57 protein-coding genes and 1 pseudogene (2 of these 58 cut by a window edge) are annotated in these 55,660 nt (G+C 67.3%); 35 read left to right on the forward strand and 23 right to left on the reverse strand.

The features are described 5' to 3' along the window. Positions 1-228, forward strand: the 3' portion of a protein-coding gene (locus MUN73_RS05730; protein ID WP_250139472.1) for a helix-turn-helix domain-containing protein. 429 nt of this gene lie to the left of the window's left edge; the window shows 228 of its 657 coding nt (coding positions 430-657); its start codon lies beyond the left edge, outside the window; the stop codon is at positions 226-228. 89 nt (positions 229-317) lie between these two features. On the opposite strand, the gene MUN73_RS05735 is transcribed toward MUN73_RS05730, so the two are convergent. Next, positions 318-2,261 (reverse strand): bacterio-opsin activator domain-containing protein, encoded by a 1,944-nt coding sequence (locus MUN73_RS05735; RefSeq protein ID WP_250139473.1) that lies wholly within the window; start codon positions 2,259-2,261, stop codon positions 318-320. Between the two features lie 348 nt (positions 2,262-2,609). Here MUN73_RS05735 and MUN73_RS05740 point away from each other — a divergent pair, with 348 nt between their 5' ends. The 4 genes from MUN73_RS05740 to MUN73_RS05755 are packed head-to-tail and all read left to right on the forward strand — an operon-like array spanning position 2,610 to position 8,890. Then, positions 2,610-3,638, forward strand: a complete 1,029-nt coding sequence (locus MUN73_RS05740) for a 4Fe-4S dicluster domain-containing protein (RefSeq protein WP_250139474.1) — start codon at positions 2,610-2,612, stop codon at positions 3,636-3,638. Positions 3,639-3,640: 2 nt separating this feature from the next. Then, entirely contained in the window at positions 3,641-4,900 is a 1,260-nt protein-coding gene (nrfD, locus tag MUN73_RS05745; protein WP_250139475.1) for an NrfD/PsrC family molybdoenzyme membrane anchor subunit, read from the forward strand. Next, complete coding sequence (locus MUN73_RS05750) at positions 4,893-8,207, forward strand: molybdopterin-dependent oxidoreductase (RefSeq protein ID WP_250139476.1); 3,315 nt, start codon at positions 4,893-4,895, stop codon at positions 8,205-8,207. The genes nrfD and MUN73_RS05750 overlap by 8 nt, the downstream gene beginning before the upstream one ends. After that, the gene (locus tag MUN73_RS05755; RefSeq protein WP_250139477.1) at positions 8,204-8,890 is read left to right on the forward strand and encodes a TorD/DmsD family molecular chaperone; all 687 of its coding nucleotides are present in this window, start codon (positions 8,204-8,206) and stop codon (positions 8,888-8,890) included. Before MUN73_RS05750 ends, MUN73_RS05755 begins: the two co-directional genes overlap by 4 nt. A 74-nt stretch (positions 8,891-8,964) precedes the next feature. On the opposite strand, the gene MUN73_RS05760 is transcribed toward MUN73_RS05755, so the two are convergent. Then, a complete protein-coding gene (locus MUN73_RS05760) occupies positions 8,965-9,582 on the reverse strand; it encodes a GAP family protein (protein WP_250139478.1) in 618 nt (205 codons plus the stop codon). A 593-nt stretch (positions 9,583-10,175) separates the two neighbouring features. Between MUN73_RS05760 and MUN73_RS05765 the strand changes: the two genes are divergently transcribed. Continuing rightward, complete coding sequence (locus tag MUN73_RS05765; RefSeq protein ID WP_250139479.1) at positions 10,176-10,940, forward strand: high-potential iron-sulfur protein; 765 nt, start codon at positions 10,176-10,178, stop codon at positions 10,938-10,940. A gap of 48 nt (positions 10,941-10,988) precedes the next feature. Here MUN73_RS05765 and MUN73_RS05770 read toward each other — a convergent pair whose 3' ends face one another. Continuing rightward, positions 10,989-11,420 carry an OsmC family protein gene (locus tag MUN73_RS05770; RefSeq protein ID WP_250139480.1) on the reverse strand — a complete coding sequence of 144 codons (432 nt, stop codon included), beginning with the start codon at positions 11,418-11,420 and terminating at the stop codon, positions 10,989-10,991. A 182-nt stretch (positions 11,421-11,602) separates the two neighbouring features. After that, a complete protein-coding gene (locus MUN73_RS05775) occupies positions 11,603-12,448 on the reverse strand; it encodes a universal stress protein (protein WP_250139481.1) in 846 nt (281 codons plus the stop codon). Positions 12,449-12,835: 387 nt separating this feature from the next. On the opposite strand from MUN73_RS05775, the gene MUN73_RS05780 reads away from it, so the two are divergent. The 5 genes from MUN73_RS05780 (at position 12,836) to MUN73_RS05800 (ending at position 16,429) form a co-directional block, all read left to right on the forward strand. Further along, entirely contained in the window at positions 12,836-12,982 is a 147-nt protein-coding gene (locus MUN73_RS05780) for a DUF7512 family protein (RefSeq protein WP_250139482.1), read from the forward strand. Then, positions 12,983-14,023, forward strand: coding sequence for a sulfite exporter TauE/SafE family protein (locus MUN73_RS05785; RefSeq protein WP_250139483.1), 1,041 nt, complete (start codon positions 12,983-12,985; stop codon positions 14,021-14,023). It begins immediately after the preceding gene. Between the two features lie 94 nt (positions 14,024-14,117). Continuing rightward, entirely contained in the window at positions 14,118-14,522 is a 405-nt protein-coding gene (locus MUN73_RS05790; protein ID WP_250139484.1) for a helix-turn-helix domain-containing protein, read from the forward strand. A 244-nt stretch (positions 14,523-14,766) separates the two neighbouring features. Further along, the gene (locus tag MUN73_RS05795; RefSeq protein WP_250139485.1) at positions 14,767-15,177 is read left to right on the forward strand and encodes a helix-turn-helix domain-containing protein; all 411 of its coding nucleotides are present in this window, start codon (positions 14,767-14,769) and stop codon (positions 15,175-15,177) included. Positions 15,178-15,181: 4 nt separating this feature from the next. Then, entirely contained in the window at positions 15,182-16,429 is a 1,248-nt protein-coding gene (locus tag MUN73_RS05800; protein ID WP_250139486.1) for a M20 family metallopeptidase, read from the forward strand. Between the two features lie 279 nt (positions 16,430-16,708). Here MUN73_RS05800 and MUN73_RS05805 read toward each other — a convergent pair whose 3' ends face one another. Then, positions 16,709-17,392 (reverse strand): SCO family protein, encoded by a 684-nt coding sequence (locus MUN73_RS05805; protein ID WP_250139487.1) that lies wholly within the window; start codon positions 17,390-17,392, stop codon positions 16,709-16,711. 131 nt (positions 17,393-17,523) lie between these two features. Between MUN73_RS05805 and MUN73_RS05810 the strand changes: the two genes are divergently transcribed. Further along, positions 17,524-18,645: an MBL fold metallo-hydrolase gene (locus tag MUN73_RS05810; protein ID WP_250139488.1), complete on the forward strand. Its 1,122-nt coding sequence runs from the start codon at positions 17,524-17,526 to the stop codon at positions 18,643-18,645. 5 nt (positions 18,646-18,650) lie between these two features. Here the strand turns inward: MUN73_RS05810 and MUN73_RS22880 are convergent, their stop codons facing one another. Then, positions 18,651-19,160, reverse strand: coding sequence for a DUF8154 family protein (locus MUN73_RS22880; protein ID WP_465260999.1), 510 nt, complete (start codon positions 19,158-19,160; stop codon positions 18,651-18,653). After that, a complete protein-coding gene (locus MUN73_RS22680) occupies positions 19,150-19,839 on the reverse strand; it encodes a nucleotidyltransferase domain-containing protein (RefSeq protein ID WP_321575756.1) in 690 nt (229 codons plus the stop codon). The genes MUN73_RS22880 and MUN73_RS22680 overlap by 11 nt, the downstream gene beginning before the upstream one ends. 333 nt (positions 19,840-20,172) lie before the next feature. Here MUN73_RS22680 and MUN73_RS05825 point away from each other — a divergent pair, with 333 nt between their 5' ends. Together MUN73_RS05825 and MUN73_RS05830 are read left to right on the forward strand one after the other, a co-directional pair. Then, the gene (locus MUN73_RS05825) at positions 20,173-21,705 is read left to right on the forward strand and encodes a dihydrolipoyl dehydrogenase (RefSeq protein WP_250139618.1); all 1,533 of its coding nucleotides are present in this window, start codon (positions 20,173-20,175) and stop codon (positions 21,703-21,705) included. Positions 21,706-21,792: 87 nt separating this feature from the next. After that, positions 21,793-22,017, forward strand: a complete 225-nt coding sequence (locus tag MUN73_RS05830; protein WP_250139490.1) for a hypothetical protein — start codon at positions 21,793-21,795, stop codon at positions 22,015-22,017. Between the two features lie 4 nt (positions 22,018-22,021). Here MUN73_RS05830 and MUN73_RS05835 read toward each other — a convergent pair whose 3' ends face one another. Together MUN73_RS05835 and MUN73_RS05840 are read right to left on the reverse strand one after the other, a co-directional pair. Then, positions 22,022-22,285 (reverse strand): DUF7521 family protein, encoded by a 264-nt coding sequence (locus tag MUN73_RS05835; protein WP_250139619.1) that lies wholly within the window; start codon positions 22,283-22,285, stop codon positions 22,022-22,024. Continuing rightward, positions 22,285-22,644 carry an ArsR/SmtB family transcription factor gene (locus MUN73_RS05840; protein WP_250139620.1) on the reverse strand — a complete coding sequence of 120 codons (360 nt, stop codon included), beginning with the start codon at positions 22,642-22,644 and terminating at the stop codon, positions 22,285-22,287. Before MUN73_RS05840 ends, MUN73_RS05835 begins: the two co-directional genes overlap by 1 nt. 115 nt (positions 22,645-22,759) lie before the next feature. Here MUN73_RS05840 and MUN73_RS05845 point away from each other — a divergent pair, with 115 nt between their 5' ends. Further along, a complete protein-coding gene (locus MUN73_RS05845; protein ID WP_250139491.1) occupies positions 22,760-24,529 on the forward strand; it encodes a carbamoyltransferase family protein in 1,770 nt (589 codons plus the stop codon). A 102-nt stretch (positions 24,530-24,631) separates the two neighbouring features. Here the strand turns inward: MUN73_RS05845 and MUN73_RS05850 are convergent, their stop codons facing one another. After that, positions 24,632-25,003, reverse strand: a complete 372-nt coding sequence (locus MUN73_RS05850; RefSeq protein ID WP_250139492.1) for a thioredoxin family protein — start codon at positions 25,001-25,003, stop codon at positions 24,632-24,634. Between the two features lie 139 nt (positions 25,004-25,142). Between MUN73_RS05850 and MUN73_RS05855 the strand changes: the two are divergent. After that, a pseudogene (locus MUN73_RS05855) lies at positions 25,143-25,825 on the forward strand (DUF2270 domain-containing protein). Positions 25,826-25,855: 30 nt separating this feature from the next. On the opposite strand, the gene MUN73_RS05860 reads toward MUN73_RS05855, so the two are convergent. Together MUN73_RS05860 and MUN73_RS05865 are read right to left on the reverse strand one after the other, a co-directional pair. After that, positions 25,856-26,335, reverse strand: coding sequence for a hypothetical protein (locus MUN73_RS05860; RefSeq protein WP_250139493.1), 480 nt, complete (start codon positions 26,333-26,335; stop codon positions 25,856-25,858). After that, positions 26,332-26,880: a hypothetical protein gene (locus tag MUN73_RS05865; protein ID WP_250139494.1), complete on the reverse strand. Its 549-nt coding sequence runs from the start codon at positions 26,878-26,880 to the stop codon at positions 26,332-26,334. The genes MUN73_RS05860 and MUN73_RS05865 overlap by 4 nt, the downstream gene beginning before the upstream one ends. Positions 26,881-26,996: 116 nt before the next feature. Between MUN73_RS05865 and MUN73_RS05870 the strand changes: the two genes are divergently transcribed. Beyond that, on the forward strand, positions 26,997-28,898 hold the full coding sequence (locus MUN73_RS05870; RefSeq protein WP_250139495.1) for a polysaccharide deacetylase family protein: 1,902 nt from the start codon (positions 26,997-26,999) through the stop codon (positions 28,896-28,898). Positions 28,899-28,958: 60 nt separating this feature from the next. Here MUN73_RS05870 and MUN73_RS05875 read toward each other — a convergent pair whose 3' ends face one another. Further along, entirely contained in the window at positions 28,959-29,525 is a 567-nt protein-coding gene (locus MUN73_RS05875; RefSeq protein WP_250139496.1) for a hypothetical protein, read from the reverse strand. A 162-nt stretch (positions 29,526-29,687) separates the two neighbouring features. On the opposite strand from MUN73_RS05875, the gene MUN73_RS05880 reads away from it, so the two are divergent. The 3 genes from MUN73_RS05880 to MUN73_RS05890 all read left to right on the forward strand — a co-directional run bounded on the left by MUN73_RS05880 (position 29,688) and on the right by MUN73_RS05890 (position 32,090). Then, entirely contained in the window at positions 29,688-30,425 is a 738-nt protein-coding gene (locus MUN73_RS05880; protein ID WP_250139497.1) for a DsbA family protein, read from the forward strand. 48 nt (positions 30,426-30,473) lie between these two features. After that, complete coding sequence (locus tag MUN73_RS05885) at positions 30,474-31,367, forward strand: alpha/beta hydrolase (RefSeq protein WP_250139498.1); 894 nt, start codon at positions 30,474-30,476, stop codon at positions 31,365-31,367. Between the two features lie 180 nt (positions 31,368-31,547). Then, on the forward strand, positions 31,548-32,090 hold the full coding sequence (locus tag MUN73_RS05890; RefSeq protein WP_250139499.1) for a DUF2243 domain-containing protein: 543 nt from the start codon (positions 31,548-31,550) through the stop codon (positions 32,088-32,090). A gap of 97 nt (positions 32,091-32,187) precedes the next feature. Here MUN73_RS05890 and MUN73_RS05895 read toward each other — a convergent pair whose 3' ends face one another. Continuing rightward, the gene (locus MUN73_RS05895) at positions 32,188-32,526 is read right to left on the reverse strand and encodes a DUF7344 domain-containing protein (RefSeq protein ID WP_250139500.1); all 339 of its coding nucleotides are present in this window, start codon (positions 32,524-32,526) and stop codon (positions 32,188-32,190) included. Between the two features lie 137 nt (positions 32,527-32,663). Between MUN73_RS05895 and MUN73_RS05900 the strand changes: the two genes are divergently transcribed. The 8 genes from MUN73_RS05900 to MUN73_RS05935 all read left to right on the forward strand — a co-directional run bounded on the left by MUN73_RS05900 (position 32,664) and on the right by MUN73_RS05935 (position 44,407). Next, positions 32,664-34,961 carry a bacterio-opsin activator domain-containing protein gene (locus MUN73_RS05900; protein ID WP_250139501.1) on the forward strand — a complete coding sequence of 766 codons (2,298 nt, stop codon included), beginning with the start codon at positions 32,664-32,666 and terminating at the stop codon, positions 34,959-34,961. 184 nt (positions 34,962-35,145) lie between these two features. Continuing rightward, entirely contained in the window at positions 35,146-36,294 is a 1,149-nt protein-coding gene (locus MUN73_RS05905) for a rhodanese-like domain-containing protein (RefSeq protein WP_250139621.1), read from the forward strand. Positions 36,295-36,492: 198 nt separating this feature from the next. After that, positions 36,493-38,001, forward strand: a complete 1,509-nt coding sequence (locus MUN73_RS05910; RefSeq protein WP_250139502.1) for a serine hydrolase domain-containing protein — start codon at positions 36,493-36,495, stop codon at positions 37,999-38,001. Then, on the forward strand, positions 37,998-38,777 hold the full coding sequence (locus MUN73_RS05915) for an MBL fold metallo-hydrolase (protein ID WP_250139503.1): 780 nt from the start codon (positions 37,998-38,000) through the stop codon (positions 38,775-38,777). Before MUN73_RS05910 ends, MUN73_RS05915 begins: the two co-directional genes overlap by 4 nt. Before the next feature lie 225 nt (positions 38,778-39,002). Beyond that, entirely contained in the window at positions 39,003-41,657 is a 2,655-nt protein-coding gene (locus MUN73_RS05920; protein ID WP_250139504.1) for a PEP/pyruvate-binding domain-containing protein, read from the forward strand. A 107-nt stretch (positions 41,658-41,764) separates the two neighbouring features. Beyond that, positions 41,765-42,214 (forward strand): DUF8147 domain-containing protein, encoded by a 450-nt coding sequence (locus tag MUN73_RS05925; protein ID WP_250139505.1) that lies wholly within the window; start codon positions 41,765-41,767, stop codon positions 42,212-42,214. 151 nt (positions 42,215-42,365) lie between these two features. Then, positions 42,366-43,292: a CPBP family intramembrane glutamic endopeptidase gene (locus tag MUN73_RS05930; RefSeq protein WP_250139506.1), complete on the forward strand. Its 927-nt coding sequence runs from the start codon at positions 42,366-42,368 to the stop codon at positions 43,290-43,292. A 203-nt stretch (positions 43,293-43,495) separates the two neighbouring features. Beyond that, positions 43,496-44,407 carry a hypothetical protein gene (locus tag MUN73_RS05935; RefSeq protein WP_250139507.1) on the forward strand — a complete coding sequence of 304 codons (912 nt, stop codon included), beginning with the start codon at positions 43,496-43,498 and terminating at the stop codon, positions 44,405-44,407. Between the two features lie 65 nt (positions 44,408-44,472). Here the strand turns inward: MUN73_RS05935 and MUN73_RS05940 are convergent, their stop codons facing one another. Both MUN73_RS05940 and MUN73_RS05945 read right to left on the reverse strand, forming a co-directional pair. Next, positions 44,473-45,384 carry a CPBP family intramembrane glutamic endopeptidase gene (locus MUN73_RS05940; RefSeq protein ID WP_250139508.1) on the reverse strand — a complete coding sequence of 304 codons (912 nt, stop codon included), beginning with the start codon at positions 45,382-45,384 and terminating at the stop codon, positions 44,473-44,475. Positions 45,385-45,516: 132 nt separating this feature from the next. After that, positions 45,517-45,903, reverse strand: coding sequence for a DUF302 domain-containing protein (locus tag MUN73_RS05945; RefSeq protein WP_250139509.1), 387 nt, complete (start codon positions 45,901-45,903; stop codon positions 45,517-45,519). Positions 45,904-45,936: 33 nt separating this feature from the next. Between MUN73_RS05945 and MUN73_RS05950 the strand changes: the two genes are divergently transcribed. Next, complete coding sequence (locus MUN73_RS05950; protein ID WP_250139510.1) at positions 45,937-46,713, forward strand: class I SAM-dependent methyltransferase; 777 nt, start codon at positions 45,937-45,939, stop codon at positions 46,711-46,713. A 36-nt stretch (positions 46,714-46,749) separates the two neighbouring features. Here MUN73_RS05950 and MUN73_RS05955 read toward each other — a convergent pair whose 3' ends face one another. Beyond that, entirely contained in the window at positions 46,750-47,286 is a 537-nt protein-coding gene (locus tag MUN73_RS05955) for a DUF2238 domain-containing protein (protein ID WP_250139511.1), read from the reverse strand. Between the two features lie 226 nt (positions 47,287-47,512). Here MUN73_RS05955 and trxA point away from each other — a divergent pair, with 226 nt between their 5' ends. Then, positions 47,513-47,875 (forward strand): thioredoxin, encoded by a 363-nt coding sequence (gene trxA / locus MUN73_RS05960; protein WP_250139512.1) that lies wholly within the window; start codon positions 47,513-47,515, stop codon positions 47,873-47,875. Then, positions 47,872-48,915: an NAD(P)/FAD-dependent oxidoreductase gene (locus tag MUN73_RS05965; protein ID WP_250139513.1), complete on the forward strand. Its 1,044-nt coding sequence runs from the start codon at positions 47,872-47,874 to the stop codon at positions 48,913-48,915. Before trxA ends, MUN73_RS05965 begins: the two co-directional genes overlap by 4 nt. A 198-nt stretch (positions 48,916-49,113) precedes the next feature. On the opposite strand, the gene MUN73_RS05970 is transcribed toward MUN73_RS05965, so the two are convergent. After that, positions 49,114-49,554 carry a pyridoxamine 5'-phosphate oxidase family protein gene (locus MUN73_RS05970; RefSeq protein ID WP_250139622.1) on the reverse strand — a complete coding sequence of 147 codons (441 nt, stop codon included), beginning with the start codon at positions 49,552-49,554 and terminating at the stop codon, positions 49,114-49,116. A gap of 175 nt (positions 49,555-49,729) precedes the next feature. On the opposite strand from MUN73_RS05970, the gene MUN73_RS05975 reads away from it, so the two are divergent. Next, on the forward strand, positions 49,730-50,167 hold the full coding sequence (locus tag MUN73_RS05975; RefSeq protein WP_250139514.1) for a universal stress protein: 438 nt from the start codon (positions 49,730-49,732) through the stop codon (positions 50,165-50,167). Positions 50,168-50,340: 173 nt separating this feature from the next. Further along, complete coding sequence (locus MUN73_RS05980; protein ID WP_250139515.1) at positions 50,341-51,228, forward strand: universal stress protein; 888 nt, start codon at positions 50,341-50,343, stop codon at positions 51,226-51,228. Here MUN73_RS05980 and MUN73_RS05985 read toward each other — a convergent pair. After that, complete coding sequence (locus MUN73_RS05985; protein ID WP_250139516.1) at positions 51,142-51,963, reverse strand: class I SAM-dependent methyltransferase; 822 nt, start codon at positions 51,961-51,963, stop codon at positions 51,142-51,144. The genes MUN73_RS05980 and MUN73_RS05985 overlap by 87 nt on opposite strands. A 10-nt stretch (positions 51,964-51,973) precedes the next feature. After that, on the reverse strand, positions 51,974-52,363 hold the full coding sequence (locus tag MUN73_RS05990) for a DUF2267 domain-containing protein (RefSeq protein WP_250139517.1): 390 nt from the start codon (positions 52,361-52,363) through the stop codon (positions 51,974-51,976). Positions 52,364-52,540: 177 nt separating this feature from the next. Between MUN73_RS05990 and MUN73_RS05995 the strand changes: the two genes are divergently transcribed. Further along, entirely contained in the window at positions 52,541-52,999 is a 459-nt protein-coding gene (locus tag MUN73_RS05995) for a universal stress protein (protein ID WP_250139518.1), read from the forward strand. A 51-nt stretch (positions 53,000-53,050) separates the two neighbouring features. Here the strand turns inward: MUN73_RS05995 and MUN73_RS06000 are convergent, their stop codons facing one another. Further along, on the reverse strand, positions 53,051-53,479 hold the full coding sequence (locus MUN73_RS06000) for a universal stress protein (protein WP_250139519.1): 429 nt from the start codon (positions 53,477-53,479) through the stop codon (positions 53,051-53,053). 153 nt (positions 53,480-53,632) lie between these two features. Here MUN73_RS06000 and MUN73_RS06005 point away from each other — a divergent pair, with 153 nt between their 5' ends. After that, positions 53,633-54,523, forward strand: coding sequence for a universal stress protein (locus MUN73_RS06005; protein WP_250139520.1), 891 nt, complete (start codon positions 53,633-53,635; stop codon positions 54,521-54,523). A 69-nt stretch (positions 54,524-54,592) separates the two neighbouring features. Here MUN73_RS06005 and MUN73_RS06010 read toward each other — a convergent pair whose 3' ends face one another. Further along, entirely contained in the window at positions 54,593-55,375 is a 783-nt protein-coding gene (locus MUN73_RS06010) for a 3-oxoacyl-ACP reductase family protein (RefSeq protein WP_250139521.1), read from the reverse strand. Positions 55,376-55,448: 73 nt separating this feature from the next. After that, a protein-coding gene (gene budC, locus MUN73_RS06015) for a meso-2,3-butanediol dehydrogenase (protein WP_250139522.1) crosses the window boundary here: on the reverse strand, positions 55,449-55,660 show its 3' portion. 517 nt of this gene lie beyond the right edge of the window; 212 of the gene's 729 nt are visible here — the last part of the coding sequence; the start codon falls outside the window, past its right edge; it ends in the stop codon at positions 55,449-55,451.

The raw sequence follows: 55,660 nt of genomic DNA on the forward strand, positions 1-55,660 counted from the left end.
GATGCGAGTCGCGCGACGCAGCTGTTGACCGATCGCCAGCTCGAGGTCTTTCTCGCCGCCCTCGAGGCGGGCTACTACGAGGTTCCGCGCGAGGCGACGCTGACGGACGTCGCGTCGTCGCTCGAGGTCACCAAGTCGACCTGTAGCGACGTCCTCCACCGGGCGGAGAGCGCGATCGCCCACTGGTTCGCCGAGGAACACGTCGCCGCCGCCTCGCGCGATCGGTGAGCAGTTCCGGAGTCGCCCGCTATAGTAGCGACTGAAACGATTTACACACTGATCGCAACGCTGTCGTGCGATCAGGTGTGCAATGACTTTCAGGAGCTACTATAGTCCGCGCCGGCCGTGTCGGCCGCGATTCCCGGCGGCTGGCCGGCGTCCGTCGCCCGATCGGGGTCGAAGAACGTCTCGAAGACCTTCCGCTGGCCGGCCCGGAGGTGCTGGAGGTACGTCGACTGACAGACGCCCATCCTGTCGGCCAGTTCGTCGCCGCTCGACTCGCGCGGCCACGCGAAGAAGCCGCCGAAGTGAGCCAGCTGGAGCGCCTCGAGCTGTCGATCGGTGACGCGATCCTCGATCGTCGACCGGAACTGGCCGCGGGTCTCGGGCGACCGATCGCGTTCGCGCTGGCCCACCAGGTCCGCTCCCGGATGCGTCTGGGAGACCGCCTCGACGACGCTTCGCACGTCGGCCGTCTCGGCGAGTTCCGCCACCAGCGTCCCCGCGGCTCCGTCGGCGGTGAGCGATCGGACGACCGCGCCGTAGTTCGCGAGCGTGGCGACGACCGATCCCGCCGGCACGGTGACGCGAACCAGCACCGCGTCGGCGTCGCGGATCGGCTGGACGGCCGCGAGGTCGTCGGCCGCCGCGACGGACGCCAGCACGTCGTCGGCGTCGAGGTTCTCGCCCTGGAGGGTGACGAACGCGGCGAGGTCGCCGTCGGCACCGGTCGTCACCCGCTCGAGGTCGAGGTCGCACTCGAGGGCCGCCGCGAGCGCTACCAGCGGATCGTCGTCGGGCGTCAGCGTAAACGTGAGCGCGGTGACGCGATCGGTGACCAGCGAGCGCTGGCTCTCCGTGGCGGTGATGGCGTAGGCGATCGTCTCGCCGAGTTCGTCGAGGATCTCGCCGTCCAGCGCGGCGGCGGTGCCGGCGTCGCTCGCGTGGAGCACGAGCGCGCCGTAGTGCGCGTCGCGATAGGTAAGCGGAATGGCGACCGTCGCGGCCGCGCCGCCGTAAGAGTGACACTCGCAGGTCTTCCGTTCGCAGGCCGGCCGTCCCGCGTCGCAGGTCCGGACCACGTGGGTCGTCTCCGTCTCGAGGGCTCGATCGACGACCGTCTGCCGATCGGCGTCGTTGACCGCGGTGACGATTCCGGTCAGCGTTCCCTCGTCGATGCCGGCGCTCGTGTGCGAGCGGACGGTGTCGGTGACCGCGTTCCGGGCGGCGACCCACGCCGACTCGTAGGGGCCGGCGCTCGCGAATCGTTCGCAGGCGATCGCTTCCACCTCGGCTTTCGAGTCCGCCCGGAGCAGTTCGCGGTTGACGTCCCGGACGATCTCGTTGGTGGTGTTCAGCACCTCGAGTTCGGCGTGTTGCTCCTGGATCCGGAGTTCGCGCTCCTTGCGCTCGGTCACGTCCGTGTCGACCGCGACGAACTGCTCGACCGTCCCCGACTCGTCGGTGATCGGTGCGATCGTCATGTCGACCCAGCACAGGTCGCCGTTCTTCCGCCGGTTGACGATCTCGCCGTCCCAGACCTCGCCGTCGGTGATGGTCCCCCAGAGATCCTCGTAGAAGGCCTCGTCGTGCTCGCCGGACTTCCACAGGGCGGGCGTCTCCCCGACGACGTCCGCCGGCGCGTACCCCGAAACGTCCTCCGTCGCGGGGTTCGCGTACTCGATCGTCCCGTCGGGATCGGTCAGGAAGATCGCGTGGCCGGCGTGTTCGACGGCTTTTCGGAAGCTCCGCAACCGGTCGTTCGCGGCGGCCAGTTCGGCCTTGATCCGGGCCTCCTCCTCGACGTACTGCGAGAGGTAGTGGACCGTCGCGACCGCGAGGACGCTCACGACGAGTCCGGGAAGCTCCGCCAGCCCGCCGCCGCCCGCGGCCAGGAGCGTCCAGAGCTGTCGCGACGCCATCAGCCCGAGCATCACGCTCAGGAAGGCGAATCGCCGGTCTCCGCTCCGGGACAGCAACAGGACCGAGTAGCCGGTCCCAACGAGCCTGAGCAGGATCGATGCTACGAGGACGAGACTCATCGGCCCCACCTCGATCGATCGATCGTCCGTACCGCCGGTCCCGGGGTCATGTTTCTCCCTACGCGGTGGCGGTGGATAGGGGCTAACCGGATTCCTACGAGATTGGAAAATCTGTTTCTGGGGCCTGTAACGTGGCAAATCGGCCGATAGGGCCCGTTCGATCGGCACCGCCCCGATCGCGCGCCTGCCGTCACCCAACAGTATCGGTACCCGCTCCAAGAGGGGATTCGCCGCCCGCGACGGTGCCCAAGAGTATTGGTAGTACGCTGAGCCCCCTGGCTCCCCTCTGTCTACCTGTATGACATCGAGACGACCGACCCCACGGCGGCCGTCGGCCGGTGATCGGCCATGAGCAGTGCGGACGAGCCGATGCCGAGCGTCCCCGAGTCGGCCGGGGAGGAGTACGACGCCATGGTCGACGTCGAGTCGACGGATCCGCGGGACGAACTCGCGAAGACGACGTATCGAACCGACCTCGGCATCGAGATGGCCGAGGACGCGCGTCGCGTGAGCCGCGGCGAGCTGTCGAGCGACGCGTACTGGGAGAAGTACGACGGCGAGGCGGCCGCGGAGTTCGGCGAGGCCTACCACGAGACGCCGAACCCGGCGGTCGACTGTGCCGACGGGACGATCGACGACGAGACGGCCGAGTCGCTCGGCTGTTCGGTCGGGTCGATGGCGAGCGTCGCCGAGGCGCTCCAGGACGGCGAGGAAGGCGACGAGAGCGAGGGTGACGACGCAGACGACCCGCGCTGGGGGATGGTCATCGACCTCCAGAAGTGCATCGGCTGCGAGTCCTGTACGGTCGCGTGCAAGGCCGAGAACCGGACGCCGCCGGGCGTCTCGTACAACGTCGTCCTGGAGCGTGAGCAGGGCGAGTACCCGAACGTCACCCGGACGAACGTGCCCCGCCCGTGCATGCAGTGTGAGAAGCCGCCCTGCGTGCAGGTGTGTCCGGTTAGCGCGACGTACAAGATGGACAACGGCGTCGTGAACATCGACTACGATCGGTGTATCGGCTGTCGGTACTGCATGGTCGCGTGTCCGTACGACGCGCGGTACTTCGACTTCGGAGAGAACTACGACGGTGAATTCGAGGAAGACGGCGAGGTCACCAGTCCCGAGTACGGGATGGACCGCGGGCCGCGCGAGGACGGCGAGTCCCCGATCGGCAACGTGCGGAAGTGTAACTTCTGTCACCACCGCCTCGAGCGCGGCGAAGAGCCGGCCTGCGTCGAGACCTGCGTCGGCGACGCCCGCTACATGGGCGACCTCGAGGATACCGACAGCGAGGTGAACGAACTGGCCTCCTCCTCCCGCGCGTTCCAGCTGAAGGAGAAGGAGGGGACCGACCCGAACGTCTACTACCTCAAGTGACCATGGCAACGAAAACGCACACCGTAACCGGCCGCTTGCGGGGGAATCGCCTCCGGATCGTCTGGTACGCGCTGCTCGTCGCCCTGCTCGCGATCGGCGCGTACGGCGGCTACCTGCGCGTCACCGAGGGGCTCCGATCGACGAACCTCACGAGTGCGGTCCCGTGGGGCGCGTGGGTCGCCTTCTACATCTACTTCGTCGGCCTCTCGGCGGGCGCGTTCCTCGTGAGCACGCTCTCGAACGTCTTCGAGGTCGAGGGGATGCACGAGATCGAACGCGAGGCGCTGTTCGTCGCGATCGTCTCGATGATCGTCGCGCTCACGTTCGTCCTCGTCGACCTCGGGCGGATGGATCGGCTCTGGCACCCCTTTGCGTGGCGACAGCCGCTGTCGGTCCTCTCCTGGGAGGTCCACGCGTACGCGCTCTACGTCGTCGTCCTCTCGGGCGAACTGTACTTCTCGATGCGACGGGACCTCGTCGCGAGGAGCGAGGCCGAGGACGGTCTCAGAGGGCGGCTTGCCGGCCTGCTCACGCTCGGCCGGACGGACACGAGCGATGAGGCCCTCGAGACCGATCGGACGTGGCTGAAACGCCTCGGGATCGTCGGCATTCCGCTCGCGATCGTCTTCGTCCACGGCGGCACCGGGAACCTGTTCGCGGTCGCCGCCGCGCGGAGCTACTGGTTCAGTGCGCTGTTCCCGGTGATCTTCATCACCTCGGCGGTCGTCAGCGGGATGGCGCTGATCGCCCTGCTGTACGTCCTCCGATCGTGGCTGGGCAGCCGGACGCTCGATAGGGCTCTGCTAGAGCGCATGGCGGCGCTGTTCGTCGGCTTCGTCGTCCTCGACGCGTCGCTGAAGGTGCTCGAGGCGTTCGTCGGACTGTACAGCCTCCACCCGGGCGACGTGGAGACGTGGCTGACGATCGCGACCGGCGAGATGTGGTGGTCGTTCTGGCTCGTGATGGTTGGCCTCGGGTGGATCGCGCCGCTCGTGCTGTTACACCGGCGCGAGTGGCGCCGGCGGCCGACGTTCGTCGCCGCCGCGGGCACGAGCGTCGTTATCGGCGTGATCGGCACCCGTTTCAACATCGTCGTGCCCGCCCAGATCGAGCCCGCGCTCTACGGCCTGCCGACGGGCTACTACGTCCCGTCGACGCCGGAGTGGCTGCTCTCGCTGGGCATCGTCGCGCTCGGCGTGCTCCTGTTTACGATCGGCACGGAACTGCTTCCGCTCGTTCCACGCGGTGAGACCCATGACTGATTCGAACGCGACCCACACGGACCCCGAGATAGAACGGACGGACGAACTACCAGCCGACGGAGACGACCGGACAGCCGACGGGATCGATCGCCGCGACTTCGTCAAGGCGGTCGGTGGCATGGGAGCGCTCTCGCTCTCCGGCGGCATCGCGAGCACCGTCTTCGACTTCGACGGCTGGTTCGGCGACGACGGCCACGGCGTCGGCACCGAGTACGGCGACTACGAGGCGTCGGACGTCATCTACACGACCTGCGGGCAGTGTAACACCTTCTGCCCGATCAAGGTGCGGCTGGCCGACGAGAGCGGGACCGGCGAGTACAGTTCGCTCGTGCGCAAACTCGCGGGCAACCCGTACTCGTTCCTCAACACCCAGCCGAACGCGCAGGTCCCCTACGCCAGCGACCCCGAGGAGGTCGCGACCGGCGACCTGGAGGGGACCGGCGAGGTCGACACGAGCAAGTGGTCGCTCTCGGGCGGGCGCATCTGCCTGAAGGGGCAGGCCGGCATCCAGACGGCCTTCGACACCTACCGGCTGCGCAAGCCGATGAAACGCGTCGGCCCGCGGGGCAGCGACGAGTGGAAGACGATCTCCTGGGCGCAGGCGATCGAGGAGATCGTCTCCGGCGACAACGAACTCGGCCACGACGGCCTCCAGGACCTGTGGGGCTACGCGCCCGAAGACGAGGTGATGGCCGACTGGGAGGCCGTCCAGGAGGGCGGCCTGAGCCGCGAGGAGTTCGACGAGCGATACGAGGACGTCCTGATCGACACGGACCACCCCGATCTGGGGCCGAAGGCCAACCAGATCGTCGACGTCGGCGGCTTCCGGCGCAACTTCATCCGCAACCGGCTCTGGCACCAGGGGCTGGGGTCGATCAACAGCATCCACCACGCCGGGGTCTGCGGTCTCTCCGGCGTCATCGGGTTCAACCGATCGCACGACGGCCAGAAGAAACGCCAGTACCCCGACGTCGAGAACTGCGAATACCTGCTGGTCTGGGGGACCAATCCGATGGTCGCGAACAAGGGGCCGACCTGGCTCGCCCCGAAACTCACGAACGCGATCGAGGACGGCATGCGGATGGACGTCGTCGATCCGCGCCTCTCGAAGACGGCCGAGAAGGCCGACGAGTGGATCCCGGTCAAACCCGGCGCGGACGCCGCACTCGCGCTCGGGATGGCACGCTGGATCATCGAACACGAACGGTACGACGAGACGTACCTCAGGAACCCCGGCGAGGACGCCGCGACTGACGACGACGAACCGACCTGGAGCGACGCGACGCACCTCGTGCTCGTCGACGAGGACGATCGGCCCAAGGCGCAGGCGAGCGATCTGGGGCTCGACGCGGACGACGCGGACGCGTTCGTCGCGATCGACGCCACGACCGGCGAACCAGCGCCCGCGGGCGAGGTCGAGGAGGGCGTCCTGGACGTCGACATCACGATCGACGGCCAGGCGGTCAAAAGCGTCTGGACGCTGTACCGCGAGCGGGTCTTCGAGCACTCCCTCGCGGAGTACGCCGAGATGGCCGGCGTGAGCGTCGATCGGATCGACGAACTGGCCGACGAGTTCACGAGCCACGGCAAGCGCGCGGCGATCATGGCCTACCGCGGGCCGGCCAAGCACACGAACGGCTTCTACGCCACGCGCGCCATCTCGACGCTCCAGCACCTGATCGGCAACTTCGACTGGAAGGGCGGCCAGATCACGCCCTACGCCGGGTACGAGACGATGAGCGGCCGGTACGAACTGGGACAGGTCCCCGATGGCCACAGTCCGTGGGGGATCCCGCTGCTCCGCGGCGGGGTCAACTACGAGGAGACGTCGCTGTTCGATCGCGACGACGGCTACCCCGCGAAGCGGCCGTGGTTCCCGGTCGCACCGCCGATGGCGACCCAGGAACTGTACGCCAGCGCCGACGACGAGTATCCCTACGGCGTCGAGGCGCTGTTCATCCGCCCGTACTCGAACAACCACGTCATGTCCGCGGCCGGCGGGGACACGATCCCCGACGTGCTAACAGACGAGGACGCGATCGGGCTGATCGTCGCCTCGGACACGGTGCTGGGGGAGACCAGCCGCTACGCCGACTACGTCCTTCCCGAACCCACCTACCTCGAGCGCTGGGAGAACTTCGGGACCTACCCGAACAAGCGCCTGGCAGACGAGAAGATCAGCCAGCCGACGATTCGGGTCGTCCCCGACGCGCGGCCGTTCGAGGAGGTGCTGATCGACCTCTGGAAGGAACTGGACCTGCCGGGCGTCGGCGAGGACGCGATCCCGGACGCCGACGACGATCTGTGGCCGCTGGACACCGCCGAGGACTTCTACGTCAAACTCGCGACGAACATCGCGTACGATCGCGACCCGGTTTCCGACGCCGACGACGCGGAACTCGAGGTGTTCGAGGCGGCCCACGAGAAGGGACTCGGCGAGCACTTCGACCTCGAGGACTGGAAGGGTGCCGTGACCGAGGAGGAGTGGCCCAAGGCCGTGACCGTGCTCAATCGCGGCGGTCGGTTCGAGGAGCCGATCGACGGCTACGCCGAGGCCTTCGCCGAGCGGGGCCACGACTACGACTACGCGGGCCGCCACCCGGACACGAACGCCTACGACGGCGACCACCTGCGCTACAAACTCGCGAGTCGGGTGAACTTCTACGACGAGGTCGCCCCGACCGGGAAACACGCCTACGACGGCGAGCGGTTCGATCCGCTCCCCCGGGCCGAGGACGTCGTCCACTACGACGGCGCGGTCCAGGTCCCGGTGACGAGCGACGAGGAGCCCGATCGCCCCCTCCAGTTGACGAACTGGAAGCCCCGCACGCAGGGGATGCACCGGACGACCGGATCGGCGTGGCTCCGCGAGACGACGCCGGAGAACGCCGTCTGGATCAACCCAGAGGACGCGGCGGATCGCGGCATCGAGAACGGCGATCGCATCCGGCTGGACGCCGGCCGCCGCACGGTCGAGGCGACCGCCCGCGTCACGGGCGGCATCCGGCCCGGCGTCGTCGGCACCGCCTGGGGCTTCGGACGCCAGGGTGGCGGCGCGACCGAGACGACGACCGACGGCGAGCGCCGCGAGGGTGCGACCGAGGGGTACGGCCACACCGACCACGACTATGACACGCCGGGCGAGGACACGGGCGGCTACGCGAAGGGCCGAGACGCCGGCTTCGCGGTCAACCACGTCCAGCCGCTCGACGACGAACTCGGCGACGTCGGACTGAGCGATCCGGTCGGTGGAAGCAACGCACAGTTCGCGGCCTACGTGGAGATCGAACGGGTGAGCGACCGATGACCGCGACGACGAGTCCAGCGGACGCGGCGGTCGCCGACGCGCGCGCCGACCTGTACGACCTGCTGGCGGCCGCGTTCGACGGCGAGACGGAGACGCTCGCGGCGGCGATCCGGGAGGGTGCGCTCGTCGACGTCGCGGCGACGCTCCCGATCGACCTCGACGTGAGCGCGCTCGACCGCGAGACCGTCGACGAGGAGGCGCTGGCGATCGCTCACGACAATCTCTTCGTCGTCCCGGGACCGCGGTACGTCCCGCCGATCGCCTCGGCCCACCGCGATCGCCCCTCGGAGTCGTTCGAGTCCGATTCGCCGTTCCACGACGAGGGGAGCGCCGGCGAGTTGCTCGGCGATCCCGCGGCGGCGATGGCCTCGCTGTACGATCGCACGGGCGTCCGGCCGGAGCGGGGCGACTTCCCGGACCACGTCGCCGCGCAACTCGCGTTCCTCGGGGTGGCCGCGCGATCGGAGGCCCGACGGCTCGAGGACGGCGATCACGCGACCGCTGATCGGTTCCGGACGATACAGCGGGAGACGCTGTCACGGCTCGGCTGGCTCGACGCGTTCCACGAGGCCGTCGCGGACGTCGACGGACCTGAGGGGGTCTTCACGGCGCTCGTCGCGGTGACCCGGACCGCGACGGCCTGGCACGCTCGCGACCTCGATGGGGCGGACCGGGAGCAGTAGCCCGGCGGACTCGCTGTACGCCGGGTTCTCCGACCGTCACACCGTCGAGGCTTGGCGCGATCGATCGCCGGGCCCTACCCCAGCAGGTTGGAGAGTGACATCACGAGGAACAGGAGGATCACGGCTTCGCTGACGAGCCACGAGTTCGCGTTCATCCAGTCGCGCGCCTTCGGAAGGGCGGTTTCCGCCCGCTCGCGGAAGGCGACCAGGGCGAGCGACGGGAGCGAAAGGGCCAGAAGCGTGAGCAGGATAAACGGGACGGCGTGCACCAACGGCGCATCGCTCGCCGCCAGGTAGGAGCCGACGGTGACGGACGTGAGGATGTCGGTTGGGAAAAATCCCATGAGGAGAAAGCCGAGTCGGAACGAAAACCGCGGCGACGCCGACTGGAGCGTCCCCATCCATCGCGGCGGTTCCGACGTCGCTCGCGTCCGGTAGGTGTGGACCATCGCGAACGAGAGCGCGACGACGACGATCGCGCTGACCGTCGTGTTCGACGCCCGCTGGCCGATCGTCCCGGTGCTGAACGCGTACGCGATCGTCACGACGAGCGTGATCGAGATGGCCGCACCGCCGACGAACGCGGCGGAGTTGCGCCGCCAGCGTTCGCTCGTCGCGAGGAAGACGGCGCTCAGGATCTGGGGGCCGCCGATCATCACGAAGACCAGCGGCAACACCTCGAGGAATCTCATGGTCCGGTCACCGCCGCGCGGGTTTCCGGGTGTCGTGCCGGGGTAGCCCTGGAGGGGTCCGTCGTCCCTGCCCGAGGGAGAGAGCCGGTGAAGGGGCCGTTTTCGTTGCCGATCGCGGATCGGTCGTCGCGGATCGAACTGCAGTTGGGGACCGACATCGACTGTCGATCGCTAGTTGGTCCCGGTCCATACTAACACTTGACCTGACCAACGGCGCTGTGTGCGTTCCGGGCGACAGATCGGATCTCCAGCGTCGAGACGATCGCCTGGCGTGCGATCCGTTGCGGGATCGGATACCGATCGCCGGCGAGGATGGCCACTGCACAGTGCCAGGTCGGATCGATCGTCTGCTGCGGTGTCTGCTCGTCGATGCGTATCCGTGGTTACCGTCCGCAGGGGGATCGGGGTTCCTCGATCGCGGTGGATTCGCCCGTGTTGCGCGTAGAAACGTCCCAAATTGCGGTTACCTCGGTTACGAACGAGGGAAAGGTTCCGTTACTGTAAAACAGTACTCGTCCTTTTTATATCATTAGATAGATAATGAAATTATGGCGCGTGATGGTTCTGGAACGAGCCGGGAATCCACCTCTCACATGTGGAGTCGACGGCATTACCTCGTTGCGACCGTCGGTATATCGGCACTGAGTGGGTGTATCGGGGACACCGAACAGGACGAAACGGATACCGAGAACGATGACGAAGTCGAAGAGGATGACGACGAGGACGAAGCGGAAGCCGAGGAACGTCCCGAGGGCGTTTCGGAAGAGGAGTTCGCACGTGGTCCCGTGCCAGACGTCTATCTGTCGGCGACCTCGCTGGGCGGCGAAGAACGCGATCCCGACGCGTTGCAATCGAAAGCGGACGTCGACTTCTCGGAGTACGAGGAGGCCGAAGAGAACGAGGCACATCGGGCCGGCACGTGCTGTGCGAACTGTGACGAGTTCGTCCCGGACAGGAACGGCGACGAGTTCGGTGCGTGCGTGGCGGTCGAGGGCTACATCGACGGCGCCGACTGGTGTACGATCTGGGAAGAGTTACCCGAACCCGAGGTTCCGGACGGACTGTCCGAATCGGACCTGGCGACGGCCGAGGTGCCGGAGGAGTACCGAGCGGCGAGTTCCCAGACCGGTGAGGAGCGCGATCCCGACGACCTGCTCACCCAGGAGGAAGTGAGCCTGATGGAGTCCGTCGACGCGATCGCGGAGGAGACAGCGCCCCCAGGACAGTCCTGTGGAAACTGTGCGGAATTCATCCCCGACGAGAACGGCGACGGCTGGGGTGCCTGTGCGAGAGTGGAGGGGTACGTTGCTGTCGAAGACTGGTGTAGCGTTTGGGAACACGTCAGCGAAGAACTCTGAAGGCGACGACGGTGCAGTACGATCGGCCGGTGAAGACGATCGAACCGATCAGGCCGACTCGATGGCGACGTCGAGCGACGTCTCGTTCTCGACGTTGTCGGTGACCGGACACCGGTCCTCGATCGCCGCGAGCCACGCGTCGACGTCGTCCTCGTCGGCGTCGGTCTCCACGGCAATCGTTACGTCGAGGTCCTGGAGGCCGGGGCGCGCGTCGGACTGCTCGCCGCGATAGCTCGCGTAGTCGACGCCGCCCTCGATCGTCACCGTCATGTCGTCGATCGCGATGTCCATGTCGCGGGCGACCATCGTCCCCGTCGAGTTCAGACAGCCGAGGATCGCGCCGAGGAAGTACTCGACGGGATTCACGTCTTTGCCGACGACGAACTCGGCGTCGCCGGTGTCGATTCGCATCCGTTTCGGGCTGTGTCGCTCGCCGGTCAGTTCGTACGTCGTCAGGTCGTCGGAGTCGGGTCGTGTCATCGTGTGCTGGTCGGTGGCTGGTGGGTGGTCGCGCGGGTCGATCACAGTTCGGTGTCGTCGCCGGCGGCGCCGTCCACGTCGTCAACACTCGCCGCAGTTCACTTACGTCTTGTTCGGTTTCCACAAGTCTGGGAACGAGGCCGAAGATTCGGGCCGTCGACGCGGGAGCGGGATCGGGGTCCTCAGGCCGTCCGCTCCGGCGGCACCAGCATGACGTTCCCGTTCGCCCGCGCGACGACGTCCTCGGAGACGCTCCCGAGCAACAGGCGACGGAGCCTGCTGTGGCCCCGCGAGCCGACGAGGATCGTCGTGGGGTCGTACTCAGCCTCCGCGGCGAGGATCTCGTCGGCTGGATCGCCCTGCCGGACGTCGGTCCGCGTCTCGATCCCCCACTCCTCGAGCTGGGCGGCGAGTTCAGCCAGTCGCGCTTCCGGATCTTCTTCCTCAGGAAGCCCCGGATCCTTCGGCGTCTCGACGTGGACCAGCGTCGCCTCCTGCGTGGCGTGGCGCAGGTACGAGAACGCCTCGAAGGCCCGATCGGCGTTCTCGGAGAAGTCCGTCGCGTACAGTATGCGCCGGAACAGGTGTTCCCGGACCACGTCCGGGTCGTCGGCCTCGCGTTCGATCCGGTTGACGAGCAGCGGCGTCACGGTCGTCCGTGCGAGGTTGCGCGCGGTCGAGCCGATGACGCGGTTCTCGAGCGGGCTCTTCCCGCGCGAGCCCACGATCGTCATGCTGGCACCGATCGTCTCCGCGATCCCGGTGATGCGCCGGTGTGGCGTGCCGCGGACGACGTGGGTCTCGACCTCGAAGCCGGCGTCCTCGATGACGCGGCTGTATCGATCGAGCGCCTGCTCGCGCCGGCCTTCGAAGTCCATGCCCGGCATTCCGACGTGGACGTTCGACGGGATCACCGTCACCAGGTGGATCTCGTCGACGCCGACCCGGCCGAGACACTCGAGGCAGGTCTCGCTCTCGATCGTCGCCTCACTGGCTGCCGATAGGTCAGTCGCACAGACCGCTTTCATACTCTCTGGTAGGGTCCGACGGTATAATATTGTTTGGATCACCCAATATAGTGTCGCGTCTGTGCGTCGCGTGACGGGATCTCCGATCGGCGATCGGTTCGCGTTCGGCCCTGGCGATTGGCCTCGAGGAGGCGTCGGTTCGGTACCCAGAACGGACTGTCGCGATCGCGTGACTGATTCCGGCGCGCCCGAGCGTCGAGGCCCCTCGCCGAACGCCGGGCTATATTCACAAAACGTATGGGAATATTCTCGTTGGATAGCCGTGTGATAGCTTGCAGTAATATTGTGCGCCAGTCCCAAAAGCGTTATACGCACTCTTCGGGTAGTGAGTATTGAGCAGAAACCCATGAACTACACACGATCGAATCCGGACGGGGGTCGAGACGCATGATCGACCTCGCGTCGCTTTCACAACCAGTACAGGCAGGCGTGCTCGTCGGCGCCGTCCTCGTCGAGGCGATCGTCCTCTACGTGGGCTACGGTGCCCTCGAACAGGTCGCAAAACCGCTCGTCGAGAGAATCACGCACACATAGATGGAACTGTTTGGAATCGCACTGACGCTACTCGTGCTGTTCGTGAGCTTCGGCTTCATGGTCGGCGTGCTGTTCGGCTTTTTCGGCATGGGCGGGTCGTTCCTCGTCACGCCGGCGCTCCTCGTGATGGGGTACCCCGCCCGGGTCGCCGTCGGGAGTGGGATGGCGTTCGTCTTCGGGACAGCCGTGATCGCGACGCTGAAACACCACGACCTCGGCCAGGTCGACTACAAACTCGGCGGATTGATGATCGTCGGGACGTCCGTCGGCATCGAGGTCGGGCGGATCGGGGTGTTCTACCTCGAGGAACTCGGCCTCGCCAGCGGGGTCATCGGCGTCACGTACGTCGTCCTGCTGGGCGCGATCGGTCTGTTCGTCACGCGCAATGCGCTCAAAAACGACGGCGAGGACGATAGCGGCGGCGGCCACCACGACGCCGCGAACGAGGAGATCGATCCGGACGCGATCCCGGACATCGCGAAGAAGATCCAGTCGTACCACGTCCCGCCGATGATGACGATCGCCGGCGGGATCCAGGTCTCGCTCTGGATGGTGCTGGGCGTCGCGTTCGTGACGGGCCTGCTGTCGGGCTTCCTGGGCGTCGGCGGCGGCTTCATCCGCATGCCCGCGATGTTCTACCTCATCGGCGTGCCCGTCCCCGTGGCGGTCGGGACTGACCTGTTCGAGATCGTCTTCTCGGGCGGGATCGGCTCGTTCCTCTACGGGATGGAGGGTGGCGTCGATCTCACGATCGTCGCGCCCCTGCTCGCGGGGAGCGCACTCGGCGCTCGCATCGGCTCGGCCGCGACCGGTATCGTCAACGAAGCCGACATCAAGATCTACTTCGGGCTGATGCTCCTGGGTGGATCGATCGCCGTCGCGTTCCGCCAGGCTGGCGACTACCTCGGGATGGAGGTTCTGAGCACCATCAGCTTCGCGCTGATCCTGCTCTCTGCACTGATGGTCAGCGGCGCCGTGATCTACAGTACGATCACGACGATGCGCGCAGGGCCCGACGCGACTGGCGTGAGCGCGGACTGACCGCTCGCGACGGCTCCCGCTGACCCGATCACCGAGATTGTACAATACCCACAAAACCCTTTTATCGGCAGGACTCCTACGTCCACTCAGTACAATGGCTAGTTCGATGGCAGAACAACTCCAGCAGGACATGCAGTGTGAAGGGCTGCTGGAGTGTATTCACGGTCTCAAACAGCTCGACAAGGACTGCTTTCGCGCGATGGTCGAAAGCGAGGAACCCCTGACGATCGACGAAGTCGCCGAGCGCGTCGATCGCGAGCGCTCGACCGCCTACCGGTCGATCCAGCGACTGCTCCAGAGCGGCTTCATCCAGAAAGAGCAGGTCAACTACGACCAGGGTGGCTACTACCACGTCTACTACCCGACCGACCCGTCCCAGATCGCAGACGACATGCAGCGGATGTTGAACGACTGGTACGCGAAGATGGGCCAGCTCATCCAGGAGTTCGAGGACAAGTACGAACACGTCGACGACGGCGCACAGGCCATCGAGGGATAGGTCCGCGATCGGCCGGTCGTTCCGCGATCGGCCGGTCGTTCCGCGATCGTCGTCCCCGAGCCACGCCGGTGGAAATCAGTCGTGAGTATTGTACGATTTTTCGAGTTTCTCCCGGTCCCCAGCGGACGGCAAATCGACGCGTCCGGTGTTCGGTGAGCCCGTCGGCGAGGACCATCGCGATTTAGTATTGTGTAATATTCACAAAACTCTTATCACCACTCGGATCCAACGTCGACGTAGAACCATGGCGAACTCGATGGCCGACCAACTCCAGCAGGAGATGGTGTGTGAAGGGCTGCTGGAGTGCATTCACGGCCTCAAAGGACTCGACACGGAGTGTTATCGGACGCTGGTCGAGAGCGACGAGCCCCTGACGATCGACGAACTCGCGGAACGCGTCGATCGCGAGCGCTCGACCGCCTATCGATCGGTCCAGCGGCTCCACCAGAGCGGCTTCATCCGGAAAGAGCAGGTCAACTACGACCAGGGTGGCTACGTGCACGTCTACTCGCCGGCGGACCCGTCCCGGATCGCGAGCGACATGCAACGAATGGTAAACGACTGGTACGCGAAGATGGACGGTCTCATCCAGGCGTTCGAGGAGGAGTACGACGGCGCCAGTGTCGACCACGACGCGATCGCGCCGGAGGACTAGCGCCGTGACCGTTCCGGTCGTCGATCGCGACGTCTCGCGGGTCGACCTCGCCGAGACGACGCTCGATCTCGTCGCGTTCGACACGTCCAACCCGCCCGGCGACACCCGCGAGATCGTCGCATGGCTCGAATCGACGGTTCGCGATCTCGGGATCGAGACCGATCGGTTCGTGGCCGACCCGACGAAACCGAACCTGCTCGCGACGATCCCCGGCGAGCGCGAGACGACGCTGCTCTTCAGCGGACACCTCGATACGGTCCCGTTCGACCCCGACGGCTGGTCGTTCGACCCGCTCGGGGAACGCGTCGACGACCGCATCTACGGCCGCGGGACGACGGACATGAAGGGTGCGATCGCCGCGATGCTCCACGTCGCCCGCACGTACGCCGACACCCGTCCGCCGGTAACGTTGGCGTTCGCGTTCGTCAGTGACGAGGAGGTCGGCGGCGACGCCGGCGTCGCGGCCCTGCTCGAGGCCGATCGACTCGACGCCGACGCCTGCGTGATCGGCGAACCGACCTGCACCGCGGACGCCCGCTCGATCACGGTGGCCGATCGGGGAAGCATCTGGCTCACGCTCGAGGCGACCGGCGAGGCCGCCCACGGCTCGCGACCGATGCTCGGCGAGAACGCGATCGATCGCCTCTGGGGGGCGATCGAGACGGTCCGGACGCGACTCGAAAGTCGATCGCTCGCGATCCCGGACCCGGTCGCGCCGATCGTCGAGGAGTCCGTCGACTACTACGCACCGTCGATGGGCGCGGGCACCGCACGACGGCTGTTCGAGCGCCCGACGGTCAACCTCGGCACGATCGCGGGCGGCGAGAACGTCAACAGCGTGCCGCGACACGCGAGCGCGCGACTGGACGTCCGCCTCACTGCGGGCGTCGAGACGCCGGCCGTCCTCGACGAGGTTCGCGAGTGGATCGACGACCACGAGGGCGTGTCGATCGCGGACGCAAGCTGGAGCATCGGCAGTTACGAGGACCCGGATGCGCCGATCGTGACCGCGACGCGAGCCGTCGCGGCGGACGTACTCGACGATCGCGTCCACCGCCGGAGCGCGACGGGCGGCGGCGATGCGAAGCGGCTCCGGAACGCGGGGGTTCCGACGATCGAGTTCGCCGCCGGGACCGGTACGGTCCACGCCTGCGACGAGTACACGACCGTCGACGCCCTCGCGGCGACCGCAGAGACGTACTCCCGATTGCCGGCCGCGTTCGCCGCCCGACTGGACGAAACCGAACGATAACGGCACATCTGTTCTCCGCTTACGTCGGTCGTGGCACCCTCGAGACGGTGTGTGATCCGTCTTCGTCGCGTCTCCGGCCCGTCCGGCGGTTATCCGTCGTCGGTTCCGATCGCCGGGAGTCCGCGCATCGGTCGACTCCGTCGCGCCGATCGCGCCGAGACTTTCGAGGCCGGCGAGCAGTTCCCGTCGACGTCTCTCATACGGTTTACTGTACGTCATTTCCGGCGCAACCGCGATCCGGGCGACGGTTGCGCCGGTAACTCGTTACAGCAATCCGTATCAGGCGGTCGCCACGGTTTCGAAGTCGTCGACGACGCGCGCGACGTCGATCGTCGCTCCGTCCGGGTAAACGCGCTCGACGAGTCCGCGATCGTTGACCAGGAAGATGTAGGCGTAGTGGGGGAACATGTACTCGAGGTTCTCGTAGTCCTCGGCCGGTCGCTTCTCGAGAGGGAGGCCGAACTCGTCGCCGACGATGTCTTTCGCCGCCTCGTACGTTTCCGGCCGCAGGAAGTGCCAGTTCCCGGCCTCGAGGTCGACGCCCTGTTGGTCGGCGTACGTACGAAGTACGTCCGGGGTATCCCGCTCGGGATCGAACGTCATCGCGAGGAACGCGACGCCGTCGCCGAACCCCTGTTCGGCGGCGACTTCCTGTGCCCGCCGGAGTCGCAGTAGCAGCGCGGGACACACCCCGTCCGGGCAGTTCGTGTAAAAGAACGTCAGCAGGACGGTCCGATCGCCCTCGAACTGGGCCGTCGAAATCTCCTCGTCGCGCAACGGGTCCGGGACACTGACCGCGGGGAGGTCGTCGCCGTAGCTGGGATGGGTCGCCTCGCTCAGGTCCCGCTCCGGGGCGTCGAGTACCGTGTTCCCGTCGTCGAAACCCGGGAGCGACCCGAGACAGCCCGCAACGGCCCCGACGCTCGACACGGCGGCCGAACGAAGGTAGTGACGTCGATTCATATCTGGGGCTTGCGGTCCGTCTCGTAAATCGTCTCCGACGGTTTGCCGCTCGAGCAAATCTCCCGATCGGTCTCGCAGTCGCGGTCTCCAACCAACGGATTTACTACCTGCCTCCGGTAGTATTGGGTTAAATGAGCAATACAGATATCGAACCTTCGGCGGTCGCCCGACGCATTCACGACGACGATTCGGCGGACCTCTTCGTACTCGACGTCAGGAACGAGGCCGACTACGAGGAGTGGCGGATCGACGGGAGCCTGAACGTCCCCATCTACGACGACCTGCTGTCGTACGACTACTCCACGCTGGAGACACACCTCGACGACCTGCCCGCGGAGACGGAGATCGCCGTCGTCTGCGTCGCCGGGATCACTTCGGCCCGCGCCGCGGAATTCCTCCGCCAGCACGGGTTCGACGCGAGGTCGGTCGCCGACGGGATGAACGGCTGGGGGCGCGTCCACCGCGCGTCCGACGTCGATCGCGTCGACGGCGTCGTCCAGATCGTCCGCCCCGGGACGGGCTGCGTTTCGTACCTCGCCCACGACGGCGATCGGGCCGTCGTCGTCGATCCGAGCCAGTACGTCGATCGGTACCTGGACGCGGCCGACGAGCGCGACCTCGAGATCGTCGGCGTCGCTGACACGCACGCCCACGCCGACCACGTCTCGGGCGCGCGCCGCCTCGCGGGCGACCTCGACGTACCGTACTACCTCCACGGGGACGACGCCGGCGACCTCGACGTGGCCGAACTCGAGGACGGCGAGACGATCGCCGTCGGAGACCGGGCTCTCGAGGTGCTCCACACGCCGGGACACACGCCCGGGAGCGTCTCGTTCCGGTTCGGCGACGCCCTCCTCGCCGGGGACACGCTGTTCCTCCGCAGTGTCGGCCGTCCCGACCTCGAGGATAGCTCCGACGACGCCGTCCGAGAGGCCGCGAGCCTGTTGTTCGACAGCCTCGATCGCCTGACGGCGTTCGACGACGGGACCGTCGTGCTCCCCGGGCACTTCAGCGACGAGTCGATCCGGCCGCTCGCGACCGAACTCGGCGCGCTCCGGGCGGAGACGACGAACGAACTCCTGAGTTACGTCGCGGACGGCGACGAGCCGGCGTTCGTCGAGACCATCGTCGAGAGCCTTGCGGACGAGCCGGCAAACTACAACGAGATCAAGCGGATCAACTGGGGAGAAGAACAACCCGGCGGCGACGTCGAGGCGCTCGAACTGGGGCCGAACAACTGCGCCGCGAACTAGCGTCGTCAGTCGTGTGTGCGGTCACAACTACATCGCGACTGTGCATCAGCGAACGTGACGATATACGAATGGACCTCCTCTGCGAGGTCGTGCATCCCGAGTGCGAGGTCTCGTCCGGGCCGATCGATGTCATAATACATTCGCGAGCGGTGCTCGGCTCGAAAGCGATCGATGCGGTCTGCAATGTTTTCGTCCGAAAAGACGCCCCGATTCTCGATGTCCCGAAAGACAGCACTGTGTTCGTGATAGTCCGACGATTCAGCAGTCGTCATCTCGACGAGGTAAAACTGGAACGAGCGCTCGATGGCGTTGAACGAGAGTTCGACGATACTCACGTTGTTGTTGGTGCCGTCACGGAGTTGACGGCATGTTCCTAACATCGCGCACGCTTTCCCCAGTTGTATGTCTGCGTCGTCCCGCTGCCACGACAGGGAGTCCTGCACGGGTCCGGTTTCGCCGTCTGCGAGCAGCCCTTCCACGCGATCGACGGCATTCACGACGTCGTCAAGCGCCATTCTCGAACACCTCCCCTTTCACGGCGTCCAGCGCAGCGGACGTCCGTAGCGTGATCCCTTCGGTGAGAATATCCGAAATTCGATCGTGCTTCGGAGCGGAGTCTCGCGTTTCGACGACGATGTGGAACTCGTATCGATCGCCGTCGAAACGTTCGGATCCGATCTCTTTTTCGATTTCGTGGGCGGTTCGCTGGCCCGCCATCCGGTCGTCCGGGACCACGACGAATAGATCGATGTCGCTGGCCCGGTCGGCGCTACCTCGAGCGACACTCCCGAACAAAACCACGCCGATATCGGTACCGATGGCTTCGCCGAGTCGCACCATCGCCGCTCGGATCGGTCGCTGAAATTCGGTCTGTGGGACCAGCGTAATGCGATCGTCCGGTTTGTACAGTTTCGCCGCGTTAATCTCGATCCGGTTCGATCGCCCACCGCGATCTACCGTGATCAGCCCGACGTCCTCCAGAGCGGTTACAGCGCCGTTCACGTTCCCCATTCCCTTTCCAGTTAACCGATGGAGCTGGCGGTTACTGAACGCTCGATCAGGATTATCCGTTACTAGCCGGAGGATCTGAGCGGTCGCGTCGTGACGGAACAGATCGGGGTCGTTAACGGGAATTGGAAGACAGACGTGTGCTCCATCGAGCTCCGGTCCCGTCTGAACAGTTTTCCTGTTCATGAACAGCTATACAGTTCGGCACGGTATAATATTTTCTAACTCCGTACGACACGCGTAGAAAACTCCGGTGAGGTACTCGAGTACGCCTCGAACGGGTCGCTGTCGCTGACAGTCGAGATACTGTTCGCGTGCGTCGCGCCGGGCAAGGTCCCCGACGGGGTATCCACTCGGGTCGAATGTCGGGAGAGTACGGAACGGTACTGACGTCCCTCCACGACGGTAGTCGTGGACGTTCGCGTTGTAGCCATGGAACGCGACGACGAACACGCCTTCGTCGCCGGCGGTACGATTCTCCGGGGAGGTTTCATCGGGCTGGCCGTCGTCGGGACGCGTATGGACGCTGGCACTGCGGAGTTCGACTTCCTCGTCGTCGGTTCGGGGTCCGGGCTCGACGTCGCGAACGCGGCTGCGAACCGCGGGCAGTCCGTCGCGGTCGTCGAGAAGGGGCCGCTCGGCGGCACCTGTCTCAACCGGGGCTGTATCCCCTCGAAGAAACTGCTGTACCACGCGGAGGTGATGGAGACCGTCGATCGAGCCGACGAGTTCGGCATCCACGTCGACGTGACCGACGTCGACTTCGCCGACATCGTTCGCGAGGTGAACGAGGACGTCTCCGGGAGCGCCGAGTCGATCCACCACGGGTTGCGCACGTCGAACCGCCACACGCTGTTCGAGGGCCAGGCCGAGTTCGCCGACGATCGGACGATAGAGATCACGTCCGGTCTCGACGCGGGCAAGCGCGCCCGGGCCGACACCGTCCTCGTGGCCGCGGGGACGCGGCCGGCGATCCCGCCGATCGACGGCATCGAGTCCGTCGACTACCTCACCAGCCGGGAGGCGCTCCAGCTCGAGACACCGCCGGACCACCTCGTGATCGTCGGCGGCGGCTACATCGCGGCCGAACTGGCGCACTTCTTCGGAACGTTCGGCAGCGACGTGACGATCGTGGGCCGGCGTCGATCGTTCCTCCCGGAGGCCGACGACGAGGTCGCCGCCGCGTTCACCGAGCGATACGCCGATCGGTTCGCGATCCACACGGGGTACGAGGCCGTCGCAGCCGCGGAGTCGGGCGGCGAGGTAACCGTCGAGGCGCGCCCGTACCCACCCGCGTGGGACGATGCGGACGAGCGTGACGGCGTGACGGTGACCGGCGACACCCTCTTAGTCGCGGCCGGCCGGCGGCCCAACTCGGACACGCTGAACCTGGCGGCGACGGGCGTCGAAACCGACGCGAACGGGTTCGTCGAGACCGACGAGTACCTCCGGACGTCCGCCGACGGGATCTGGGCGCTCGGGGACATCGTCGGCGAGTACCTGCTGAAGCACAACGCGAACCACGAGGCCCGGGCCGTCGTCCGGAACCTGTTCGGCGACGACCCCGTGCCGGTCGACTACACCGCGATGCCCTTCGCCGTGTTCGCCTCCCCGGAGGTCGCCGGCGTCGGCGCCCGGGAGCAGGATCTCCGCGAGGCCGATCGCGCGTACGCCACGCGCACCTACCGCTACGAGGACACCGCCCGCGGGAATGCGATGAAGGTCGAGGGACTCGTCAAGGTGCTCGCCGAACCGGACGGCGAGATCCTCGGCTGTCACATCGTCGGGCCGGAGGCGTCGAACCTGATCGAGGAGGTCGTCGTCGCGATGAAGGCGGGCACGGGAACCGTCTGGGACATCCGCGAGTCGGTCCACATCCATCCCGCCCTCTCGGAGGTGGTCGATCGGGCCTTCGCCGGCCAGTTCACCCGCCGCGGCGACGGGCACGACCACCACGATCACGACCACAGCGACCACGACCACCACAACCACGGACACGACGGTCGCGGGCATAACGAGCACGACGAACACAGCCACGACGATCGCGAGTGAGCGGCCGCGAGCCACCAGTCCACAGCGTTGTCCGTTCGGGCAGACTGTTCACAAATCATATCAGCGGCGATCCCGTAGACCGGTACGATGGATTCGGAGACGGCCTCTCGGCGATCGAAACTCGGTCTCGCGGGGCTGGCGAGCCTCTGTTGTGTCGGCCCCGGCACGGCCGCCGTCACGGGCGGCCTTACCGTCGGCGGACTGGGTGGCGGTCTCGCTCCGGTGGCGGTGACCGCCCTGGTGCTCGCCGTCGGTGCGATCGTCGTTCGCCGTCGGACCGGCTGTTCGACGTGCGAGTCCGGCGAATCGTAACTCCTCACTGGGTCAACGAGACGAGAACGAGTACCATCCCGCTCGAGACGACCGCAGCCTGGATGAGCCCCGCGGACAGGATCGACGTGCCGAAGACGACGTAGATGAGGCCTTCACAGATCGCCCCGGCACCGATGAACACGAACCCCGCCGAGACGTACAGCATCGGTTTGCGTCCGTTCCGTCGGTAGCCGTGAAAGGCCAGGTACGCGATGGCGAGGCTCAACGTGAGCGTGATCAGTTTCGCGAGAACGAACGGCGCCTCGATCATCGCTCTCCTCGGATGTCGTCCCACAGCGACGTAAAGTTGTCCGCCAGTTCGTCGCGCGTCTCCATGGCCAGCGTCAGTTCGCCCTCGGAGAGGTCGAGGTGGAGTCCCTCGAGCACCGTCTCGAACTCGCTCCGGTGGGAGCCGTCCGGCCCGATCGATCGCCGTTCTTCGACGAGGTCGTGTTCCTGGAGCATCGAGACGCGACGGTACACCGTCGCGAGGGAGGCGTCGCACGCATCGCTGAGATCCTTCGCGGTCATCGGCTCCCGGTCCGCCGCGACGAGAATCCGTCGCGCGTAGTCGTCGGCCAGCACCTGAAAGACCTCCGACGGGTTCGAGGTTCCCTCGCGTTGCACGGGGACGACGACGACGTAATCGAACAAATAGGCGGCGATTTGCTGGGCCAGCAAATCGCCACTGTCATTTTGGGTGTCCCCGAAGTCAGTCACCAACGCGTTACTCTCACGAGACATGACCGACTATCTACTCGCATTTAAACCCGCGATCGGGCTGTACGGCCAACACGATCCGAGCGCCGTGCTCTTCGAGGACGGCACGCCCGTCTTCGGCGTCGAGGAGGAGCGATACACGCGGGAGAAACACGCGACGGAGACCTTCCCCGAGCGGGCGATCCGGGCCTGTCTCGACCACCGGGACCTGACCCTCTCGGACGTCGATCGCGTCCTGTTGCCCTACGACCCGCAACTGCGCGGGAACCTCACCGCACACTATCTCACCGACGCGGTTCGAGCCCCCGGCCTCGCGCGAAAACTCTCCGCGCTGGAGGGGACCGTCGTCACGGAAGCCCGCAGCCGGTTCGTCCCGACGCGCCAGATCGAGAACCGCCTCGCGTCGATCGGCACGCCGGTGCCGCCGATCGAGACGATCTCCCACCACCGCTGTCACGCGGCGAGCGCGTTCCACCCTTCCGGATTCGAGGAGGGGGTCGTTCTCACGGTCGACGCGAAAGGCGAGTACGACTCGACGGTCGTCTGGTACGCCGACGAGGACGGACTGACACGCACACACACGTACGAACACCCCAACAGCCTCGGGCTCTTCTTCGCGATCGTCACGGAGTACCTCGGCTACCGGATGTTCAACGGCGAGGGGAAGGTGATGGGCCTGGCCCCCTACGGCGAGGACAACTCCGAGATCGAGGGCGTCCTGCGGGACCTGATCGACACCGGAGCGGACTACGACGTCACCGAACTGACGAAGCGCTGGGGGACCGGCCACGGCGTCGAGTTGCTCGAGGACGCGTTCGGCCGCCCCCGCAACGAGACGCCCGGCGAGTTCGACCAGTGGGAAAAGGACCTGGCCCACACGGCCCAGAAGCTCCTGGAGGAGACGGTCGTCGCCATCGCGGAGTCGGCCGTCGAGCAACTGGGAACCGCGAACGTTGCGCTCGCGGGCGGGGTGGCGCTCAACTGCAAGCTGAACCAGCGCGTTCGCGAATCGCCGGCCGTCGACGACGTCTTCGTCCAGCCAGTCGCCCACGACGCGGGGCTCGCGCTCGGGGCGGGCTGGTCGCGACAGCGCCCCGCCGACGTCGATCGCCAGACCACCGTCTACCTCGGCCCCGAGTACGAGACCGACGAGATCCGATCGACCCTCGAGACGAACAAACTCGCGTACGCGGAACCGGACGACGTAGCGCGCTACGTCGCCAAACGGCTCGCGGACGGCGACCTCGTCGGCTGGTTCCAGGGCCGCATGGAGATGGGGCCGCGCGCGCTCGGCGCGCGAAGCATCCTCGCCGATCCCCGCACCGCGGCGTCGCGCGATCGGGTCAACCGGTTCGTCAAACACCGCGAGGAGTGGCGTCCGTTCGCCCCGTCGATGCTCGAGTCGGCCGCCGCCGAGTACCTCGTCGACGGCGAACCGGCACCGTTCATGATCGACGCGTTCGACGTCGATCCGGCGAAGACCGGGAACCTCGAGGCCGTCCTGCACCCGGCCGACGACTCGACGCGACCCCAGACCGTCCGCGAGGACCAGCACCCGCGCTACCACCGACTCATCTCCGAGTTCGCCGAGATCACCGGCGTCCCGGTCGTCCTCAACACCTCGTTCAACGACCACGCCGAACCGATCGTCCGGACGCCGACCCAGGCGATCAAGGACTTCTACGGCATGGGGCTCGACGTCCTCGTCCTCGAGGACCTCGTCCTCGAGAAGGACGCCCATGCCGTCGAGAAGGACGCCCGCGTCGTCGAGACGGACGCCCGTCCCGGGTGATCGACGCGGCGTCCCGACCCGGTCGCGTCGCTCGCGCGCCGAGACCGCCCGATCGTATCAGTATTGCACTGAAAGAACACTATTCGTTACGCACTCTCACCCTTACTGCGCCGCGTGCGTCTCGAGCAGGTCCACGAGCGTCTCCGCGCCCTGGAAGCCGTCGTCGAGGCGGGCGACCTCCTCGCCCTCTTTCAGGACGACGAGCGTCGGGACGCTCCGGACGTCGAACTCGCCGGCGAGATCCGGGACGAGACCGGCGTTTACCGTCGCCACGACGCCCGGCGCGCTTCGGGCGACGGTGCCGAGCACCGGTTCCATCGACGCGCAGATGCCACACCCCGACGTGACGAACTCGAGCAGTACGAGGTCGTGCTCCGCGAGCAGGTCGTCGTAGTCGGCGGCATCGTCTAGCTGGACGGGCTTCTGTGTCGTCTGTCCGTCGTCGATCGATCCCGAGCGTGCTGTGTCGGTCATTACCGGAGTAACGCGCCAGGAGCATTTGAATGTTTGCACAATCTGTGCAATAACGGTGGCCGATCGGTCCCGTCCTCGCGCTGACGGGTGTCGACGACCGGGCCGAGATTCTTCGTCTCGGCCGTCGAAGACCGGAGACATGACCGACCGCGCCGACGACGAGTCCGCGCAGGCCGATCCAGGACGCGAGGTAGGCCACGACGAACCGGAACTGCCGTCGGTACTCGGCCACGCGTACCGCGGCGAACTCGATCGCGAGACGACCTGGCGGTCGAGACTCGATCAGACGACGACCTGGGCCGTAACGCTGATGGCCGCGATCCTCACGTGGGCGTTCTCGAGTACCGACAATCCACACTATATCGTCCTCGTCGGCGTCCTGACTGTCGGGACGTTCCTCGTGATCGAGGCGCGACGGTACCGCGACTACGACGTCTACCGCTCTCGCGTGCGACTGTTCCAGCAGAACTTCCTCGCACCCACGCTCGATCCGGCCCGGAGCGTCGAACACGGGAACTGGCGGACCGAACTCGGGGACGACTACCGGCGACCGACCCTGAAGATCACGATGTTCGAGGCGATCGCGAATCGCTTGCGACGTATCTACTTCGCGCTCCTGACCGTGCTGTGTATCGCGTGGCTCTTTCGCGTCACCGCGTTCGCACGGGACGCGGGATTTCCTGCCACCGCCTCCGTTGGGGCCGTTCCCGGGATCGCCGTCGTGACCGTCGTCGGCGCGTTCTACGCCGCAATTCTCGCGAGCGCGAGGCCAAGGGGGAGTTCCACGACACCGAGGCCGGCGACTGGAAGGAATCCGAGTGATCCCGGCCCGATCGCGCCGCACCCGGGCGATCACGCGGCGCAGGTCGGACACGATCGCCGGTGGCGCACGTAGATCAGCCCCGCCAGGATCGCGACGGAGACCGCGCCGAGAAGCGGCCGGAGCGGATCGAAGTACGTCATGAGCGCCGACGAACTGAACAGCGCGAGCAGGAAGACGTTACAGATCGGACAGCCGACCGCGAGGAATCCGCCGACCAGCCCGCCCAGTAGCAATCGATCCTCGCCGTCCGACTCGCCCCCGCTTTGGGGTTCGGGTTCGGCCACCTCGGTCGTCAGTCGCTGGGCCGTATAGACGCCCGCGAGCAGTGCCGTCAGCGTCAGGAACAGGTAGTCGGTCGGCGTCCGGGGCACCATCCGGACGTAGAGCGGGTTCGGGACGAGCCCGGTGACGAGTCCGAACAGCACGAACACGCCGACCGCGGCGGCCGCTCCCCACGCGATCGCCCGCGGATCCGGGCCGATCGAGCGGACGAACTCGCTTCCCGTCATTCCGTCGCCTCCGGTGCGATCGCACAGCGTTCGGGGTGGCCCGCACGCCCCAGGAAGAACAGCAGGAGGGCGAGTCCGGCGATGCGAAGGAGCGCGCCGTCGTACGGGAGCGCGGCCAGCCCCCCGGCGAACCCGAGGAAGCCGAGGAGGCCGGCACCACAGCTCGCACAGCCGGACGCGAGGAGGCCAGGGACGACTCCCGACAGATCGGTCAGTCCCGTCGGGCCGACGAGTCGCAGTTGCGCGACGGCGTTGACGACCGCGACGCCGGTGAGGACGGCGTAGAGGACGATAATACCGAGCGACGAGAGCCCGTCGGTCCGGTAGATCGTCTCCGTCAGCGAGACGAGGACGTAGTCGAACCAGTGGAGGCCGTCGCCGAGCATCTGGAGCGAGAACTCCGGCATCGTGCTGAGCACGAGGAGGACGTACGTGGCGAGCGTGACGGCCACCAGCCCGATCGTCCCGCGCCAGGTCTCGAAGGGATACGAGACCGCCGCGGAGAGGTTCCGCAGGTAGCCCGAGATCGAGTCGCGAGAGCGCATCTGCGTTCACTGACGGGCCGCCAGGTGAAAGGTCCGACTCCGATTTGCTGGGTCAGCAAATCGCGACGGCGTTTACCCACAGTATAGTGAACGTACTGGGAAGGCCTCCCCCGATAATGGCAGACGAACGCGACGCGGACGACGACTCGTCTCGACGCCGACTGCTGGCCGCACTCGGCGCGGCATCGACGACGCTCGCGGGCTGTACCGACGTGCTATCGGACGAGACGGGTGATGGGACTCCCGACGACGCGACGACCGGGGGAGGATCCGGAACCGGATCGAGCGACGGTGACGCGCGCTGGCCCGCGATCGAGGCGGGCGAGGTGCTCTCCGACTTCGAAACGCTCGAGGAGTGGACCGCGCGGACCGGCGAGCTATCGGCCGCGCCCGACGAGGCGCTGACCGGTTCGCAGGCGGCGGTCGTCGAGAGCGACGAGGGCACGGCCGGCATGGAGATCCGGTTCCCCGACGGGATCGACCTCCGGGACTGGGACACGTCGGTGGCGGTCAAGCCCGAGGCCGCCGATCGGGTCATCGTCGAATTCCTCGCGCCGACGCGGAGCGATCGGCTCTCGAGCATACGCGTGGTTCCGGACGAGTACGACGGCTGGTTCCGGATGGACTGTGGCTACCAGCAGAAGCCGGGGAACGACCCGGATCTCTCGACCGTCACCGGCATCAACATCGTCGCGGACGGGCCCGACGGCGGGCCGACGGGACTGCTGGTCGACGACCTCCGGCGCACCGAATCGGCCGACAACGGCGCGGCGATCCTCGCGTTCTACGGCGGGCACGATTCGCACTACGACATCGCGGCGAAGATGCTCGCGGAACGCGGCTGGGCCGCGGCGGTGCCGGTCAGCCCCGATCGGATCGGCGCGGACGGCCGACTGGGGACGGACGAGTTGCGGGACCTCAGCGACCGCGGCTGGGACGTCTGTTCGCTCCCGCAGGTGTCGACACCCCTGCCCGATCAGCCCGCGGAGCGACAGCGGGAGGTCCTCGAAACCGCGCGGGACGCGCTCGCGAACCAGGGCTTCGAGGACGGCTCGCGACACCTGTTCGTGCCGGACGATCGGCTGGACGCGACGACCTACGACGTCGCCAGGGACGTCCACGAGTCGGTGTTCCTGTCGAGTGCCGGGACGACGGGCGTGCCGCCGACCGAGACGCACATGATCCCGTTCATCTGGGGACCGGCGCTTCACACCGGCGTTCGTCGCCACCTCAACATCTCCGACCAGTACGACCTGCTCACCGTGATCCGGATTCCGCGGATCGTCGACGCGGCGGACGTCGGCGTCGACGAGAACCGGATGTCGCTCGACGACTTCGGACTCCTCCTCGATCACATCGAGCATCGCGGTCTCGACGTCGTCACCCCTTCGGACCTCGTCGACGGGACCCTGGACCTCGACGGCGACGAACCTGCGGTCGGGGACCGGCCGACCGGCACCGTTCTCGAGGCGGGCCAGTCCCACGTGTTCGAGGGAACCGGGTCGGGCGAGTCGCCGACGTTCGACCTCGACGAGGGGGTCCTCGTCGCGACCGTCTCCCGGGACGGCACGTCGGAACTCGCGGTCGACGTGACGAAACCCGGCGGCATCGGCCGGAACGAGAACCTGCTGACCACCGCGAATTCGGCCGGGACGTCGATCATGGCCGTCGACGACGACACCTATCGGCTCGAGGTCGCGGCCGACGGCGCGTGGTCGATCGACCTCTCCCAGCCAGCGGTCCACGCCGACGACCTCGACGACCTCCCGTTCGAGGCCAGCGGGTCGGGATCGTCGTTCGCCGGGCCGCTGTGGACGGACGGCGACGTCAGGGTCGTGGCGACCCACGACGGCGACGGGACGTTCGTCGTCGACGGCTACGGCGCGGACGGCAGTCGAGAGATCCTCGTCCACCGGACCGGCGCGTTCGACAACTCCCGATCGTACAGGGCGGGCGGCCCGGTCTGGCTCAACGTCGAGGCCGACGGCGACTGGACGCTCCGCGTCACCCACGTGTAGCGACGGACGATACCGGCGTCGATCGCGACTCACTCGTGGGCTGCGTCGAGTTCGGCGCTCTCAGGGACAGTCGCTCTCGTCGACCGATCGGGGTTCCGATCCCTGGTCGACTGCCCGCGTCGCGCCCGTCTCGAGGGCCACCAGCATCGCCCGACCGCCGTACTCGTGGGTCTGGTCGTGACCGCGAACGACGACGCACGTCACGTCGTCGGGGATGTCGACGGTCTCCGATCGGGTGAACGGCTGGTCGGAGTGGGCGTGGAGGAGGTCGCGCCGACCGAGTCGCGTCCCGTCGAGGCGCTCGACCTGCCACCAGTTCGCGTAGCCGTCCTCGCCGTCGTCGTCGTGGTGGAGCGTCACGTCGAACGCGTACGCGCCGTCCTCGGCGTCGAATTCGACCCCGACGACGTTCGCCTCCCGGAGGTCGAGGTCGTCTGCCCCCTGCTCGGTGCCGTCGGACTCGGATCCGTCGCCCGAATCCGGGCCGTCGTTCTCGTCGGTACCGTTGTCCTCGTCGATCGATCCCGAGTCGTCGCTCCGGTCGCTGCAACCGGCCAGTGTGGCGATCGCGAGCGCACTCGCAGTGCTCCCGAGCAACCGGCGTCGGGCGAAGCCAGGTCCGGACATGCGTCTTCGATCGGCCCCCGGGACTAAATCGTCCCCGGCGATTTGCCGGGTCAGCAACTGCCGCCCGCCAGTGTGAGTCGCTTTGGGGACCGATTTGCTGAGCCAGCAAATCGGCGATTCCGTTACGGTCCAGTGGCGTGAACGTCACCGCGAGCACAACTGATGTCCTTCGACGAGCCTTCCCGTCGCGCCTTCCTCGCCGGGTCAGTCGTGGCGGTCGGCGCCGGCGGTGCGTACTATCTCACGCGATCCGACGAGTCTCACGACGACGAGTCTCACGGCCTGTCGCCGGAGTTTCACGCGAGCGACGAGACGTCGACTCTCGGCGTCGAACTGGCCGGCAAACCGATCATGGGATCGCCGGAAGCCCCGATCGACCTCTACTACTGGACGGACTTCCAGTGTCCGTTCTGCGCGCAGTTCGAACGGGAGACGCTCCCCGACCTCGTCCGGGAGTACGTCGACCCGGGGCGGATTCGGGTCGTCTTCGTCACGGTTCCGTTCTTCGGCGGGGACTCGATGACCGCCGCGGTCGCCAGCAGGTGCGTGTGGGAGCAGGTTCAGGAGACCGAGCGCTCGGCGTACTGGAACTGGCACGCGGCGGTCTTCGACGAACAGGGCGAGAAGAACTCGGGCTGGGCCGCAGCCGACAACCTCGTCGAGTACACGCGATCGGTCTCCGGCGTCGACGCCGACGCGCTCGCGACCTGTCTCGACGAGCGTCGGTCGACGTACGAGGAGGAGATCGATGCGAACGCGGCGCAGGCCCGCTCGTTCGGCATCTCGGGAACGCCGGCGTTCCTCGCCTTCGACCCCGAGACCGAGGCGGGCGAGGCGCTCGCCGGCGCGCAACCGATCGATCGGTTCGAGGAGGCGATCGAGGCGGTCGAAGACGCGTGACGCGGTGCACGATTTACGGTCGACCGGGTGGTAGCGACGAACGAGCCGATGGTTCAGCAGACGCCGATCTCGTTTTCGAGTAGCGGAACAACCTGTCGCGGCGCACTGTACGCACCGACCGGTGTCGACGAGCCGCCGATCGTCGTGCTGGCACACGGGTTCGGCGGTGAACGGACGTGGCGACTGCCGGCGTTCGCGCGTCGCTTCGCCGAACGCGACGTTGCGGCCCTCGTCTTCGACTATCGCACGTTCGGCGACAGCGACGGGACGCCGCGAAACCTGATCAGCCCGCGGCGTCACCTCGAAGACTGGCGCGCTGCCGTCGCACACGTCCGTTCGCGCCCCGACGTCGACGGGAATCGGATCGCGCTCTGGGGGACGTCGTTCAGCGGGGGCCACGTCGTCGCGACCGCGGTTCGCGACCCCGATATCTCCGCGATCGTCGCCCAGGTACCGTTCACCGACGGACTCGCGACGACGGGTGCCCTGGTCCGGCGCGGCGGTGCGTCGTACGTCCGCGGAGCGATCGCCGGCGCGGCTCGCGACCTCGCGCGGGCGACACTCGGGCGCGGCCCCTACTACGTCCCGATCGTCGGCGACCCCGACGCGTTCGCCGCCCTGAACACGCCGGACGCGAAGCCCGGATTCGAGTCGATCGTGCCGGACGACGCGACGTTTCGAAACGAGTGTCCCGGGCGCATCCTGGCGACCGTCCCGTCGTACCGACCGATCGCAGCAGCCGACGGCGTCTCCTGTCCGTCGTTCGTCGTCGAGGCGGCGCAAGATACCATCGTCCCGCCCTGGACCGTCGAACGACTCGCCTCGAAACTCGACGACGTCGAGCGACTCCGGTTGCCGGTCGGTCACTTCGACGTCTACCAGGGTGACGTGTTCGAACGGGTCGTCGACCGGCAGATCGCGTTCCTCGAGCGCCACCTGTGACGGTCCGGACGCGGGCCCCGGCGTTCGTTCGTTCCCCTCGATCGGCGGCTCGCCAGACGGCAGTCGTCATGGCGAAGCGCCGGCTCCCGCCCGGCATTCCGACGCCCCCGAACTCGTTCGGCGGGCCCGCTTGCACTAGACAGCAGTGCACGCTTTTCCACGTACCCGCGATCGGCTAGCATGGCTCAGCGAGCAGACACGTGGCTCGGCCTTCGCGAGCGGGCGAAACCGCTCGTTCGGGCGGGCATCGTCCTCGGAATCGGCCTGGGCGGCTTCTTCGACGGGATCGTGCTCCACCAGCTCCTGCAGTGGCACCACATGCTGTCGGCCTGGACGGCGCCGACGTCCGTCGCCAGCCTGCGGCTGAACGTGCTTGCCGACGGGCTGTTCCACGTCGGGACGTATCTCTTCACGATCGCCGGGATCGCCCTGCTCGTCCGCGCCTGGCGGCGGCCGGCCGTTCCCCGGTCGGGGCGAACGCTCGTCGGATCGGTGATCGTCGGCTGGGGCGTGTTCAATCTGATCGAGGGGCTCGTGAATCACCACCTTCTCGGCATTCACCACGTCTGGCCGGCCGGGCCCGGGAGCGTCCTCCTCTGGGACGTCGCCTTCCTGCTGTCGGGCGTGGTGTTCGTCCTCGGGGGGTACGCCGTGATCCGCGGCGACGAGGCGGCCACACCGGCGTCTCGAGACGATCGCGCGACGGACGAACAGCTCACGTGACGGCGACCCGTCTCGAGAACCGTCGTTCGTTTCGGAAGCGGACTCGATCGTGTTCGAAGAGTGCGACGGAGGACAGACGACGAAATCGACCGAGACGCTACTCGAGTCGGACGTCGCGCCGACGGGGGCACGACTCACCGCGGTTTTCGGCCGGATCGTAGTCGATGAGCCCCCAGTCGTCCATCCTGGGGAGGTGAACGTGGTGGAGCGCGAGGGCGACGGACGCGACAGTCTTCCCATCGGTGTCGTCGATGCCGTTCTCGCGTGCGGCGATCCCCGCTGCCAGATCCGCGAGTTCGACCGGCCCGTCTCGCCCCGTGAGGACGTCGATCGTCATCCGTCGACGGCCCGTCTCGACCGACTGGTCGCGATCGATCACGCTCGGACCGGCCGTTCTTGCGGCCGTTCCCGTCCGTTCGCGTATGAATCGAGTCATCTCGGTGTACACTCCGACCGCATCGCGGCGGTCAGCGTAGTTCTCCCATAGAACCCGGATGCCCGTAAGCGTCGACTAACAGTACCCGGACGCAGTTCGAATCGCTGGTCGATGCGGTCGAGGAGTACGCGATCTTCATGCTCGGCCCGGACGGTCACGTCCGGACCTGGAACGCCGGCGCGGAGCAGATCAAGGGCTACGCGGCCGACGACGTGCTCGGCGAACACGTCTCGACGTTTTACACCGATTCCGATCGGGAGGCCGGCGTCCCGCAGGCGAACCTCGCGGCCGCCGCCGACGAGGGATCGATCGAGGACGAGGGGTGGCGCGTGCGGGCGGACGGCTCCCGCTTCTGGGCGACCGTCACCCTCACCGCCATCCGTGACGACGACGGCGACCTGCGGGGCTACGCGAAAGTGACGCGGGACATGACCGATCGGCGCGAGCGCGAGCGGGAGGTTCGTCGCGACCGCGACCTCCTCGACCGCGACCTCGAAAAGTACCAGAACCGCTACCGGACGCTCGTCGAGCACTTCCCCAACGGCGCCGTCGCCCTCGTCGACCAGGACCTCAGATATATTACCTTCGGCGGCGCGCCGGAGGGAGAGACGGACGTGACGCGAGGTGATCTCGAGGGCGCTCCCCTTCGTGACGCACTGCCACGGGAGATTGCGGAGGTCGTCGTCCCGCGCTACGAGGCCGCTCTGGACGGCGAAATGTCCGAGTTCGAGGACACGATCGACGACCGGGTCTACCAGTTCCATTTCATTCCGGTTCGAGACGACGACGGGAACGTCTTCGCTGCCATCGGGATGTCACAGGACATTACCGAACAGAAAGAGCGCGAGCGCAAACTCGAGGAGTCAGAGTACCGGTACCAGACGCTCGTGGATAATTTCCCGAACGGCATCGTCGCGTTGTTCGACGAGGATTTCCGCTACCTGATCGCGGGCGGAGAGCTTTACGAGGCGTTCGACGTCTCCCCGGACGACACGATAGGCAACACGCTATACGACCGCAGCACCGCCGAGGAGATCGAACTGCTCGAACCACACTACCGGGCCGCGTTGAACGGGGACACGCGATCGTTCGAGGTCGAGTACGCCGACCGGACGCTGCAGTTCTGGGTGGTTCCCGTGACCGACGAGAGCGGGGAGGTATTCGCCGGCATGGCGATGTCCCAGGACGTTACCGAGCGAAAGAATCGCGAGCGGGAACTCGATCGCCAGCGCGAGCAACTCGCCGCCCTCAACGATCTCAACGCAGTCGTCCGAAGCATTACCGACGAGGTCATCGCCCGGTCCACGCGCGAGGAGATCGAGCAGGTCGTCTGCGAGCACCTCGCCGCGGCGGAGTCGTACCTGTTCGCCTGGATCGGCGACGTCGACGTCGCCTCGCAGACGGTGACGATGCGGGCCGAGGCCGGCGTGGAAGGGTACCTCGACGGGATCACCATCTCCGCAGACCCGGACGACGATCGAAGCAAGGGGCCCACGGGCCGGGCCATCCTGGAGCGCGAAATCCAGACCACACAGGACATTCGCGCCGATACCAGACACGACCCCTGGCGGAGCCACATCGAGGAGTACGGCTTCCGCTCGTCGGCGGCCATCCCGATCGTCCACGAGGACACCGTCTACGGCGTGTTGAACGTCTACGCCGAGCGGCCGAACGCGTTCGAAGGACAGGAGCGAGCGGTGATCAGCCAGCTCGGGGAAGTGGTGGGACACGCCATCGCCGCCACCGAACGCAAGCGGGCGCTGATGAGCGACGAGGTCGTCGAACTCCAGTTTCGCATTCGCGACGTCTTCGGCGCGCTCGACGTCGGCGTTCCGACGACGGGGACGATCACGCTCGACCACACGGTCCCCATCGAGGACGACGAGTACCTCGTCTACGGGAGCGCGACCCCGGACGCGGTCGACAGCGTCAGGGCACTCGTCGAGGCGCTCCCGCACTGGCTGGGCGTGACGTTCCGGACCGATCGCGGGAAACCGAAGTTCGAACTCCGCCTCTCCGAACCGCCGGTGCTGTCGACGGTCGCCTCGCTGGGCGGCTCCGTCGAGAACGTCGTCATCGAAGACGGCGACTATCGGATGACGCTCCACGTGGCCCCGGGGTCGGACGTCCGCAACCTTATCGACGCCGTGCAGAGCGCCTATCCCGATGCGGAACTGCTGAAGCACCGTCAGATCACTCGGCACGATGATACGGCCGAACGCGTTCGACAGGTTCTGACGACCGATCTCACCGATCGCCAGCGGGCGACCCTCGAAGCCGCCTATCACGCGGGCTTCTTCGAGTGGCCTCGCGACGCCTCCGGCGAAGCCGTCGCCGAATCGCTCGATATCGCTTCGGCGACGTTCCACCAGCACCTCCGGAAGGCCCAGCAGCGGGTGTTTCGATCGCTACTGTCGACGTCCGAGTCGACGTAGCCGGGCAGGGTCGCGGTATCGGGTGACCGGACGGGGGCCGGGTCACGGTACCGGGCGATCGGACGCCACGAATCGGGTGCGGATTCCGCGTTCGATTCGCGTTCCACGGCACGAATCGGCGGTGCGTTTGCAAGGAGCGGAGCTATGCCCGTCCGTAGTCGAACTGTCTTGTGTAAGTGGCCCAATTATGAACCAGATAGAACCGGCGCAACTCGCCGACATGCTCGACGCAGGCGAGTCGTTCACGCTCGTCGATACGCGACCGGAGGACAGCTACGAGGCGTGGCACGTTCCCGGCGCCGAAAACGTCCCGTACGGTCCCGACGACGACCTCGACGAGGAGACACTGGACCAGGTGGACGAGGTGACGAACGGGAAGCCCGTCGTCGCGATCTGCGGCAAGGGGCTCACCTCGACCCCGTTCAGCTTCGAACTCGAGCAACACGGGTACGACGACGTCTCGGTCGTCAAGGGCGGGATGGAAGACTGGAGTACGGTGTACGAGGCCGTCCCGATCGACACCCGCAACGACGACCTCGTTATCGCGCAACTCCAGCGGCGCGCGAAGGGGTGTCTGGGGTACGTTGTCGGGTCGAAATCGGCCGCAAAAGCGGTCGTCGTCGACGCGACCCGACAGACGGACCAGTTCAAGATCGCCGCCGAAGAAGCCGGGCTGACGATCGAGCGCGTCCTCGACACGCACGTCCACGCCGACCACATCTCCGGCGGGCCGACGCTCGCGGAGACGCTCGGCGTCCCCTACCACCTCGGGGAGCGAGCCAGCGACCGCGACGTCGCCCACGAGTACGACCCGCTCGCCGACGGCGAGACGATCGAGGTGGGTGATGTCGAGATCGAGGCCCTGCACACGCCCGGTCACACGTCCGAGATGGTGAACTACCTCGTCGACGGCGAGGCGCTGCTGACCGGCGACACGCTGTTCGTCGAGTCCGTCGGCCGGACGGAACTCCAGTTCGGCGACGAGGACGCGGCGACCGGCGCGGAACTGCTGTACGAGTCCCTCCACGAGACGATCCTCGACCTCCCCGACGACGTGCGGATCCTCCCGGGCCACGTCTCGGTCGCAACGAACGGGCGGTACGAGGTCGGCTCCCCGGGCGACCCGATCGCGGCCCGTCTCGGCGACCTCCGCGAGGACCTCGACCTGCTGGGAATGGACGAGGACGCGTTCGTCGATCGGCTCACCGACCAGACGCCCGAGAAGCCGCCGAACTACGAGCGCGTGATCGACCTCAACACGGGCCGAGACGACCTCGACGATCCGGACGAGGCGACGGAACTCGAACTCGGGCCGAACAACTGCGCCGCCTGACGTCGCCGCAGCGTCGCGCGACGCCGTTCGGGCGCTGGGTTCGACCGTCGTCGATCGAGCGTGCGCTGACGGTCTGCGGCGACGACACTCGAGTCGGTAATTCCTACCGTTCAGGAATCCCGTAAACGGATTTGTCTCTCCTCGCCCGATCGTCTACTATGAGACGCTCTGTCGGCGGTGCGGAGGTGCCGTCCTGACGTGTCTCCGAACGGTACGCGCCGCCGGTACCTCGCGGCGATCGGTGCCGGACTGACCGGCCCGCTCGCCGGCTGTCTCGATTTTGGCGGGGGAGACGCGACCGCCGACTCGTTGCCGGCCCACTTCGACGATCGGGTCCCGGAACTGCTCGAGCACTACGACGTCCCGGGGGCGTGTATCGCCCTCGTGCAGGACGGCGAGGTGACGTGGATCGGGGCCTACGGCGAGGCGGACCGCGAGGAGGGGCGCCCGACGACGACCGAGACCGTCTTCCGGGCCGCCTCGATCACGAAGTCGGTCACTGCGTGGGGAGTCCTGAACCTGGTCGAACGGGGCGAAATCGAACTGGACGATCCGATCGAGCGCCACGTCACGCGGTGGGAGCTCCCGGAGGCGGAGTTCGACACCGAGGCGGTTACGGTGCGGCGCTTGCTTTCCCATACGTCGGGCCTGCAGATGGGTTTGCCCGACGAGGAGCAACTGTACGCACCGGGCGAGGAGCGCCCCGCTCCCGAGGAGGTGCTCGACGGGGAAGGGCTGGAATCGGCCGCCCGGTTCGAACAGCCGCCCGGAACCGAGTTCAGCTACTCGAACGCCGGGTTCGTGCTCCTCGAGCTCCTGATCGAGGAGGTCTCCGGCCGCGAGTACGAGACGTACATGCAGGAGGAAATCCTCGAGCCCCTGGGGATGGACGACGCCACGTTCACCTGGGACGAGGAGGTGGCGTCCACGATTGCAACCGGCTACATGCTAGATGGCGATCGTGGGCCGGTCTTCGTCGACCCGGTCAAGGCTCCTGGCGGGCTGTACGCGACGGCCGATGACCTCGCCCGCTTCGTGGCGGCCGCGACGACGGGCCCCGAAGGCGAATCGCAGGGCCGGGGCGTCATAGCGCCCGAGAGCGTCGCGGAGATCCACACCCCGGCCGTGGAGACGTCGGGCCTCTACGCCCTCGTCGCCGATGCCTACGGACTGGGGCACTTCGTCGAGACGCTCCCCGACGGACAGCGGGCCGTGTGGCACGGGGGCCAGCACACCGGCTGGCTCAGCCACTACCACTGCGTCCCGGAGACCGGCGACGGCATCGTCGTGCTCACCAACAGCGAGCGGGCCCAGCGGTTCCTGTCCGACGTGGTCGGCGCGTGGGCCGAGGCGCGAGGTCTGTCCTCGGTGGCGATGAGCCGGACGTACTCGCGGTTCGCGACCGGCGCTCGGGTGATGGTGGGCGTCGCCGGCCTCGCGTCGGCTGGACTGGTCTGGCGACTCGGCCGCGGGCTCCGATCGGGCGATCGACGGTTCGAACCGTTCGCCCGCACGTCCGTCCGATCGCGCGCGGCACTGGGTGGCGTCGCGGTCCTGCTACTGGGACTCTGGTGGGGACTCGCGCGGGATATTCTGGTGCCGCTGTTGCCGGTCCTCACCGGCTGGCTGACCGTTGCGCTGTCGGCGCTTGCCTTGCTTGCGGTGCTGACCGTGCTGTTCCCGCACACGGGGGGTGACGAACAGTGACGGACGACCCGACCCGCGAAGTGATGGGGATCAAACTATCGCCAGGAGCGACGAACTGTTACCTGCTCGAGGCCGATCGGGGGTACCTGTTGATCGATACCGGGTACGAGTGGGAGTACCGGAGCTTCCTGGCGCAACTCGCGGACGCCGGCGTCGCCGTCGACGAGATCGAGTACCTGCTCTTGACCCACCACCACGACGATCACGTCGGCTTCGCGAACGAACTGCTCGAGGGGGTGACCGTGATCGCACACGAAGCCGCGGAAGACCTGTTGCAGGCCGGTGAAAACGACAGATCCGGCGGCGGGCTACTGAACAGACGGGTGTACTATCTGGCGAAAGTGCGATCGTGGCTGACCCCCGAGTGGGACCTGACCTTCCCACCCGTCACGCTTCGTGACGACGATATGCTGGTCGACGGTGACGACGACCAACTGTTGCGCGAACTGGGAATCGACGGGACGATCCTCGAAACGCCGGGACACACCCCGGACTCGATCTCCGTCCTCCTGGACGATGGCACGCTCTTCTGTGGCGACGCGGCGATGAGCAGGCCGCTCTGGGCCGGGATCAAGTATCACACGATATTCATCACTGACGTCGACCAGTACTACGAAAGCTGGCAGAAGATCCTCGGTAGCGGCGCCAAACGGGTCTATCCGGCACACGGCGATCCCTTCGACGTCGAGAGATTACGGGAGCACATGGGAGCGTACAGCGACGATTCGTTGATCGAGAGAGATCCGATCACCTCCAGGTACGCCGACTTTGGCTGATTCGCGGGGCCATCGGATCGCCGCCCCTTCGTCTCGCAGCCGAGAGAACGATCTTGAAATTGGAATCAGTCTCGGTGGGAACGTTGCCGCCCAGGTGCTCACGATGGCCGGCGTGGACGGTGCGTTCCTCGCAATCCCCGTCGCCGACCCGTTCGAGACGATTCGCCGAGCGCCGATCGCGGGCGGTTCCGTTCGCTTTACCCATCGACCCCGCGTATTTGACGTATGGAGACGCTCGAGCCGAAACACTTGGTACTCCCGTTAACGGGGGCGGCCACGGCGGACGCGACGCTTACGGGCGGGAAAGGGGCGAACCTCGCGCGACTGATCGATGCGGGACTGCCCGTTCCGGACGGCTTCTGCGTGACGACGGCCGTCTACGACCGCCTCGTTGCGGACGCGGAGATCGAAGCGCTGATCGCCGACCTCGAGGACGTGGATCCGACGGCGACCGGCCGACAGCGGGCGCTCGCTGGGGAGTTGCGGGATCGTCTCCGCGAGCGGCCGCTCCCCGCGGACGTCCGAGAGGCGATCGCCTCCGCGGTCGACGACGACGCGGTCTACGTCGCCAGATCGAGCGCGACCGCCGAGGACCTCCCGTCGGCCTCGTTCGCGGGCCAGCACGAGACGGAACTCGAACTCGAGGGACTCGAGGCGGTTCTCGACGCGATTTCCGCGTGCATGGCGAGCCTCTTCACCGATCGCGCGGTCGCCTACCGGGCGACCAACAACGTACCCCACGGCGACGTCTCGATGGCGGTCGTCGTCCAGCGGATGGTCGACGCGGACGCCTCGGGCGTGTTATTCACGGCCGACCCGACCTCCGGCAGGCGGACGGTCGCCTCGATCGACGCGGCCGCGGGACTGGGCGAGTCGGTTGTCTCGGGGACCGTGACGGCGGACAACGTCCGGGTCGACCGGGAGAGCGGTGAGATCCTCGAGTACCGCGTCGGTGACCGCGACGAGTCGAACGACGGTCGAAGCGGCGACTCTCAACGCGGGCGCGTCCTCTCGGACGAGCAGGTGACGACGCTCGTCTCCTACGCCGACGCGATCGAACGTCTCTTCGATACGCCCCAGGACGTCGAGTGGTCCGTCGCCGACGGTCGGCTGTGGGTGTTGCAGTCCCGGCCGATCACCACGCTGTTCCCGGTCCCGTCGCCACCACCGGATGACGACGCGTTGCACGTCTACTACAGCTTCAACCACCGACAGGGAATGACCGAGTCGATGCCGCCGCTGGTCGCCGACTACTGGCGACGGGTCACTGCCACGACGCTCGGACGGGTCGTCGGCTACGACCTGCCGACCGGTCCGGTCTCTACGACGGCCGGCGGGATCGTCTACATGGACGTGACCCCGCTCGTCCGGTCCGATCGTCTCTCCGCCCGATTGTTCGCTTCCCTCGAGGAGGTCGACCGGGCGGCGATCCCCCCGCTCGAGGACGTTCGCGAGCGACGGGGCGACGAACTCGCCGACATCTCGCTACTCCGTGGCGTCTCGCCGACACGAACGCTCTCGACTGCAGGACGGCTCCTCCCTGCCGTCGGACGGTCGATCCTGGCGATCGTTCGCGGGCTGGTGAGCAGGTCGTACGAGGGAGTGCCACGACGGAGTCGCGAGTGGGCGGATCGGCTTGCAGAACGGCTGATACGCGGCGTTCGCGGCGGGGAAACGCACCGCGACCGCATCCGGATACTGCTCGAAACGTACGAGGAAATCGCCTTCGAGGGGGTGACGCAGGCGTTCAAGCTGTGGAACGTCTACGTTTATCGGGCCGCCCTGAAGCGACTCTGTCCCGGCGCAGACGAGGAGTTCGAGGCACTCGGACGAGGCCTCCGCGAGAACGTCACGACCGCGATGATGCTCGAGTTGGGCGACGTCACCGACGTGGCCCGCGACCGTCCCGCAGTCGAGCAAGCGCTCTCGGACGGGCGCGACCTCGAGGAGATTCGCGAGGTGGAGGGCGGCGAGGCGTTCGTGGCCGCGTTCGAGGACTTCCTCGACGAGTACGGATTCAGGGCACCCGCCGAAATCGAGTTCAGCCGACCGCGATACCGCGAGGATCCGTCGCCGTTGCTCGAGACCGTCAGGGCGTCGCTCGAGACGGGCGAGCGAGGCGACCATCGTCGACGCGTCGACCGGCTGGAAGCCGAGGCCGAGGCGGCGATCGAACGCCTCGAACGGAGGGCGGCCCAGGCCGCCTTCGGCTCGATCCGCCGGCGCCTGGTCCGCCCGTTCGCGGCGCGGTACCGGAGCTACCTCTCGATGCGGGAGACGCCGAAGTACGCCCTCTCGCAACTCCTCGACGAGACGCGACACCAGGTGCTGGCGGCCGGCGAGTACCTCGAACGCGAGGGCGGCCTCGACGACGCGGCGGACGTCTGGCTGTACGACTTCGACGAGTTGCTGTCGGCGCTTGCGTCCCCGGCCGAGCCGATCGACGTCGACCTCGACGCCCGTCGGGCCGAGCACCGTCGCAATCGCCAGCTACGTGCCCCTCGCGTGATCGCGAGCGACGGGGAGATCCCTCGGGGAGCGGCGGCCGACACCGACGTCGACGGGCTCGTCGGAACGCCGACGTCCGACGGGATCGCCGAGGGGGTCGCCCGCGTCGTCCACGATCCGGGCGACGCGGCGCTCGAACGCGGCGAGATCCTTGTCGCGCCACACACCGACCCCGGCTGGACGCCGCTGTTTCTCAACGCGGCCGGACTGGTGACCGACGTTGGCGGCGTGATGACTCACGGCTCGCTGGTCGCCCGCGAGTACGGCATCCCCTCGGTCGTCGCCGCCGAAGCGACTCGCGAGATCGACACCGGAGATCGGATCCGCGTCGACGGAATACGGGGGGTCGTCGAGTTCCTGGAAGACGGGTAGTACGCGGCGTGTTTCGTACTGCTCGCTGGACGGTGGTGGTAGCCGAACGTTCTCCGTAATCGAGAATTATCCAGCAGGGATATACTCTCAGTCGACGTCTAGAACGTATGAACACCGTACTCAAGATCGCGGGCAGTCTGCTCGTCGGCGTCCTCGGCTTTCTCGCGGTCGGCATCGGCGTGACCGAAGCGCTCGCCCCGTACGTCTGGCCGTCCGCGATGCTGGGACTTCCCGCCGGACTCGTGGTCGGAATCGCCCTGGCCCCGCTCACGTATCTGGGCGTCACCTACTGGGAGGAACGCGCTGCCGCGGGCCAGGTCACCGAGCGAACGGCGCGACGCTTCTGGACGACAGTCGCGGCGATCGGCGGATTCGTCGGCGGTGGTGGACTCGCGATGGCAGTTCTCTGGACGCAGGCGGTCGGCCTCGCGACGGCGATGATATTCGGCGGGCTTCCCGTCGGGATCGTCACCGCTGTGCTGGCCGCGTATCTCGTCTCCCGTCGCGATTGGACGGGTCGCGCTTCCCCCAGTTCCCCGCCGACGAACTCGTCGTGACGCGCTCCCTTCTCGAAGACGACTTCCGTTGCGTCGCAAGGATGCGCAGCGATCGCCTGGTTTACTGAGGACGATCGCTGGACGAAGCTTCGACCGAGCCGTCCGATCGAAACTGTTCACAGTTATGACAGTCGCGTTCACAGTATCCACCATGACGACAGCCGTCGACGGTCGCAAAGTAGGCCTGTTTCTGGCGCTCGCGTTCGGCATCTCCTGGACCGGCGCGATCGGACTCTTTCTCGCCGGGATCGATCCGGCGTCGACGCTGGGGACCGTCCTCGTCGTCGTCGTGTTCATGTGGGCGCCCGCCATCTCGGCGATCGTCGTCCAGCGACGCAACGGGGAATCCGTTCGGGCCGGCTGTGGGCTCGCCCGCGGTCGCCTTCGATGGGTCGCCCTGGCCTGGGTGGCCCCCATCGGACTCCTCGCGGCGACGATCGGCGTCGGACTCGCGATTCCGGGCGTCTCGCTGACGACCGACTACGCCGCCTTCCTCGCCGATCTCGGCCTCACGGCCGAGCAGATCGAGGACTCGATCGCCGTCCTCGAGGGACTTCCGGTCCCCCCGATCGTGCTCTTCGTCGTGCAGGGTCTCGTGGCGGGGCTCACGATCAACGCGCTCGCCGCGCTGGGCGAGGAGTTGGGCTGGCGCGGACTGTTGCTCGCGGAACTCGCTCCCCTGGGATTCTGGCGGCTGTCGGCCGTCACGGGCGTCGTCTGGGGGATCTGGCACGCGCCGATAATCCTCCAGGGACACAACTTTCCGGCGGCACCGATCGTCGGCGTGGCCGTGATGACCGTCTGGACCGTCGCCGCGTCGCCCGTGTTCACCTACCTGACCGTCCGCGCGCGATCGGTCCTCGCCGCCACGTTCTTTCACGGGACGTTTAACGCCGTGGGCTGGTTCTCCCTGCTCTATCTCACCGGCGCTGGCGAACTGCTGATCGCGCCCGTCGGCGTCGCCGGGATCGGCGCTGCGGTCCTCGCGACCGCCGCCTGCGTCGCTCACGATAGATACGTCGCCGCCGATCGGATCACGACCGGTGCGCCGCTCGCGCCGTGGACGCGCCGGGACTGAGTCGATCGACCGTCGAGATCCCCGTGTCGGGGTGATCGATCAGGAGACCCTTGTCGTCGACGATTGGTTTCCAAACGTCGCTACTCGGCCGTCTCGTCGTCGGCTTCGAGCAGTTTCTGGTACCGGTTCCGGATCGTCGATCGAACTCCAGCGACACGGTGCGAGAGGTACCACTAACGGTGCTGGGTCCGTACGCGACGACGATGAACGTTCACGAGGCAATCGACGTCGGTACGATCGCGCTCAGCGGGTTGCTCCTTCGGGACGCGAAATTCTTCGCACGAAGCCTGGAGTCACCGCCGATCGTCGAGGTCGCGGCCGAATCGTCGGCCAGCGTCGACGCCAGCGACCTCTCTCGTGCCGGCGTGCACGACGTGACCGTGGAGACGCCGATCGGCGACTTCGAGGCCGCGTACATGCCCTGGCAGTGGCGCGGTCCCGACGATCCGACGCTCGTCTATCACCACGGGAGCGGCGAGCGACCGTTCGACTTCGGGAGAGTCAGTTCGAACTCGTTCCGGCGGCTGTTCGTCGCCGGTGATCGAGCCGTGCCGGCGAACGTCGTCGCCGTCCGGGCTCCGTTCCACGACGGATCGAGTCGGGCGTACGCCCGGGCGATGGGCGATCTCGCGAACTTCGTCGGGATGCTCGCCGCGTCGGCGGCACTCGTCGAGGCGCTCGCGGCGGCCGCGCGGGAGCGAACCGACGGTCCCGTCGTGGCCTCGGGGATCAGCCTCGGCGGCTGGGCAGTGAACCTCCACCGCGTCTGCTTCGAGTCCATCGATCGCTACGTGCCGATCTTCGCCGGCGCCGCGCTCGGGGACCTGTTCGTCTCGTCGATCTATCGGAAACTGGCGAGCGAGGCGGCCCGCAGGCGACCGGACCGGTTGCGGGAGGTGCTCGACTTCGAGGACCCGTTCGCGGCCGTCGACGCGGCCGACTGCGAGCCCCTGCTCGCGCGGTACGATCGGATCGTCGAGTTCGATCGGCAGCGGCCGAGCTACGCGGGACTGCCGCTCGCGGTCGTGGAGAAGGGGCACGTGACCGGATCGCTCGCGACGGCGGTCCTTCGCGAGCACGTACTGGGCGTGCTCGCCGGGGCCGATCTGCGGTGACCGAGACGCCTGCACCGACGGATCGACGACCCGTTCCACGGCGAACCCACCACTTCGGCGCCCGATCAGTACGGCGGTCGCGGCCGATCGGCCCCCCGGCGGAGGTTCGCTGGCCCCCACCAGAGCAGGACGAGCAGAACGAGGGCCGTCGTGGCCACGGTCTGATAGCGATCCGCCGTCGGCGAAAGCTCGAGGAGTTGGCCGGTCGCGTTGCCGACGAAGTGAAACAGGATCGCGGCGAGGACGCTCCGGTTCGCGTTGTTGAACAGCCAGGTGTAGAGCACCGCGCCGATGATGACATTGAACGCGAACCACGTCGGGTCCGGCGCGAAGTCCCAGCTACTGTAGTAGCCGACCATCAGGAACAGCGGCGCGTGCCACGCCGCCCACGCGAGGCCGAGGACGAGGCTGGCGGTCAGCGCGCTGAAACGCATCTGGAGCCGATCGAGCCAGTAGCCGCGCCAGCCGATCTCCTCGTGGAACGGGCCGAGCAGGAAGATCGCCGCCAGCGTTCCCGCGAGCGCGATCGGTTCGCCCAGCAGTTCCAGCAGGGGCGCCGCGCTCAGCGGCTGGCTCGTGCCGTCGACGACCATCGCGAGGCCGGCCCCGGTCAGCGCGAGCGCCGGCCAGAGCGCCACCATTACTGCGGCCCAGCGGCCGGGAATCAGCCGCACGTCGACGAGTCGCCGCCACAGGTCCGCGAGGCCGGCCCGGCCGCCGATCTGCCAGGCCATGACGATCCCTCCGATCGTGACGCCGATCCCGCCGACGAGCAGGAAGACGACCCCTGGAAACTGGAAGACGTGCCAGCCGGCGACGATCGGGACGCTCCACCAGAGCCACGTCCAGCCGTGGGAGAACAGCAGGAAGCCCCAGACGTCGAATCCGGGCCGGTTCTCGAGGGCGCTTCGGCGGGTCACGCGTCCCGTCCGCCGCGGTCGATCGCCGATCGACGGATCGCTCCCCCGTTGCGTCATGCTATCTCTCCCTTCGTCACAATCGGGTATCCCGATTGCGGCCGGTCGCGGTCCTCGATTCCGGTCGAGTCACGCCAGTATCGTCCAGGATCTCTCGGGAGCGTCGTTCGATGACGATTCAGGTGGCCCCGATCAGAGACGGCCGAAGACCGCCTCGAACCGATCGCGGGCGTCCTCACCGATCGGTTCGACCGCCGGTGTCTCCGTGATACCGAGCAGGGTCTGGGGGTCGACGGCACTGACGACCACGTCGCCGTCGTCGCCCTCGTAGACGACGACGTTACACGGCAACAGGGTGCCGAGTTCGACGTCCGCCTCGAGACCCTCGTGGGCCAGTCCGGGGTTGCACGCGCCCAGGATTCGGTACTGCCGGAAGTCCTCGCCGAGTTTCTTCTCGAGCGTCGCCTGGACGTCGATGTCACAGAGCACGCCGAACCCCTCGTCTTCCAGTGCGTCGATCGTTTCGGTGACGACGTCGTCGAACTCGCCGGCGACCTGCTTGTTTAGAGTATAGGACATAGCGCACAATACAGGTGCGGGTGGAATCACTCTTTGGGTAGCGACAGCAAGTCGTTCGGGCCGTCGGTGCCGTCGAACTGCGATCGAGCGATCGCCGGCGTCGAATTGCGATCGATCGGCCGCGATCGGCTTACCGAGGCCAAGGCCTTAGCCCCGTCACGGAAAACCTCCACCACGATGCTCTCACGACACCCGTCTCGGCGGCTCCTCGGACTGCTGGGGCTCGTCGTCGCCGGAATCGCGTTCGCCCTCCACTGGCGACGGAATCCGTCCCCGTGTCCCTACTCGCAACGGCGCTGGATCGATCTTCCGCGACCGGTGATCACGCGCTCTCGGGTACGCGACCTGCTCGGCCCGCGGCCGGGCGAGCGCGTCCTCGAGGTCGGCCCGGGAACGGGCTACTACACGCTCCCCGTCGCCCGATCGCTCGAACCGGACGGGACCCTCCACGCGGCCGACGTGCAGCCGGCGATGGTCGAACACCTGCAGACGCGACTGCAGGAGGCGAACCGTCGGAACGTCGAACCGGTCGGCGGGGACGCCCAGGCCCTCCCGTACGCCGACGACAGCTTCGAGGCCGCCTACCTGGTGCTCGTTCTCGGCGAGATTCCCGACCAGGAGCGTGCGCTCGCCGAACTCCGCCGCGTCCTGAAACCCGGCGGTCGACTCGTCGTCGGCGAACTGCTCCCCGATCCGCACTTCGTCAGGGCCGGTCAGCTCCGGCGACGGGCCGAACGGCAGGGCTTTCGCTTCGAGGAGCGGGACGGAACGCCGATCGGCTACGTCGCGCGGTTGTCCGTCCCGGCGTAGTCGCGGTCGGCGTCCGAGGTCGCTCGCCTACCCAGATCAGGTGAGGTTTTCGAGGACGCGATCGCCGAACGCGAGCACGAGGAGCGCGCCGACGAGGTTGAAGACGAGGTCGAGCGCGGTGTCCCGTTTCCCGTAGGAGACGAGCACCGGTTCGAGGCCGAGGCGATCGGCCGTGGCGTGGATGACGTACTCGACGACCTCCCAGAGGATTCCGGCGCAGACGACGACGGCGATGACCCGCGGCCGCGGATCGCGGTCGCGACGGCGGGACACGACGTAGGTGAGACCGCCGAGCAGCGTCGCCGAGTGGGTGTGCGTGAGGTGGTCCCACCACCAGACGTCGTCGTACGGACCGAGCATCCCGGCGGCGTGGGTGACCATCGCGGTCTCCGCGTACACGCGCTGCCACGGGTGGAACTCGACGTCGTACCACCGTTCGACGAACCCGGGGAGGTACGTGGCGGCGAGCGAGACGAGCGCGTTCACGATCGCTGCCGGGTCTCGCCGGCGACAGCCAGCGACGAATACGGCGAGGATCGAGCACCTGAGTCCGCGTTCGACCACCTGTGTCATCGATCTCAACACGATATCCGTCACAGGTAGCGATCAAAAATGAATCGATACCAGCGTCGTCCCGGCGACCCGACCCGCCGTCTCGACGATGGTGTTCGAGACGCGCCCGCGGACAGGGGAAGTTCCCGTACTCCTGTCTCTGCCCGGTACGACGATCGCGCCGCCTCCACGGTATTGTACAATACATACAAAACCTTTAAACGCTACCAGTTCGTACGGGGGAGTGATGGCAACTGATGCACACTCCGGATCTTCCGATCTCCCGACCGACGAACCAGTCCACGTCGAGGGTGCGGACCACCTCGACGGGATCGTCGCGGAGCACGACGTCGTGCTCGTCGACTTCTACGCGGACTGGTGCGGACCGTGCAAGATGCTCGAGCCGGTCATCGAGGGTCTCGCCGAGGAGACCGAGGCCGTGATGGCGAAGGTCGACGTCGACGCCAACCAGCAGCTCGCGGGTGCCTACGGCGTCCGCGGCGTCCCGACGCTCGTGCTCTTTGCGGACGGCGAACAGGTCGAACAGCACACCGGCGTCCTGCCGGCGGACCGCCTCCGGAACATGATCGAGGGATACACGAACGAATGAATACGGACACAGATCGTTCCACGACCGTTCACGACGTCGTGATCGTCGGCTCCGGCGTCGCCGGCCTCTCGGCCGCAGTCTACGCCGCCCGGGCCGACCTCGAGCCGATCGTGCTCGAAGGGCCGGAGCCCGGCGGCCAGCTGACGCTGACGACCGAGGTCGAGAACTACCTCGGGTTCCCCGAGGGTGTCGGCGGCATGGAACTGATCCAGAACGGGAAGGACCAGGCCGAACGCTTCGGCGCCGAGTTCGTCCACGGGACCGTCGAGGACGCGGCCCTCGACGAGCGGCCGTTCGAACTCGTGCTCTCGAACGGCGATCGGCTCCGGACGCGCGCCCTGATCGTCGCGACCGGTGCGAGCGCCCGCTGGGTCGGGGCCGAGAACGAGGACGAACTGATGGGCTACGGCCTGTCGACGTGTGCGACCTGTGACGGCGCGTTCCACCGCGGCGACGACGTGCTCGTGATCGGCGGCGGCGACAGCGCGATGGAGGAGGCGCTCTTCCTCGCGAAGTTCGCCGACAGCGTCACGATCGTCCACCGGCGCGACGAACTGCGTGCGTCGGACATCATGGCCCAGCGCGCCCGTGAACACGAGACGATCGACTTCCGCTGGAACACCGAACTGCTCGAGATCCACGGCTCGCAGGAGGAGGGCGTCACCGGCGCGACGCTGGTGCGCCATCCCGAGGGCCACCCGAAGGACAAACTCGACGACGGTCTCGAGGTCGAGCGCGAGGAGGTCGACGTCGGCGGCATCTTCTACGGCGTCGGCCACGTCCCCAACACGGACTTCCTCGCGGACACGGCGATCGATCGCGACGACGACGGCTACCTGCTGACCAGCGAGGGGATGACGACCGAGACCGCGGTCGAGGGCGTCTTCGGCGCGGGCGACGTGATGGACCCCAAGTACCGGCAGGCGATCACGGCCGCCGGGACCGGGAGTATGGCGGCGCTCGACGCCGAAACGTGGCTCGACGAGCGGGCCGCCGAGCGCGACGCGGCCCCCGTTGCCGAACTCGAGGCAGACGACTGAGGCGGATTGCTGTACCGATTTACCGGCGCAACCGCCGCCCGGATCGCGGTTGCGCCGGAAATGACTTACAGTAAACCGTATGAGACGGCCGCGTCGATGCGATCGATCACCGCCGCTCCCGATCCCGTGACTGCAGTTCTCTCCCGGCTCACGTCTGCAGTTCTCTCCCGGCTCACGTCTGCAGTTCTCTCTCCCAGCTCACATCGGTTCTTTGCGCCCGTTGATCGAGTCAGGTACGAGCCGGAAGTCGTGGAACTCGACCTCCGATCGCGGCCGATCGAAGATTTCGACCGTCGGAATCGATACCGCCCACATTCCCTGGACGGCTCCGGACTCCTCCGGTAGCTCCGCCAGTTCTTCGAGGGATCCCGTGGTGACGACGCTTCGCCACCCGTCGTCGGTTTCGCCGTAGACGACGAACGAGACCGGGTTCTCGACGAATTCGTCTTTGTTGCTTCCCGGCGGGAACGAGAGCCGGAAGTAGAAGTGGCCGGCCTCCGGGAAGTAGCCGTACGAAACCGGCAACGAGGACGGCGGTTCGTCCACCGTCGTCGCGAACGAGAGGACGCCCGTTCCCCCGATTCCGAGGAACTCGTTTCGTTCGTCTTCGGGGAGTTGGACCCAGCGAAGCCCTTTCATGGTCATGGTAGGTCGCCACAACCCGGACGATAAAAAAAGTGCAGGTATAGCTATCCGGAGTGTTCGCCGCGCGTGCCCGCCGGGACCGGTCGATTCGGATCGGACGCGGAGTCGCTCTTCTCACCGCGTCGGACTGACGGTCGGTCTTTTGAGGATTCGATCCGTCCGTTCCGGTATGACAAAGCACGTACTCGTCCCCCTGGACGGATCGGATCCGTCGTGGGCCGCGTTCGATCACGCCCTCGAACAGTACGCCGGCGAGCAGATCTCCGTGTTACACGTCGTCGACCCCGCCGAAGGCGTCTACGCGGGCATGGACGGGGGGTACTACGACGGCGCCGCGTTCGATCGAGCGCGCGAGCGCGGCGAGACCCTCTGTGAGCGGGCCCGCGATCGACTCGCGGAGACGGACGCCGTCTCGACGACGATCCTCGAGACGGCCGTCGAGACCGGGCGGCCGCGTCGGAAAATACTCGACTACGCCGACGAACACGACGTCGATCACATCGTCATGGGGAGCCACGGTCGGAAGGGCGTCTCGCGGGTCCTGCTGGGCAGCGTCGCGGAGACGGTCACCCGGCGGTCGCCGATGCCGGTGACGATCGTTCGCTAACGGACCCGATCGGTCGGCCAGGGCTGGCCGTCCCCTTCCTTGATGGCGATCCGCGGCGCTGTGCAGTCGCTGCGGGCCGGCCTCGGGCGGCCGCGGGGCTCCGCCTTTATGCGGATCGGCGTGGAAGTCGATCCGAGCGAGCACCGCTCGCCACCGGTACAGGTGGATTTCCCATGCCACAGCACGTCCTCGTTCCGATCGACGGCTCGGATCACGGCTTCGCCGGACTGGAGTACAGCCTCGCGTCGTTCCCCGACGCCGAACTCGCCGCGCTGTACGTCGTCGATCCAGCGTCCGATCGCGACGCGACCGTCGGTGCCACCGAGTCACCGCTCGACCGCGCCGAAACCCGCGGCGAGCAGGCGCTCGACCGTGCGACCGACCGCGCCGCCGAGCACGGCCGCGACCTCCAGACGTTCCTGCGGACCGGGTCGCCGCACACGGAGATCCTCGCGGTCGCCACCGAACGTGATACCGATCACATCGTCATGGGGAGCCACGGCCGATCGCCGCTCACCCATCCGTTTCTCGGGCACGTCAGCGAAGCCGTCGTACGACGCGCGCCGGTCACGACGACGGTCGTTCACGAGACGACGGCATCCATAGACGAGCGCGACCTCCCCGGATCGATCCTGGTTCCGGTCGACGGGTCCGAGCAGGCCGAGGCCGCGCTCGCGTACGCCATCGAGACGTTCCCCGACGCGTCACACACCGCCTTCCACGCCATGGACCTCCCGTTCGATCGCCCTCGCGAGGCGGTCGAGGGCACCTACCTCGAAGAGCTCCTGCACGACCACGAGGAGCGCGCCGAGGCGATCCTCGAGTCGGCGGCGGCGCTGGCCGACGAACTCGGCGCGACGATCGAGACCGAGACCGCGGCCGAGACGCCGTCGCGGGCGATCGTCGACTACGCCGACGCGAACGGGTACGACCAGATCGTCATGGGTGGCCACGGCCGATCGCTCGCGGCCCGGCTACTCACGGGATCGGTGGCGGAGCGGGTCGCGCGCCGATCGCCGCTGACGGTCACGCTGGTCCGGGGTGCCCCGGCCGCTGACTGACGCCCGCGGGCGCGGCGTCCGCGTGACCGATCGCTCCCGCTCGTCGTCGCGATCCGACGCGGGTCGACACAGGACCACCTCGACCGGGACGCGCGAGACGCTCTCGTCCCGCGCGTCGACGATCCGGAACCCGGCCTCGCGAAGCGTATCGCGGACGTAGATCGGCCGACAGTCGACGTAGGTCGGGGCCAGGTCGTGGACCCGTTCGTAGAGCCACGTGACCGGCCCGGCCCCGCGGCGGGACAGGGAGACGACACAGAGCCGCCCCGCCGGGTCGAGGACGCGTCGCCACTCCGCGAGAACGGCGGGAATCTCCGGCGTGTCGAACAGTTCGAGGACGAAACTCGCGAACAGGGCGTCGAAGGCGTCGTCAGCGAACGGCATCGTCGTCGCGTCGCCCGTGACAACGACGCCGCGATCGAGTCCGGCCGCCGCGAGCGCCCGTCGCGACGCGCGACACATCCCGTCCGCGAGATCGATCCCGACGGCGGTCCCGTCCGGACCGACGGCCCGTGCGATCGAAACGAGGGCGGTTCCGGTCCCCGCGCCGACGTCGAGGACGCGCTCGCCCGGCGCGGCGTCGAGCAACTCGAGTCCCGCGGTCCGCGCCGGTGCCTCGAACGGGTCGGCGACCGCGTCGTACCAGCGGCTGAGCGCGCTGTACCACTCGCGGGCGGCCGCTTTCGACCGGGGCACGCGGGCGATCGGTCCCGGCGGTCCGCGCTGGGTACTCACGCGGGACCGCTCACTCCGCGTCCGCCTCGATCAGTTCGAACAGCGGATCGAAGTCCTCGGGCAACTGGGCCTCGGCTTTCTCGACGTTCCCCGCCGGAACCACCTCGGCGACGAGGGCGACGATCTGCTGGGCCTGGTAGTTGGCGTCCGCCCGATCGCCGCCCCCGCGCTCGGCGATGCGATCGAGGAACTCCTGGTAGTCGAAGCGCTGTCCGTGCTCGGCCTCGGTCAGGTAGCGATCGATCTCCATCGGGAGCGGGCTGGCGAGGTCCGTCGCCTCCCCCGACTGGAGTCGCTCGCCGAGCGTGGTCAGGACGGCCCGGGTTGCCCGGACGGCCTGCCCGAACTGCGCGTACTCGAGCCTGTGCTGTACCTGTCCGACGAAGTCTTTGTAGTTCATAGTGGGACCAGTAGTGGAACTGCTCGATCTCGGCGCGCGGGTCGCCCGGCCGATCACCCGGCCGGCCGCGCGGTCGATACGTGTCGGGTTTCCACGCCAGTCGAAATAAAGCTGGGCACCACGGGACCGGCCCGTGTGCGGATAGAACTTTGGGGCGACGGGACGTACGTCGACTCGATGTCCCGCCAACTGCTCGTTCCCGTAGACGGGTCGCCCCTGTCGAACAGGGCGCTGGAGCACGCCTTCGATGCGTACGACGATTCATCGGTCGTCGCGCTCCACGTGATCGATCCCGCGGATCCGGGATACAGTTCTCCGATCGACGTCGACGTCATGACCGAACCGCCCCACGGCTCCGAGGCGTGGTACGAGCGCGCCGAGAAAGAGGAAGAACGGATCTTCGACGAGGCGCGCGACCTGGCGGCCGACCACGACGCCGATCTCTCGACCGAGTCCGCGATCGGCGACCCGGCGCGGGAGATCGTCGACTACACCGAGGATCACGACGTCGACGCGATCGTGATGGGCAGTCACGGCCGATCGGGCCCGACGCGACTGTTGCTCGGCAGTACCGCCGAACTCGTCGTTAGCCGGGCGCCGGTCACCGTCACCGTCGTCCGCGACGAGGTGGCGTGACGACCGTCGAACTGGCGCGGCCGGTCGCCGATCGCCGTTCGAGCGCCGTCGCTACCGGACGACCGTCACCGGCACACTCGCGCGCCTGACGACGAGTTCCGCGGTGCTGCCGAGTCGGAACTCGGCGGCGTTGGTCCGCCCGCGACTCCCCATGACGATCGCGTCGACGTCGTGGTCCTCGGCGTAGGCCACGATCGTCTGGGCCGGGGACCCGACCGCGGAGTCGGTCTCGATCGTCGCCCCACCCGTCTCGACGTCCGCGAGCGCCGCCTCGAAGAGGTCGTCCGCCTCGGCCTGCTGTTCGTCGAGCCACTCCTCGGTGAGCGGCGGCAACTGCGCTTCCTGGTCGGGGCTCACCTCGAACGGGTCGATCGCGTGAAAGAGGACGAGGCGCGCGTCGGTGAACGTCTCGATGGCGTACCGGAGTGCAGCCTGTGCGTGCGCCGAACCGTCGTGTGGGACGAGGATCGATCGGGACATCTCCACTTTGTCGTTCGTCGGTGACGGTGGTAAATCCCGACGGTGCCGACCGCCGACGCGGAACGGAGCCTGCGCGGGCCGTGGGAGAGCCGTCTTTTTGTCGATCGTCGACGAACGATCGATCGGGCGGTCTCGATCGCCCGCTGGACATCCATGCCACGACACGTTCTCGTTCCGATCGACGGTGCCGACCACTCCATCGGGGCCCTCGAGTACTGCTTCGCCTCGTTTCCGGACGCGTCGGTCACCGCGTTACACGTCGTCGAGCCGTCGCCCGACCGCTTCGTGGGGAGCGGCGAGTCCGACCCTGCGGCGGAACGCGCGGCGGCGCGTGGGGACCGGGTCCTCGAGCGGGCGACGGACCTGGCCGACGACCGCGGCCGCGAGATCGGGACGGCGACGCGGACCGGGCGGCCCCACACGGAGATCCTGTCGATGGCGTCCGAGTCGGACGTCGACCACGTCGTGATGGGGAGTCACGGCGAGTCGCCGGTCGCGGGACCGTTCCTCGGCCACGTCAGCGAGATCGTGGTGCGCCGATCGCCCGTCTCGACGACGATCGTCCCCGAACCGCCGACGGCGATCCGCGAGCGCGACCTTCCGGGTCGGATCCTCGTCCCGGTCGACGGCTCGGACCAGGCCGAGGCCGCGCTCGCGTACGCCGTCGAGACGTTCCCGGACGCCGCCCACACGCTCCTGAACGTGATCGATCTCCCGTTCGATCGCTCCCGCGTGGACACGACGGGTGGCTATCTCGAGAAGATTCGCACGGCACACGAGCGAAGCGCCGCGGAGATCCTCGAGTCGGCGACGGCGGTCGCCGGGGAGCGGGGCGGCGACGTCGAGACAGAGACCGCGTACGGACGCCCGGGGGCCGAGATCGTCGACTACGCCGACGCGAACGGGTACGACCAGGTCGTCATGGGGAGTCACGGCCGATCGTTCCCGGCCCGGCTACTCACGGGGTCCGTGGCGGAACGGGTCGCACGCGACTCGCCTCGAACGGTGACGCTGGTACGCGGCGAATACGGCGTGGGCCGATAGCTCCCGGACTGCCTCGCCTCGGGGTTCTCGACGCGGAGCGCGGTGAACGGATCCGTGCGTTCCGGCGCGTCACCACTCCATTCCACCGTTGATCCCGATGACCTGGCCGGTCATGTAGTCGGCGTAGTCGCCGGCGAGGAATCGCACCATCCCGACGACGTCTTCGGTGTCGGCGAACCGATCGAGCGGGATATCGTCCCGGATCTGCTCGCGGACGCGATCGGGAACCTTCTCGAGCATGTCGGTTTCGGTGAAGCCGGGCGCGACGCAGTTGGCCGTCGAGCCGTGTCTCGCGAGTTCGAGGGCGATCGTCCGAGTGAACGCGATGAGGCCGCCTTTCGACGTCGCGTAGTTCGCCTGCCCGTAGTTGCCCTGCTGGCCGACGACGCTCGAGATGTTGATGAGTCGCCCCTTGTCGGCCGTCTTGATGTCCTCGTAGAACGCCTTCGTACAGTTGAACGTCCCGTGGAGGTTGACCTCGATAACCCGCGTCCAGTCCTCGTAGGTCATGTTCTCGAACTTCCGGTCGATCGTGATCCCCGCGTTGTTGACGAGGACGTCGATGTCGCCGAGTTCGGCGCGTACCTCGTCGGCCATCCGGGCGACATCGTCGGGGTCCGAGACGTCGGCACCCACGGCGATGGCCGTCTCGTCGTTCGCCCGAATGTGCTCTGCCACCTCCCGGGCCTTCTCGTCGGAACTGCGGTAGTTCACCACGACGTCGGCGCCACAACGTGCGAACTCGAGGGCGATGTCCCGTCCGATCCCGCGCGAGGAGCCGGTAACGAGACAGGTCCGATCGGCCAGTGGTCGTCGATCGAGCGGCTCCAGCCGCTGTACTGTTTCGGACATACAGCCGCACCTCATCGTCTAGCGTGTTAACTATGTTCCCTGTTCTCGTGTCTCATGCCTCGGGTGGACGCCGTCAGAACGCCGTCCACCCCCCGTCGACCGGGACGTTCGCCCCGGTGACGTACGACGCGTCGTCCGACGCGAGGAACGCGGCCACGGGCGCGATTTCCTCGGGCTGGCCGTGGCGATCCATCGGCGTCTTCTGCTCGAGGAAGCTGTAGAAGCGTTCGGACTCGAACAGGTCTTCCGTCATCGGCGTTTCGACGAACCCGGGACAGATGCTGT

Origin of the sequence: Halosolutus amylolyticus (assembly GCF_023566055.1) — an archaeon.
In the GTDB taxonomy this organism is placed as follows: Archaea; Halobacteriota; Halobacteria; order Halobacteriales; family Natrialbaceae; genus Halosolutus; species Halosolutus amylolyticus.

Bases quoted from the DNA above. Each gene is read 5' to 3' on its own strand.
- MUN73_RS05935 (WP_250139507.1), top strand. From the start codon at position 43,496: ATGAACGTTCACGAGGCAATCGACGTCGGTACGATCGCGCTCAGCGGG.
- MUN73_RS05990 (WP_250139517.1), bottom strand. From the start codon at position 52,363: ATGAACTACAAAGACTTCGTCGGACAGGTACAGCACAGGCTCGAGTAC.
- MUN73_RS05870 (WP_250139495.1), top strand. From the start codon at position 26,997: ATGGCAGACGAACGCGACGCGGACGACGACTCGTCTCGACGCCGACTG.
- MUN73_RS05995 (WP_250139518.1), top strand. From the start codon at position 52,541: ATGTCCCGCCAACTGCTCGTTCCCGTAGACGGGTCGCCCCTGTCGAAC.
- MUN73_RS05930 (WP_250139506.1), top strand. From the start codon at position 42,366: ATGACGACAGCCGTCGACGGTCGCAAAGTAGGCCTGTTTCTGGCGCTC.
- MUN73_RS05955 (WP_250139511.1), bottom strand. From the start codon at position 47,286: ATGACACAGGTGGTCGAACGCGGACTCAGGTGCTCGATCCTCGCCGTA.
- MUN73_RS05780 (WP_250139482.1), top strand. From the start codon at position 12,836: ATGATCGACCTCGCGTCGCTTTCACAACCAGTACAGGCAGGCGTGCTC.
- MUN73_RS05895 (WP_250139500.1), bottom strand. From the start codon at position 32,526: ATGACTCGATTCATACGCGAACGGACGGGAACGGCCGCAAGAACGGCC.
- MUN73_RS05880 (WP_250139497.1), top strand. From the start codon at position 29,688: ATGTCCTTCGACGAGCCTTCCCGTCGCGCCTTCCTCGCCGGGTCAGTC.
- MUN73_RS05865 (WP_250139494.1), bottom strand. From the start codon at position 26,880: ATGCGCTCTCGCGACTCGATCTCGGGCTACCTGCGGAACCTCTCCGCG.
- MUN73_RS05775 (WP_250139481.1), bottom strand. From the start codon at position 12,448: ATGAAAGCGGTCTGTGCGACTGACCTATCGGCAGCCAGTGAGGCGACG.
- MUN73_RS05740 (WP_250139474.1), top strand. From the start codon at position 2,610: ATGAGCAGTGCGGACGAGCCGATGCCGAGCGTCCCCGAGTCGGCCGGG.
- MUN73_RS05810 (WP_250139488.1), top strand. From the start codon at position 17,524: ATGAGCAATACAGATATCGAACCTTCGGCGGTCGCCCGACGCATTCAC.
- MUN73_RS05790 (WP_250139484.1), top strand. From the start codon at position 14,118: ATGGCTAGTTCGATGGCAGAACAACTCCAGCAGGACATGCAGTGTGAA.
- MUN73_RS05920 (WP_250139504.1), top strand. From the start codon at position 39,003: ATGGAGACGCTCGAGCCGAAACACTTGGTACTCCCGTTAACGGGGGCG.
- MUN73_RS05805 (WP_250139487.1), bottom strand. From the start codon at position 17,392: ATGAATCGACGTCACTACCTTCGTTCGGCCGCCGTGTCGAGCGTCGGG.
- MUN73_RS05975 (WP_250139514.1), top strand. From the start codon at position 49,730: ATGACAAAGCACGTACTCGTCCCCCTGGACGGATCGGATCCGTCGTGG.
- MUN73_RS05860 (WP_250139493.1), bottom strand. From the start codon at position 26,335: ATGACGGGAAGCGAGTTCGTCCGCTCGATCGGCCCGGATCCGCGGGCG.
- MUN73_RS05890 (WP_250139499.1), top strand. From the start codon at position 31,548: ATGGCTCAGCGAGCAGACACGTGGCTCGGCCTTCGCGAGCGGGCGAAA.
- MUN73_RS05750 (WP_250139476.1), top strand. From the start codon at position 4,893: ATGACTGATTCGAACGCGACCCACACGGACCCCGAGATAGAACGGACG.
- nrfD (WP_250139475.1), top strand. From the start codon at position 3,641: ATGGCAACGAAAACGCACACCGTAACCGGCCGCTTGCGGGGGAATCGC.
- MUN73_RS05770 (WP_250139480.1), bottom strand. From the start codon at position 11,420: ATGACACGACCCGACTCCGACGACCTGACGACGTACGAACTGACCGGC.
- MUN73_RS05875 (WP_250139496.1), bottom strand. From the start codon at position 29,525: ATGTCCGGACCTGGCTTCGCCCGACGCCGGTTGCTCGGGAGCACTGCG.
- MUN73_RS22680 (WP_321575756.1), bottom strand. From the start codon at position 19,839: ATGAACAGGAAAACTGTTCAGACGGGACCGGAGCTCGATGGAGCACAC.
- MUN73_RS05980 (WP_250139515.1), top strand. From the start codon at position 50,341: ATGCCACAGCACGTCCTCGTTCCGATCGACGGCTCGGATCACGGCTTC.
- MUN73_RS05825 (WP_250139618.1), top strand. From the start codon at position 20,173: ATGGACGCTGGCACTGCGGAGTTCGACTTCCTCGTCGTCGGTTCGGGG.
- MUN73_RS06010 (WP_250139521.1), bottom strand. From the start codon at position 55,375: ATGTCCGAAACAGTACAGCGGCTGGAGCCGCTCGATCGACGACCACTG.
- MUN73_RS05945 (WP_250139509.1), bottom strand. From the start codon at position 45,903: ATGTCCTATACTCTAAACAAGCAGGTCGCCGGCGAGTTCGACGACGTC.
- MUN73_RS05885 (WP_250139498.1), top strand. From the start codon at position 30,474: ATGGTTCAGCAGACGCCGATCTCGTTTTCGAGTAGCGGAACAACCTGT.
- MUN73_RS05830 (WP_250139490.1), top strand. From the start codon at position 21,793: ATGGATTCGGAGACGGCCTCTCGGCGATCGAAACTCGGTCTCGCGGGG.
- MUN73_RS22880 (WP_465260999.1), bottom strand. From the start codon at position 19,160: ATGGCGCTTGACGACGTCGTGAATGCCGTCGATCGCGTGGAAGGGCTG.
- MUN73_RS05735 (WP_250139473.1), bottom strand. From the start codon at position 2,261: ATGAGTCTCGTCCTCGTAGCATCGATCCTGCTCAGGCTCGTTGGGACC.
- MUN73_RS05760 (WP_250139478.1), bottom strand. From the start codon at position 9,582: ATGAGATTCCTCGAGGTGTTGCCGCTGGTCTTCGTGATGATCGGCGGC.
- MUN73_RS05925 (WP_250139505.1), top strand. From the start codon at position 41,765: ATGAACACCGTACTCAAGATCGCGGGCAGTCTGCTCGTCGGCGTCCTC.
- MUN73_RS05965 (WP_250139513.1), top strand. From the start codon at position 47,872: ATGAATACGGACACAGATCGTTCCACGACCGTTCACGACGTCGTGATC.
- MUN73_RS05785 (WP_250139483.1), top strand. From the start codon at position 12,983: ATGGAACTGTTTGGAATCGCACTGACGCTACTCGTGCTGTTCGTGAGC.
- MUN73_RS06000 (WP_250139519.1), bottom strand. From the start codon at position 53,479: ATGTCCCGATCGATCCTCGTCCCACACGACGGTTCGGCGCACGCACAG.
- MUN73_RS05940 (WP_250139508.1), bottom strand. From the start codon at position 45,384: ATGACGCAACGGGGGAGCGATCCGTCGATCGGCGATCGACCGCGGCGG.
- MUN73_RS05755 (WP_250139477.1), top strand. From the start codon at position 8,204: ATGACCGCGACGACGAGTCCAGCGGACGCGGCGGTCGCCGACGCGCGC.
- MUN73_RS05765 (WP_250139479.1), top strand. From the start codon at position 10,176: ATGTGGAGTCGACGGCATTACCTCGTTGCGACCGTCGGTATATCGGCA.
- MUN73_RS05850 (WP_250139492.1), bottom strand. From the start codon at position 25,003: ATGACCGACACAGCACGCTCGGGATCGATCGACGACGGACAGACGACA.
- MUN73_RS05845 (WP_250139491.1), top strand. From the start codon at position 22,760: ATGACCGACTATCTACTCGCATTTAAACCCGCGATCGGGCTGTACGGC.
- MUN73_RS06005 (WP_250139520.1), top strand. From the start codon at position 53,633: ATGCCACGACACGTTCTCGTTCCGATCGACGGTGCCGACCACTCCATC.
- trxA (WP_250139512.1), top strand. From the start codon at position 47,513: ATGGCAACTGATGCACACTCCGGATCTTCCGATCTCCCGACCGACGAA.
- MUN73_RS05900 (WP_250139501.1), top strand. From the start codon at position 32,664: ATGCTCGGCCCGGACGGTCACGTCCGGACCTGGAACGCCGGCGCGGAG.
- MUN73_RS05795 (WP_250139485.1), top strand. From the start codon at position 14,767: ATGGCGAACTCGATGGCCGACCAACTCCAGCAGGAGATGGTGTGTGAA.
- MUN73_RS05970 (WP_250139622.1), bottom strand. From the start codon at position 49,554: ATGAAAGGGCTTCGCTGGGTCCAACTCCCCGAAGACGAACGAAACGAG.